The sequence below is a fragment of the Variovorax sp. V116 genome, from assembly GCF_041154435.1.
Lineage (GTDB): Bacteria > Pseudomonadota > Gammaproteobacteria > Burkholderiales > Burkholderiaceae_C > Variovorax > Variovorax paradoxus.
Map to the genome: position 1 here is coordinate 3,019,477 of NZ_AP028661.1, position 55,863 is coordinate 3,075,339.

The window sequence follows — 55,863 nt, forward strand, 5'->3', positions numbered from 1 at the left end:
GCAGCATCAGCGACGACAGCCATGTGGAAGCGGCGCTCTCGAAGATCTCGCGCTTCAATGACAAGGTGCAGGGCCTCATTTTCAGCCCGACGCAGCTCGCCGAAACCTACCCGGAATCGATGATCACCCGGCCCTTCCCGTTCAATGCCTACTACGGCGAGGACGAGGTCCGCGAGGTCGACGAGGCCGGCTACAAGCTCGAAGTGACAGGCATGGTCGCCGACAGGCGCAGCTGGACACTGGCCGAGCTGCGCGCCATGCCGCAGCACGACCAGGTCACGCGCCACATCTGCGTCGAGGGCTGGAGCGCGATCGGCAAGTGGGGCGGCGTGCGCTTTGCGGACTTCCTGCGCCGCATCGGCGCGGACACCACCGCCAGGTATGTCGGCTTCAAGTGCGCCGACGACTACTACACCAGCATCGACATGCCGACCGCGCTGCACCCGCAGACGCTGCTCACGCTCAGCTACGACGGCCAGCCCCTGCCGCCCAAGTACGGCTTTCCGATGAAGCTGCGGATGCCGACCAAGCTTGGCTACAAGAACCCCAAGCACATCAAGGCGATGTTCGTCACCAACACCTATTCCGGTGGCTACTGGGAAGACCAGGGCTACAACTGGTTCGGAGGGAGCTGAGCCGCACCCGTGCGGCTCGACTGCCGATGAAAGCGCGAGGCCGTGTTCCCAGTGGGACCGCGCCATTCTCTTGAAAATGAAACCTCAACTGGAAGATTCCGAATGAACAAGCTCACTGCAACCCTGTTCGCAACCTGCATCGCCTTTGCCGGCGCCTCGGCCTTCGCCGCCGACGACATGGCGAAGGACGGCATGGCCAAGGATTCCATGGCCAAGGACGGCATGAAGAAGGATTCGATGGCGAAGGACGCCATGTCCAAGGACGGCATGAAGAAAGACGGCATGTCCAAGGACGCGATGGGCAAGGACGAGATGAAGAAGTAAGCAGCAGGGGTACGCGGCATTGACGCCCGCCGCAATCGGCGGCAATGTCGCTTCCACCGGCCTGGCCTCCAAGCCTCCTTCAAGGACAGCACATGAGATTCCCCGCACTCACCGCAGGCATGCTCGCCGCCGCGGTGCTGGCCTGGCATGCCGCACCTTCGTTCGCAGAGCCGGCCCGGCGCGTGCCGGCGGCCGCGGTCGACCTCACGGCCCCGCCCACCCTGAAGTACGACACCGCCGTGTTCGCCGGCGGCTGCTTCTGGGGCGTGCAGGGCGTGTTCCAGCGCGTCAAGGGCGTGAACAACGCCGTGTCGGGCTACGCCGGCGGCGACGCCAGGACGGCGCGCTACGAGGACGTGGGCTCGGGCCGCACCGGCCATGCCGAGGCGGTGCGCATCACCTACGACCCGCGGCAGATCAGCTACGGCAAGCTGCTGCAGATCTATTTCTCGGTGGCGCACGACCCGACCCAGTTCAACCGGCAGGGGCCGGACGTCGGCCCTCAGTACCGCTCCACCGTTTTTGCCGAGAACCTTGAACAGGCCCGCGTTGCGAAGGCCTACATCGCGCAGCTGAACCAGGCGAAGACCTTCAACAGGCAGTTGGCCACCACCATCGAAATGTCGAAGCCCTTCTATGCGGCCGAGGCCTACCACCAGGACTTCCTCACGCGCCATCCGAGCCACGAGTACATCGTGTTCAACGACCTGCCCAAGATCGACGACCTGAAGAAGCTCTTTCCCGAAAGCTACCGGCCGACGCCGGTGCTGGTGAATGCGGCAAAGGGCGGCTGAAGCCCCTCAGCCGGGCACCGGCGCATCGGCCCGCGCATCGTAGGCGCCGCGGCGCGCAGCCTGGTTGCAGCGGGCACGGTGCACCAGCGCCTGCTGCGCCACGGCAATGTTGGCGGCGTCGCCCTTCCAGGCGTCGAGCGCCGGCTGCTGGACCGCGCGCGAATACGAAAACGCCAGCGCCCACGGCAGGCGCGAACCGGCTCTCGCATTCATGGCATTCAACCGGGCCGATGCCAGCTGCGCCGACTGCCCGCCCGACAGGAAGGCAACGCCCGGCACGGCCGCGGGCACGGTGCGCCGCAGGCACGACACCGTGGCGTCGGCGACTTCCTCCACGCTCTCCTGCTTCGGGCTGTCCTGCCCGGGCAGCACCATGTTGGGCTTCAGCAGCATGCCTTCGAGCAGCACGCCCTGCAGGCGCAGCTGGGCGAACACCGCATGCAGCGTCTCCTCGGTGATTTCCGCGCAACGCGCGAGGGAATGGTCGCCTTCCATCAGCACCTCGGGCTCGACGATGGGCACAAGCCCGGCCTCCTGGCACAAGGCTGCGTAGCGGGCCAGCGCATGGGCGTTGACCTCGATGCATGCACGGCTGGCAGGCCGGGGCCGGGCGTGATGACGCCGCGCCATTTGGCGAAGCGCGCGCCCATGCCTGCATATTCGGCCAGCCGTTCGCGCAGGCCGTCCAGGCCTTCGGTGACTGTCTCCCCGGGGTGGCCCGCCAGCGGCTTCGCGCCGGTGTCGACCTTGATGCCCGGAATGATGCCCGCGCCGCTGAGCACCGAGACGAAGGACGCGCCCGATTTCGTCCGCTGGCGGATGGTTTCGTCGAAGAGGATGGCGCCGCTGATGGACGCGCCGAGGTTCGGCGCGGTGACGATCAACTCGCGCCAGTCGCGCCGCGCGTCCTCGGTCTGCGGAATGCCCAGTTTGGCGAAGCGCTTGTGGCAGGTGGCGTTGCTCTCGTCCATCGCGAGCAAGCCCTTGTCGCCGGCGACCAGCGCCCGGGCGGTGTCGATCAATGCCTGTGCAGTCATGATGATGAGACCCTCACTTGCTTGCAAAGATCGTACGCCTCCACCCGCGCCGAGGCTAGATCACGTTCTTCTCGACGAGCGGCCGGTTCTCCAGAATCCGCGCGAACGACACCGGCGACAGGTCGAGGCTGCGGTATTTGCCATAACGGATGAGTTCCGCCACGCCGCGCCCCGCCGCCGGGCACTGCTGGAGCCCGTGCCCGGAAAAGCCGTTGGCAAAGAACAGGTTGTCGCAGTCCGGATGCAGGCCCAGGATCGCGTTGTGGTCGAACAGGTTCATCTCGTAGTAGCCGGCCCACGCGCCGGTCATGCGGATGGCCTCGAAGGCGGGCACGCGGCGCGCCAATGCGGGCCAGATGAAATCGTCGAAGACGCGGTAGTCGACTTCGAGCGGTGCGTCGTCGCGGTCGCGGTCCTGGGGCGGCGCAAAGCCGCAGATGAAGCGCCGGCCTTCGGGGCGCAGCCAGATGCCCGAGGTGTCGATCACCAGCGGGCAGCCCGGCAGGGTCTCGGGGCACGAAAAGCTGAACACCATGCGGCGGCGCGCGCGCACCGGCAGATCGATGCCGGCCCAGCCCGCCACCCTCGCGGCCCAGGCGCCGGCGGCATTGACCACCACGTCGGCCTCCAGCACGTTGCCGATGTCCAGTTCCACGCCCGCCACCACGCGGCCGCTGCGCTTCAATCCCGTGGCCTGCGACTGCACATAGCGCGCCCCCTGCGAAATGGCTTTCTTGCGAAAGGCCTGCAACAGGCTGTAGCCGTCGTACCAGCCCTCGCCCGAAAGGCCCAGCGAGGCCAGCGCAATGCCCTCGGCCGACATCCATGGAAAGCGCGCCTGCAGCGCGTCGGGCGCCAGCAGGACCACATCGACGCCGTGCGCCTTCTGCACCGCGTGGTTCTCGCGCAGCACCTCGACGCCCTCCGGCGGCGTCAGGTACAGGTAGCCCGGCTCGACCAGGCCGATGTCGGGCACGTTGTCGCCGACGCGCAGGTTTTCGCCCAGCTGGCGGAAGAAGTCGATGCCGTAGAGCGACATCTCGATGTTGATGGCGCTCGAGAACTGCTGCCGGATCGAACTGGCCGACAAGGCCGACGAGGCCTGCGTGTAAGAAAAATCGCGCTCGACCACGGTGACGTCGAACGGCTCCTCCTGCGGATCCCGGTTGAGAAAATAGGCGATGGCGGAGCCGATGGCACCGCCGCCGATGATCACCACACGACGCATGAAATTCCTTTCTTGCTGTTCGCCGACAGATCCAATCCGCGCGAGCCGCCGCAAAAAACCGCGAGCCCGGCACGCAGAATAGCAACGATGAGAAAAGACATTCCCAACCTGGGTGCCTTGCAGGCCTTCGAGGCCTCGGCGCGCCTGGGGAGCTTCACCCGCGCGGCGGCCGAACTCGCGCTCACGCAAAGCGCGGTCGGGCGGCAGGTGGCCACGCTCGAGCAGCGGCTGGGCGTGGCGCTGTTCTCGCGCGTGCGGCGGCGCCTCACGCTCACCGACACCGGGCGCGAGTACGCGGCGCGCATCCGCCGCCACCTCGACCAGATCCGGCGCGACACGCAGGAGATCAGCGCCGGCCACGACATGGGCTTCGTGCTCGAAGTGGCCGTGGTGCCCACCTTCGCCACGCAATGGCTGATCCCGCGGCTGCCCGATTTCAGCCGGCGGCACCCCAACATCACCGTCAATCTCTCGGCGCGCTCGCAGCCCTTCTCGTTCCAGGAGAACGCCTACGACGCGGCCATCTATTTCGGCGACCAGTTCTGGCCCGGCACCCAGGGCGGGCTGATCTTTTCCGAAGGCCAGATGGTGCCGGTCTGCAGCCCCGCCTTCCGCGATGCCAACGGGCCGTGGGACGAATCGGCCTTCGAGCGCTGCCGCCACGTGCACCTGGGCACGCGCGCCCATGCCTGGCGCGACTGGTATGCGCAGCAGGGCTGGGACTACACGGTGCACGCCTCGCGCGGGCCGCGCTACGAGCTCTTCACCATGGTGACCGCCGCCGCGGCCGCCGGCATGGGCGTGGGCCTCGCGCCGCGCATCCTGATCGAGCGCGAGCTGCGCACCGGCGAGCTCGTGATCCCGATCGACCGGCACCTGGAGGTGCGCCAGGGCTACTACTTCGCCTACCCCGAGGGCCGGCCGGCCTCCGGGGCGCTGGAGCACTTCGAGCGCTGGGTGCTTGGGCTCGCGCCGTCCTAGACGGGATTGGGATTGCGCTCGAGGAATCCCTGCTGGTGCCAGTACTCCGCGCTGTCGAACATGTTGATGCGGACCAGGAGTAGTTAACAAAGCCTTCACTGAATCCCCTTCGAAGGCCTGTAGCATGTGCCGCGAGATGGCGATCTGTGCGGCGTCTGCTCCTGCAAGAAAAGCCTCTCAAGAGAAAACGACAACTAATAAATTTTCAGGAGGAACCGCATGCTTGTCGAAATTGCCGCAAACGGAATGATTAGTCACGCGCGAGTCAGAAATGCTCGCAGCCCCGAAATCGAACGAGGCAGGCGAACCGGTGCAATCACAGGCATCGTCGTGCATCAGACCGATGCCGATACCTCGGCGTCTTCATTGAACAGCTACAAGCGCCCGAAGGCGAATGGCGCGCACTTTCTCATCGATACGGACGGAACCATCTATCAGACCGCGGCAATCTATCAGCGCACGAATCACGTCGGACCGCTGAAGGCGAGATGCCTGGCCGTAGGGGCCGCAATGCCGTGCAACCTGCGCGACTATGCGAATGCAGGAGTGGAAGGAATGCATCGCATTGAAATGCGCAAGCCGCCCAGTGATCGTTATCCGAGCAACATGGAGGCCATCGGGATAGAGATGGTTGGCAGGGCAGCGCTGCCGGTAGGCTTCAAGCCAATTAGTGAACCAGCAAAGTGGACGCTCGAAAGACAACGAGGTGAGTTCGGCATATTCGCTACCCCGACTGCGGCTCAAAATCTATCTCTCTCCTGGCTTGTCAAGGCGCTTGAAGATTCCATGCAGATTCCTTCGAGTGAAATCTTTCGTCATCCCGTGGTCAGCAGAAAGAATCCAACGGAAGCGCGAGGCGCAAACTGGAGTCTTCCCGTACCAACGCCATGAACAAGACCCATATTCTCGCGACCGTGGCGGCGCTGATCTTGGCCTCACTCGCATCTCCAGCGCAGGCAGCCGACAAGCGCTATCCCCTCGCATATGTGCAGAAAGTGGAGATCACAGAACCTTCAGGCCGAACTGCCTGGGAAGACAAGGACGTCCTTGACTGCGACGATGTCGTGCTGACAGAAGAGGATGTCCGCTATGCCTTGCAACACATGCGCAGGGTTTCATGGAAGGCCTACGACCCCGAAAACACCGACACCACGGGGTGTAAAGGGAGCGTGCTCGTTACCTTCCAGAACGGGAAGGTCCTCGCCATGGGCGTTGAGCCCACGGGGCGGATCAGCACCCAAGAGTACGACGCAAAGATGAAGCTCGCGGCCAGTCCACCGGGCTTCTACGATTGCGCTCCTTGCGGCGAACGCAAGATGGCACTCCTGAAGGACGCGCTGTATCGCGCGCACGAGCGAGCGCTGAGGAAACTGGCAGCTGAAGGGAAATTTCCGCCTGACGAGGTAGAGCGCCGGTTGAAGTGGTTCCGGGAAAGCCGCGAAAAGCCCTGACGCGCCCACCACCGCAAAACTTTCCCAAACCTGCTTCTGCGGGTTTTCTTTTGGCCCCCGGGCCACCATAAGATTCCGTGAACCAATGAAGTCGTCCGCATGAACATTGCCCTCGAACGCCCCGGCCAACCCGACGTCATCCAGCTCATCAATGACCTCGATGCGTACCAGAAGCCGCTGTACCCGCCCGAGAGCCACTACGGCATCGACATTGCAGCGCTGTCGGCGGCCCACGTGCTCTTTGCGGTCGCGCGCGACGAGGCCGGCACGGCCATCGGCTGCGGCGCCCTGGTCATGAACCCCGGCTACGGCGAACTCAAGCGCATGTACGTGCGCCCACAGAGCCGCGGGCAAGGCGTGGCCGCGAAGGTGCTGGGCTTTCTCGAAGCCGAAGCAGCGGCATGCGGATGCGCCGTGTTCCGTCTGGAGACGGGCGTGCACCAGCCCGAGGCGCTCGCGTTCTATGCGCGCGCGGGCTATGCGCGGCGCGAGCGCTTCGGCGACTATCCCGACGATCCGCTGAGCGTGTTCATGCAGAAGGAGAAAGCGGCGGCATAACCCGCTGCGCGGGCCGGCCGGCTCACCGCGCCTCGCAGCCGGCGAACCCCTCAAGCCCGGCCAGCTCATCCAGGATCGGGCATTCCGGGCGCTCGTCGCCTTCGCAGCAATGGGCCAGGCGCTCCAGCAGGCGCTGCATGTGCGCCAGCTCCTCGATCCGCTGCGCGAGGTCGTCGGCCCGCTCGAGCGCGACGCGCTTCACATCGAAGCTCGCGCGATGTCCGTCGCGCCACAAGGCGTGCAGCTCGACGACCTCCGGTGTTTCGAAACCCAGCGCGTGCGCCCTTCGCACGAAGCGCAGCGTCGGCACGGCGCGTTCGTCATAGCGGCAGCCATCGCCGTCGGTACGCGCCATGCCGTCGAGCAGTCCGAGCGACTCGCAGTCGCGCAGCAGTTGCGCAGATGCGCCGGACCGCGCAACAACCTCGGCAAGAGACAAGCGTGCCCCAGCAGCCGGTACCGTGGGATGTTCCATGGAGTTCTCCTTCCAGAGCCAACAAAGAACAAAGTCTCGGCCTTCACACCATGGGAGAGTCAAGAAGCCGCATGGTGGGCTTCCAAGATGAAGTCAGGGTAATCCCTTGGTTTCACGCCAAAACCCCTCGTTCCTGGCCCGCTACTTGCGATATCGTTCGAAAATGACAGAAAATTTTCTTATTTGACATATATTTGTAAATTCATTTTCATTGCGCGCACCCTTCGAGGTGCATCGCCCGCCCCATGAGCACCAACGTCGACACCAATGGCACCACCGTGGCCCAGCGCATTGCGCAGGCGCTGCCGCGGCTGACGCGTTCGCACCGCCAGGTGGCCGACTTCGTGCTGGAACACCCGCTGCAGGTCGCCACGCTGCCGATCGACGAGCTCGCGGCCGCGGTCGGCGTGTCGGTGGCCACGGCCAACCGCTTTGCACGGGCGCTGGATTTCGACGGCTACGCCACCTTCCGCGCCGAGCTCGTGCGCGGCTTCGAATCGCTGGTGGCGCCGGTGGAGCGGCTGCGCGGCAACCTGGAACATCCGACCACGGTGGCCGAGGTGTTTGCCACCGCGCTCGACGAGAGCCGGCGCAACATCGAGGCCACGCGCCAGTCGCTCGACTACGCCGCCTGCGACGCCGCGGTGCAGCGCGTCCTGAAGGCGCGCTCGATCTACATCGGCGGCTTTGGCGCCAGCGCCTGGCTCGCGGGGCTGCTGCAGCACGGGCTGGACGGCAGCTGCAACGACGTGCGGATGCTGTCCAGCGTCAGCGGCGTCACGCATGCGGCGCGCACGCTCACGCACGCCGGCCCGCAGGACCTGTTCATCGGCCTGACCTTTCCGCGCTACCTCACCGACACGGTGGCGCTGGCGCAGATCGCCAAGGGCCAGGGCTGCGCCGTGCTGGCGCTGACCGACCGTCCGAGTTCGCCGCTCGCCCCGCTGGCCGACGTGGCGCTCTATTGCCAGACCGAAACCAGCTATCGGCCGAACTGCGAAACCAGCGTGCTGGCACTGATCGAGGCATTGACCAGCGCGGTGGCGCTGCGTGCGCCGCGCGCGGTGCAGTCCGCGAGCCGCATCCTGCAGGCGGTGCGGCCCTGGCTGCATGGCGCGCAGGGCCTGCCGCGGGCGGAAGTCTCCTCGGCACTGCCCGCCGGCGCGGCACCGGCCGGGGCCGCCAGGAAAAAGAAGAAAGCCTCCTCATGAAGAACAACAGCATCACGCCCGTCATCGCCATCCACGGCGGTGCCGGCACCATCAGCGCCGCCACCACCAGCGCGGCGCAGGCGCAGGCCTACCACGACGCCTTGCGCAAGATCGTGCAGGCCGCGCAGGCGCAGTTGCTCAAGGGCGCATCCGCGCTCGACGCGACCTGCCTCGCGGTCGAACTGCTCGAAGAGTGCCCGCTCTTCAACGCGGGCCACGGCGCAGTGTTCACGCACGAGGAAACCCATGAACTCGACGCCGCCGTGATGGACGGCGCCACGCTCGCGGCCGGCGCCATTGCCGGCGTCTGCCACGTGCGCCACCCGGTGCGCGCCGCGCGTGCCGTGCTGGAAGACGGCGCGCACGTGCTGCTGGCCGGCGCGGGCGCCGAAGCCTTCGCGCGCGAGCACGGCCTCGAAATGGTCGAGCCCTTCTTCTTCTCCACCGAGGCGCGGCGCCAGCAGCTCTACCGCGTGCGCGACACCGGCCGCGTGGTGACGGACCACGAAGGCGCGGCCATGACGCCGCCGCTCGACGAGGACAAGAAATTCGGCACCGTGGGCGCGGTCGCGCTCGACATGCACGGCCACCTGGCCGCGGCCACCTCGACCGGCGGCATGACCAACAAGCGCGTCGGCCGCATCGGCGATTCGCCGCTGATCGGCGCCGGCACCTATGCCGACGACCGCACCGCCGCCGTGTCCTGCACCGGCAGCGGCGAAATGTTCATCCGCGTCGCCGCCGCCTACGACATCTGCGCCCGCATGGCCTATGGCAGCGCCACGCTCGAAGCCGCCACGCACGCCGTGGTGCACCAGTCGCTGCCCGCCATCGGCGGCACCGGCGGGCTGATCGCCATCGACCGCCACGGCAACCTGAGCCTCGCCTTCAACACCGAAGGCATGTACCGCGGCCACGCGCGCGGCGACGAGGCACCCGCAACAGCCATCTTCGCCTGACACGCACACGTTTTTTTCTCGCACCATGTCCTCCCCTTCCCTCGCCCTGCCAGACGGCCGCGTTCTCGCCGTCGACGATCTCACCGTGCGCTTCTCGACCTCCGAGCGCACGGTCGATGCGGTCAAGAACCTTTCCTTCCACGTCGACCATGGCGAAACGCTCGCGGTGGTCGGCGAGTCGGGCTCGGGCAAGTCGGTGACCTCGCTCGCGCTGATGCGGCTGGTGGAACACGGCGGCGGACGCATCCTGGGCGGACGCATGGCGTTTCGCCGCCGCAATGGCGAAGTGCTCGACCTCGCACAGGCGCGCGACACCGAGATGCGCAACATCCGCGGCGCCGACATCGCGATGATCTTCCAGGAGCCGATGACCTCGCTCAACCCGGTGTTCACTGCCGGCGAGCAGATTGCCGAGGCCATCCGCATCCACCAGGGCAAGAACAACGCGGCCGCGCGCGCCGAGGCCCTGCGCATGCTGGAGCTGGTGCGCATTCCCGAAGCGCGCAACGTGCTCGACCGCTTTCCGCACCAGCTCTCGGGCGGCATGCGCCAGCGCGTGATGATCGCGATGGCGCTCTCGTGCAAGCCGCAGCTGCTGATTGCCGACGAACCCACCACCGCGCTCGACGTGACCATCCAGGCGCAGATCCTCCAGCTCATCCGCGAGCTGCAGAAGGAGATGCGCATGGGCGTGCTCTTCATCACGCACGACATGGGCGTGGTGGCCGAGATTGCCGACCGCGTGCTCGTGATGTACCGCGGCGACAAGGTCGAAGCGGGCAGTTCCGATACGGTGTTCGCATCGCCGCAGCACCCCTACACCAAGGCGCTGCTGTCGGCCGTGCCCAAGCTCGGCGCGATGCAGGGCACCGACCTGCCCGCCAAGTTCGAGCTGCTGCGCACCGAGGGCACGCCCGAGACGGTGCCGTCCACCCACACCACGCCGCAGACCACCGTGCGCGAGGGCGCGGGCCCGATCCTGCGCGTGCGCGACCTCGTCACGCGCTTCGAGGTGCGCAGCGGCCTGTTCGGCCGCGTGAAGCGCCGCGTGCATGCGGTGGAAAAGATCAGCTTCGACCTCTACCCCGGCGAGACGCTGGCGCTGGTCGGCGAATCGGGCTGCGGCAAGTCGACCACGGGCCGCTCGCTGCTGCGCCTGGTCGAGAGCCAGAGCGGCGCGATCGAGTTCGGCGGCCAGAACATCCGCGAGCTGCCCACGCGCGAGCTGCAGGCGCTGCGCCGCAACATCCAGTTCATCTTCCAGGACCCGTTCGCCTCGCTCGATCCGCGCGTGACGGTCGGCTTCTCGATCATGGAGCCGCTGCTCATCCACAACATCGCCAAGGGCGCCGAGGCGCAGCAGCGCGTCGACTGGCTGCTGCAGAAGGTCGGCCTGCCGCCCGAGGTGGCGCAGCGCTATCCGCACGAGTTCTCGGGTGGGCAGCGCCAGCGCATCGCGATCGCACGCGCGCTCGCGCTCAACCCCAAGGTGGTGGTGGCGGACGAATCGGTGTCGGCGCTGGACGTGTCGATCCAGGCGCAGATCGTCAACCTCATGCTCGACCTGCAGCGCGAGCTGGGCGTGGCCTTTCTCTTCATCTCGCACGACATGGCGGTGGTGGAACGCATCAGCCACCGCGTGGCCGTGATGTACCTCGGCCAGATCGTCGAGATCGGCCCGCGCCGCGCCGTGTTCGAAGCGCCGCAGCACGCCTACACCCGCAAGCTGATGGCCGCGGTTCCGGTGGCCGACCCGTCGCGCCGCCACAAGCCGCGCGCGCTGCTCGAAGGCGAGATCCCGAGCCCGATCCGCGCCGTGGGCGACGAGCCCGACGTGCCGCCGCTGGTGCAGGTGGCGCCCGGCCACTTCGTGGCACGGCATGCCATCGGCGGCGCCTTCTGAGCGACCGGCAGATTTTTTTCAACCCGCAGGCCCTCCTGCTTTTTTCTCGAACCGACTGGAGTTTCTTTCCATGAAGCAATCTTCTTCCTCCCTGCGATGGGCATCGGCACTGCTGGGCCTGGCCGCACTGGCTGCATCGGGCACGGCACTGGCCGCGAAAGACGTGGTGCTGTCGATCGGCTACCAGCCCGAAACGCTGGACCCGTACAACACCAACACCACCATCACCACGGCCGTGACCAAGACCTTCTATGAAGGCCTGTTCCAGTTCGACAAGGACCTGAAGGTGCAGAACGTGCTGGCCGAGAGCTACGACGTGTCGAAGGACGGCTTGGTCTACACCATCAAGCTGCGCAGCGGCGTCAAGTTCCACGACGGCACCGACTTCAACGCAGAGGCCGTGAAGTTCGTGCTCGACCGTGTGCTCAACCAGGACAACAAGCTGCTGCGCTACAACCAGTTCAACCGCGTGAGCAAGGTCGAGGCGCTGAACCCCACCACCGTGCGCATCACGCTCAAGGAGCCCTTCGGCCCCTTCATCAACTCGCTGGCCCATGCCTCGGCCGCGATGATCTCGCCCACCGCGCTCAAGAAATGGGGCAACAAGGACATCGCTTTCCACCCCGTGGGCACCGGCCCCTTCGAATTCGTCGAGTGGAAGCAGACCGAAGCCGTCAAGGCCAAGAAGTTCGACGGCTACTGGAAGAAGGGCTATCCGAAGATCGACACGGTCTCGTGGAAGCCGGTGCTCGAGAACAACACGCGCGCCGCGATGCTGCAGACCGGCGAAGCCGACTTCGCCTATCCCATTCCCTATGAGCAGGCCGACCTGCTGAAGAAGAGCGAGAAGCTCGAAGTGGTGGCGACGCCGTCGATCATCACGCGCTTCCTGGCATTCAACATGCTGCAGAAGCCCTACGACAACCCGAAGGTGCGCGAAGCCATCGGCTACGCCATCAACAAGGAAGCGCTGGCCAAGGTCGCGTTCGGCGGCTATGCCTTCCCCGCGCAAGGCATCGTGCCGCAGGGCGTCAAGTACGCCGAGAAGATGGCGCCCATTCCCTACGACCTGAAGAAGGCCAAGGAGCTGATGAAGGAAGCCGGCTACCCCGATGGCTTCGAGTCGGTGCTGTGGAGCGCCTACAACAACACGACCAGCCAGAAGACCATCCAGTTCGTGCAGCAGCAGCTCGCGCAGATCGGCATCAAGCTGCAGGTGCAGGCGCTCGAAGTGGGCCAGCGCACCGAGCAGGTGGATGCATGGCCCGATCCGAAGACGGCGAAGGTCCGCATGTACTACACGGGCTGGTCGTCGTCGACCGGTGAAGCCGACTGGGGCCTGCGCCCGCTGTTCGCCTCGGAAGCCTGGGCACCCAAGCTCAACAACATGTCGTTCTACAAGAGCGAGGTGGTGGACAACGCGCTGGCCAAGGCGCTGGTGACGGTCGACGAAAAGGAACGCACCGCGCTCTACAAGACCGCGCAGGAAGAGATCCGCAAGGACCTGCCGCGCGTGCCGATGGTCACGGAGCAGAACCTGTCGGCGCATGCCAAGCGCTTGTCGGGTGTGTTCGTGATGCCTGACGGCAACATCAACATCGACGCCATCGCGGTCAATTGACCACCCCCGAAGCGGCTCACTTCGTGTAGCCGCCTCCCCCTCAAGGGGGCGACACCTGCGGCCCGGCGGAGCCGGTTCCGCGGTGTCTCCCGACTAGGGCCTCAAAAGGCCCCGAGAGGCCTGATCGCCTATATGCCATGCTGAATTACTTCCTCAAACGACTGTTGGGCCTGATCCCCACGCTGCTCATCGTGGCCGTGCTGGTGTTCCTGTTCGTCCACATGCTGCCCGGCGATCCGGCGCGACTTGCCGCTGGCCAGGAGGCCGACGAGCAGACCGTGGCCATGGTCCGCGCGGAACTCGGGCTCGACAAGCCGCTGCCCCAGCAGTTCGTGAGCTTCTTCTCCCACATGCTGCAGGGCGACTTCGGCACTTCGATCCGCACGCGACGGCCGGTGTCGATGGAGATCGGCGAGCGCTTCTTCCCCACGGTGATGCTGACCATCACCAGCATGGTGTGGGCCGTGATCTTCGGCATGGGCATCGGCATTGTTTCTGCCGTGTTCCGCAACCAATGGCCCGACCGGCTCGGCATGACGCTGGCCGTGTCGGGCATCTCCTTTCCGGCATTTGCCCTCGGCATGCTGCTGATGCAGATCTTCTCGGTCCAGCTCGGCTGGCTGCCCACGGTGGGCGCGAGCAGCTGGAAGCACTACATCCTGCCCTCGATCACGCTGGGCGCCGCGGTGGCCGCGGTGATGGCGCGCTTCACGCGCGCTTCGTTCGTCGAAGTGATCCAGGAAGATTTCGTTCGCACCGCGCGTGCCAAGGGCGTGCGCGAGCGCACCGTCATCATCAAGCACTGCCTGCGCAATGCGCTGATCCCGGTGGTCACGATGATGGGGCTGCAGTTCGGCTTTCTGCTGGGCGGCTCGATCCTGGTCGAGGCGGTCTTCAACTGGCCGGGCCTCGGGCGCCTGCTGGTCGACGCCGTGCAGATGCGCGACTACCCCGTGATCCAGACGCTGGTGCTGCTGTTCTCGCTCGAATTCATCCTGATCAACCTCGTGGTGGACGTGCTGTACGGCTACATCAACCCGACCATCCGCTACAAGTGAGGCAGCCGACATGACGCAAGCCACCGGCGTGACTGCCGAATCGATCACTCCGCCCGTCGTGGCGGTTCAAACTGCGGGCAAGGTCCGCACGCCCTGGGGCGAATGCTGGCGCCGCTTCAAGAAGCAGCCCGTGGGCATCGTTGCGGCGCTGTTCGTGCTGCTGCTGGTGTTCGTCGCGGTGTTCGCGCCGTGGATCGTGCCCTTCGACGCGGAGAACTTCTTCGACTACGACATGCTGAACACGGGGCCTTCGGCCACGCACTGGTTCGGCGTCGATCCGCTGGGCCGCGACATCTTCAGCCGCATCCTGATGGGAGCTCGCATTTCGCTGATGGCGGGTTTTCTCTCGGTGCTGGTGGGCGGCTTCGTCGGCACGGCCTTCGGCCTGCTCGCGGGCTACTACGAAGGCTGGTGGGACCGCATCGTGATGCGCATCTCCGACGTGCTCTTTGCCTTCCCCGGCATTCTTCTGGCGCTCGGCGTGGTCGCCATTCTCGGCAGCAGCATGACCAACGTGGTGGTGGCGGTGTCGGTGTTCAGCGTGCCGGCCTTCGCGCGGCTGGTGCGCGGCAACACGCTGGTGCTCAAGCAGCAGACCTACATCGAGGCCGAGCGCAGCATCGGCGCCTCGGACTGGACCATCATCGTGCGGCACATCCTGCCGGGCACCATCTCGTCGATCGTCGTGTATTTTTCGATGCGCGTGGGCACCTCGATCATCACGGCCGCCAGCCTCTCGTTCCTGGGCATGGGCGCGCAGCCGCCCACGCCCGAATGGGGCGCCATGCTCAGCGAAGCCCGCGCCGACATGGTGACCTCGCCGCACGTGGCGCTGTTCCCGAGCCTGGCCATCTTCTTCACCGTGCTGGCGTTCAACCTGCTGGGCGATGCACTGCGCGACGCGCTCGATCCGAAAATCGACCGCGAATAACCCATTCATTCGATGCCAGCGAACTCCCTGCCCTACATCGGCACCCTGCTGCAAGGCGCGCGCAACGCCATCACCGACGTCGAAGGCGTCACGGTCGGCCACCAGACGCTCGATGACGGCAGCGTGCAGACCGGCGTGACGGTGATCCGACCGCATGCGGGCGATCCGTTCCGCGACAAGGTACCGGCCGCCGCCGTGGTGCTCAACGGCTTCGGCAAGAGCGTGGGGCTGGTGCAGCTCGCCGAGCTCGGCGTGCTGGAGACGCCGATTGCGCTGACCAACACGTTTTCGGTCGGCACGGTGGCCACGGCGCAGATCCGCCATTGCATAGCGGCCAACCCCGAGAGCGGCCGGTCGCTGCCGACGGTGAATCCGCTGGTCTTCGAGTGCAACGACGGTTTTCTCAACGACATCCAGCGGCTGGCCGTGACCGAGGCGGACTACCTGCGCGCGCTCGAGAGCGCCGGCCCCGACTTCGCGCAGGGCTCGGTCGGCGCGGGGCGCGGCATGTCGAGCTTCCAGCTCAAGGGCGGCATCGGCAGCGCCTCGCGGCGCGTCTCGGCGCCCGCGGGCGAATTGCACACCGTGGGCACGCTGGTGCTCGCGAACTACGGGCGCCAGCCGCAGCTGGTGCTGGCCGGGCATCCGGTCGGCGAGCGGCTGGCCGCGCACGGCACGCGCGAATCCAGGGAGCCCGAGAAGGGCTCGATCATCATCGTCGTCGCCACCGATGCACCGCTCGATGCGCGCCAGCTGCGCCGCCTCGCGCTGCGTGCGGGCGCGGGGCTGGCGCGCACCGGCTCGGTCTTCGGCCATGGCAGCGGCGACATCGTGCTGGCCTTCTCGACCGCCTACACCGTGCCCGACCGCGTCGATCGCCCGATGCCGGCCATCGCGATGGTGCACGACGGGTTGCTCGACGGCCTCTTCCAGGCCGCGGCCGACAGCACGGAGCAGGCGATCCTGCACGCGCTCTGGCGCGCGACGGCCGTGACAGGCCGCGATGGCAATCACCGGGCAGCGCTGTCGGAACTGCTGCCGCCCTCTTCCCTTTCTTCTCTTTAGCGCAACCGCATTCCTCCCATGAAAGTCCTGATCTCCACCGACATCGAAGGCGTTGCGGGCGTCTACCACCACGAGCAGGCGCGGCCCGGCAACCCCGAGTACGAACGCGCCCGCCTGCTGATGGCGCACGAGGCCAGCGCAGCCGTTGCCGGCGCCTTCGAGGCCGGCGCCACCGAGGTGCTGGTCAACGATTCGCACGGCGGCTTTCGCAACATGCCGCCCGACGTGCTCGATGCGCGCGCCCGCGTGGTGCAGGGCAAGCCGCGCTACCTGAGCATGGTGGCCGGCGTGGAGGAAGAAGGCGTGGACGCCGTCTGCATGGTGGGCTACCACTCGCGCGCGCAGGGACGCGGCATCCTCGCCCACACCATCAACAGCTTTGCCTTTGCCGGCATCCGGCTCGGCGAGCAGGAACTGGGCGAGGCCGGGCTCTACGGCGCACTGGCCGGCGAATATGGCGTGCCGGTGGTGATGGCCAGCGGGGACGACGTGTTCATCGCCGAGAACCGGGCGCTTTTTCCGCATGCGACCTTCGTGCAGACCAAGCGTGCCACGGGGTTCAACAGCGGGGTGTCGCTGTCACCCGAGCAGTCGCGCGACGCCATCCGGGCGGGTGTGGCCGAGGCGCTGGCTGCACGCGGTAATGCGAGGCCGCTGGTGTTCAAGGGTCCGCAGGTGGTCACACTGCGCACGCAGTCGCCGATGATGGCAGATCTGTTCTGCCAATGGCCGTCGTTCGAGCGCGTCGACGGTGTCACGTTGCGGTTTTCCGCCGAGACGGTGGAAGCGGCTGTGCGGATGCTGAACTGCTGTTCGGCGATGTCTTCTATGTTGCGTTGAGTTTTTTGGGTTCCAGGGCCGGGTCTCGCCCCGGCGGGCGACTCACTTTCTTTTGCTTCGCCAAAAGAAAGTAAGCAAAGAAAAGGCGACCCTACTGTCTGCGTCCCTCCGCTTCGCTGCGGGCAACCTGCGGTGCTCGATTCCGGCGGGGGTCCGCAGAACTCGCTCCACTGCGTTGCGCTCGGACAGCTGCGGCCCTGATCCCGCCTCCATCTGCGCTCCTCGGCGCATACAGAAGGGGTGGGAGCGGGCGGCCTTCGCTTCGCTCGGCCCCAATATCCAACAGCCAATACCAACAGCCAATTCCAACCACCGCGGCGCGCAGCGCCGCGGTGGCTTGGTGGCCGAGCGAAGCAAAGGCCTGTGTGGTTCCCAAGCCCCTCTGTATGCGCCGAGGAGCGCAGCGTTTCGCGGATCAGGGCCGCAGCTGTCCGAGCGAAGCGAGTTCTGCGGACCCCGCGAAACGCGAGCACCGCAGGTTGCCCGTAGCGCAGCGAAGGGTCGCAGACAGTGGGGTCGCCTTTTCTTTGCTTACTTTCTTTTGGCGAAGCAAAAGAAAGTAAGTCGCCCGCCGGGGCGAGACCCGGCCCCGGGAAAAAACAGCACCCTCAGGCCGCCAGCCTGGCCAACTTGCGCTCACTCATCCGCTTCGCAACCCGCGGCAACACCAGCACAGCCACAATGACAACCACCAGCGTGATCGACATCGGCCGCTGGAAGAACACCACGGCACTGCCCTCCCCGATGGACATCGCATTGCGCAGCTGCGCTTCGGCCAGCGGCCCGAGGATCATGCCCACCACCACGGGAGCGGTCGGAAAGTCGAAGCGCCGCATCGCCACGCCGAGCAGGCCGATGCCGTAGAGCAGGAACAGGTCGAATGCGCTCTGGCGCATGCCGTAGGCACCCACCGTCGCAAAGATCAGGATGCCGGCGTAGAGCTGCGGCTTGGGAATCTTCAGCAGCTTGACCCACAGGCCCACCATCGGCAGGTTCAGCACCAGCAGCATCACGTTGCCGATGTAAAGCGAGGCGATCAGCGCCCACACCAGCGCGGCCGAGGTGGTGAACAGCTGCGGCCCCGGCTGGATGCCGTAGTTCTGGAACGCACCCAGCAGGATGGCGGTGGTGTTCGACGTGGGAATACCGAGCGTGAGCAGCGGGATCAGCGCCGCGGTCACCGTGGCGTTGTTGGCCGCTTCGGGGCCGGCCACGCCTTCGATGGCGCCGGTGGTGCCGAACTCGGCCTTGGCGTCGGCATCCTTGGCCAGCTTCTTTTCCGTCGCATAGCTCAGGAAGGTCGGAATCTCGGTGCCGCCCGCGGGAATGCAGCCGAACGGCGTGCCGATGGCGGTGCCGCGCAGCCATGCCGGAATCGAGCGCTTCCAGTCGCGCTTGCTCATGTGCACGCGGGTCAGCTTGTTCTGGGCCTCGACCACCTTGCCCTCGTAGAGCACGGCGTACAGCACTTCGGCCACCGCGAACAGGCCCACGGCCACCAGCACAATCTCGATGCCGTCGAGCAGTTCGGGAATGCCGCCGGTGTAGCGGCCCTGGCCCGAGATCTGGTCGAGGCCGACGCAGCCGGCCGCCAGGCCGATGAACAGCGCCGTCATGCCGCGCAGCGTGCTCTTGCCGAGCACCGCGCTCACGGTGGTGAAGGCCAGCAGCATCAGCAGGAAGTACTCGGGCGGCCCGAGCTTCACGGCGAACTCGGCCACGAACGGCGCGAACAGCGTGACGATCACGGTGGCGATGGTGCCGGCCACGAAGGAGCCGATGGCGGCGGTGGCCAGCGCTGCGCCCGCCCTGCCGCTCTTGGCCATCTTGTTGCCTTCCATCGCCGTCACCATGCTGGCGGTTTCGCCGGGCGTGTTGAGCAGGATGGACGTGGTCGAGCCGCCGTACATGGCGCCGTAGTAGATGCCCGAGAAGAAGATCATCGAGGCCGTGATGTCGACCTTGCCGGTGATCGGCAGCAGCATGGCCACCGCCACGGCCGGGCCGATGCCCGGCAGCACGCCGACGGCCGTGCCCAGGGCGCAGCCCACCAGGCACCAGAGAAGATTGACGGGGGTGATCGCCGCGGCGAAACCCATCATGAGTGCGTTGAAAATGTCCATGTCAGATCCAGCCGGTGGTCGTGAGGCCCGGCAGGTTGATGGCCAGGAACTTGGTGAACATCCAGAACACGGGCGCCGAGATGAGCGCGCCGGTCACAAGGTCGATGGCCCAGGTGCGCGGCTGGTTGGCCGAGGGATGGCCGCTCGCGCGGCGCAGGCCCTGCACCGCCAGCACGTAGCACAGCGTGCAGCTCAGGATGAAGCCCAGCATGGTGATCAGCGCCGCATTGAGCAGCAGGCCGGCCGACACCCAGACGAAGCCCGGCCAGTAGGCATGCTCCGCGCCCGAGGGTGCGTCGAGCTCGCGAAAGCCGCCGGTGCGCGCTTCCCAGAGAATCCAGGCGCCGCACAGCGTGAGCACGCCCGACACCAGCCAGGGCAGGAAGTTGGGCCCGACGCCGCCATAGCCGGCCTCGGAAGAAATGCCGATGGCGCCGAAAGCCAGCGCCAAGCCGGTCAGCAGCACGCCGGCCCCGACCAATGTTTGCGGCCACGTGGCCGCAGCTTGCGGCGAGACCGAGGATTCTGGAGTTGTCATTTTTTGCTCCCGCAGTCAGGGAAAGGAACGGGGACTCGCTGAAAGCCCCCACTACTCGAAAGAGCCCCCATCCCCTGCCAGGAACACCGAGGAACCGGCTCCGCCGGGCCTCTGGTGTTGCCCCCGGTAGGGGGTTGGCGTAGCGACACGAAGTGCGCGAAGACTGGGGGCGAGCGAAATCAGATCATCCCGGACTTGGCCATGATCGCGCGCAGGCTCGCGAAGTCGTCGTCGACGAACTTGGCAAAGGCGTCGCCCGACAGCACGGCCGGCGTCCAGTCGTTCTTCTTGAGCGATTCGGCCCACGACGGGCTCTTGAGCGCGGCCAGCACCATGTCGGTCAGCGCCTTGCGCTGCTCGGCGCTGATGCCGGGGGCGCCATACACGCCGCGCCAGTTGCCAATCTCCACGTCGATGCCCTGCTCCTTGAGCGTGGGCACGTTGATGCCCGGCAGGCGCTGGGCCGAGGTGACCGCAATGGGCTTCATCTTGCCGGCGGCGATGTACTCGGCGAACTCGCTGTAGCCGCTGCCGCCGACGGTGACGTTGCCACCCAGGATGGCGGCCGTGGCTTCGCCGCCGCCGCGGAAGGCCACGTAGTTGATCTTGGACGGATCGGCGCCGACCTTCTGCGCGATCATGGCCGCGGCAATGTGCTCGGTGGAACCGCGCGAACCGCCGCCCCACTTGACGCTGCCCGGGTCCTTCTTGAGCTGCTCGACCACGTCCTTCATGGTCTTGAAGGGCGAATTGGCCGGCAGCACGAACACGTTGTATTCGGTGGTCAGGCGCGCAATTGGCGTGGCCTGCGAGAGGTTGACCGGCGGCTTGCCGGTGATGATGCCGCCGAGCATGACGGAGCCCATGACCATGAGCGCGTTCGGATCGCCCTTGGAGCCGTTCACGAACTGGGCCAGGCCCAGCGCGCCGGCGGCGCCGCCCTTGTTGTCGTAGGTGACCGTGTCGGCCTGCTTGGATTCGGTCATTGCCTTGCCCAGCGCGCGGCCCGTGGTATCCCAGCCGCCGCCCGGGTTGGCTGGAATCATCATCTTGACGTTGGCTGCGGCGCGTGCCGACAACGGCAGGGCTCCGGCGGCGGCCAGCGCGGCCAATGACTTCAAAAAGGTGTCGCGACGCATCGTTGTCTCCTGAGAACTAAAGAAAACCTGACTTGGACCTGAGCCGCTATCATGCGCCGCCCTGCTGTCAGTTGGCTGTCCACCGGACTGGGGAAAACACCGAAGTACCATTCCCCCACCACACCCCATGAAGCTGCTGCTGGTCGAAGACGATCCCTCGATGCAGGTCACCCTGCAGCGCGCCCTCGCCCGCAGCAGGATCGACGTGCGCATCTGCGGCGACGGCGCCCTGGCCGTCGAGCAATGGCGCGCCCTGGAGCCCGACGTGGTGGCGCTCGACCTGAGCCTGCCCAACCTCGACGGCCTGCAGGTGCTGGCCCAGGCGCGCGCCGCGGGGCTGCGCACGCCGGTGCTGCTGCTCACGGCCCGCGGCACGGTCGGCGACCGCATCATGGGCCTGAACGCCGGCGCCGACGACTACCTGCCCAAGCCCTTCGACCTTGACGAGCTGGAAGCACGCATCCGCGCACTGCGCCGGCGCCACCAGAACGCCGGTGCCGACGCGGTCCTGAACCCGCAGGAGGTGGGCGGGCTGCGCTTCGACCCCGAGAGCGGCGCCATCTATCACCGCGCCGGCATCCTGGAGCTCACGCCGCGCGAACTGGCGCTGCTCAAGGCGCTGATGATGAAGCCCGGCCACGCGGTGAGCAAGGAGCGGCTCTTCGAACTCGTGTTCCCGGGCGAGACCGACGTGCAGTACGAGGCCATCGAGGTGGTGGTGTATCGCCTGCGCAAGAAGCTCGCGGGCACCGGCGCGGCGCTGATGACGCTGCGCGGACTGGGCTACCTGCTGCGCGCCGAGCCATGAAGAGGGCCTTGTCGCTGCGCGCGAGGCTGCTGCTGGGCATTCTCGCGCCGGTGGCGCTGTTCATCGTGATCAACAGCGTGAGCCTGTACCGCCAGAGCCTGGCCGCGGCCACCACGGCCTACGACCGCACGCTGCTCGCGTCGGCCAAGACCATCGGCGAGCAGCTCGACGTGGAAGGCTACGACGAGAACGCGCGGCTGCGCGCCATCGTGCCCTATTCGGCGCTCGAGGCCTTCGAGGCCGACAACCGCAGCCGCCTTTTCTATCGCGTCTCCGCGCTCGACGGCGAGATGGTCTCGGGCTTTGCCGAGTTGCCGTTCTGGCGCGGCCGCATCCCCGACCGCGGGGCCTATGCGGCACTGGTCGACTTCTACGACGCGCGCTTTCGCGACCAGCCGGTGCGCATGGCGGTGTTGCTGCAGCCCGTGGCCAGCGGCCGCGGCCGCGGCATGGCCGTGGTGCAGGTGGCCGAAACCCTGGAGTTGCGCGAAACGCTGGTGCGCAAGCTGCTGGTCGACATGCTGTGGCGCCAGCTGCTGCTGATGGGCGTGATCGCGCTGGTGACCGTGCTGGTGGTGCAGCGCGCCACGCGGCCGGTGCGCGAGCTCGGCGAAGCCATCGAGAAGCGCGCGGCCGACGACCTTTCCCCGATCGACGCGCCCGACGCGCCGCGCGAACTGCGCCCGCTGGTCGATGCCACCACCGAGGTCATGGGCCGGCTGCAGCGCCTGCTCGACCACCAGAAGCGCTTCGTGCGCGACAGCGCCCATCAGCTGCGCACGCCGCTCGCAGTGCTCAAGGCGCAGGTGCAATCGGCGCGGCGCGGCGACGTGCCGCCCGAGCAGGCGCTGGGCGAGATCAGCCAGACCGTGGAGCGCGCCACCACGCTGGCCAACCAGATGCTGTCGCTCGCCAAGGTCGAGCAGCTGCGCCAGCGGCCGGAATCGATGCCGCTGGAGCTTGGCGAGGTGGTGCGCCAGATTGCGCTCGACCTGTCGCCGCTGATCGCCGACAAGGCGCTGGACTTCGAACTGGCCATCGACGGGCCCGTGACGGTGCGCGCGCACCAATGGATGCTGCAGGAGCTCACGCGCAACCTGCTGCACAACGCCATCAAGCAGAGCCCGCGCGGCGGCGCCCTTTTGGTGATGGTGCGCTCGGACGGCCCGGAAGCCGTGCTGACGGTGCGCGACCAGGGGCCCGGCATTGCGGCCGAACTGCGCCAGCGCCTGTTCGCGCCATTTTCCGCCGGCGACACCGCCTGCGGCTCGGGGCTGGGCCTGGCCATCTGCCGCGAGATCGTGCTCGCGCTCGGCGGGCGCATCAGCCTCGACAACCGCAGCGCGCAGGAAAATTCCGCACAGGTGATCGGCCTCGATGCTGTCGTGCGGCTGCCTCTCTTCCACCACAATGCCTGAACCTATGGATCGCCTGCGCATCGACAAATGGCTCTGGGCCGCCCGCTTCTTCAAGACGCGCTCGCTGGCCGCGGACGAAATCGGCAAGAACCGGGTGCAGGTCAACGGCGACATCGCCAAGGCCTCGCGCGAGGTCAAGCCCGGCGACACGGTGGCCATCCGCCTGGGCGCCGTGACGCGAACCGTCACGGTGCGCGGCCTGAGCGGCCAGCGCGGACCGGCGCCGGTGGCGCAGCAGCTCTACGAAGAAACGCCCGAGAGCATTGCCGCGCAGGCGGCCATCCGCGAGCAGCGCCGCATGGGCAGCGAACCGGCGCTGGCCATCGAGCAGGGCCGGCCCACCAAGCGCGACCGGCGCGAGCTCGACGGCGCCGCGCGGCATGCCGAATGGGACAGCCGCTGGAGCGCTTCCATCGACCCGGACGAGAGCGAACGCTGACCCGGCGCTGATCGCGTACGCTGCGTGCTTTTGCACGGAGTCCGGATTCATGGCCAGCTTCAAGAAGTACCGCGTCGACAGCAAGTTCAAACTTTCGCAGGTGGACCCCGGCGAATCTCCGTTCCTGGACGGCAACGAAGCCGACCAGCTCGCCGAGATCGACGCCCTGGCCATCGAGCTCGACGAAATGCAGAACCTGCTGCACGCCGAGGGCCGCCGCAAGGTCCTGCTGGTGCTGCAGGGCATGGACACCAGCGGCAAGGACGGCACCGTCCGCTGGGTCTTCTCGCGCACCTCCCCGCTGGGCGTGCGCGTCACCGCCTTCAAGGCGCCCAGCGACGACGAGCGCGCGCACGACTATCTCTGGCGCTGCCATGCGGTGGTGCCGCGCAGCGGCGAGATCGCGGTATGGAACCGCAGCCACTATGAAGACGTATTGGTGCCCGTGGTCGAAGGCTGGATCGACAAGGCCGAGACCCAGCGGCGCTACGCGCAGATCAACGATTTCGAGCGCCTGCTCGTCGAGACCGGCACGGTGATCGTCAAATGCATGCTGCACATCGACAAGGACACGCAGCGCGAACGCCTGCAGGCGCGCATCGACACGCCCGGCAAGCAATGGAAGTTCAATGTGGGCGACCTCGAGGTGCGTACCAAGTGGAGCGCCTACCAGCAGGCCTACGACAAGGCGCTGCGCGCCACCTCGACCGAGCACGCGCCCTGGTACGTGATACCGGCCAACAACAAGCGGCACCGCAACCTGATGATCGCGCGGCTCCTGATGAAGATCCTGCGGCAGATGAAGCTCAAGGCACCGCCCGCCGACCCCGCCCTCAAGGGCATGCTCATCAAGTGACGAGCGGCGCCCGCGCCGTCAGGAGGAGCGCCGGACGGCCGACTGGCCCAGCACGCGGCACTTGCCGAATTCGCAGCGCACGGCCCAGGCCGTGCCGTTCGAGCAGGGCACGCTGTACGCCTCGTAGCCCGGGCCCTTGGCGGTGAGCTCGGCGCGCGGCTGGATGCTGCACTGCCCGGCCTTGGCAAGCACTTCGGCGTTGTAGGTGTCGACCCCGGTCCGGCGCGGCGCCATCACCACTTCCGGATTGAAGGCATGGCCGTAGAAGGTGTCGCGTACGTTCGGGTCGAGGTTGCGATAGCCGCGCTTGGCCATGCAGTGCACCACGGCGATCTGCTGGTGCTCGGCAATCAGCTCCGCGCTGGGCCGGTAGGACATGTCGATCACCGCGGCCGAAATGCCGGTGTACGAGGCCGCGGCCACGATGCCCTGTCCATGGACAGTGATCAGGCCCAGGCCCAGGGCGAGCCACATGGCGTCGCCGGTCTCGCTGCGCGCGGTGATCCGCATTGCCGCCGTGCGGCAATCGGCCACGTCGCTGTCGTAGCGGGCCCGGTCCACGCCTTCCATGGCGACCATGGGCACGTACGACAGCCCGGTTCCGGTGCCGGGTTGCGTCGGTGTGGGCGGCGTGCTGACGCACCCTGCCAACGCAACAACGGCGCACACGATGCTCAGCAGCAGCTTCATGGAGATCCCTCGTCCTCTTTCGCGATAGTTCGGGCGATTTAACCATACAGATGGTTACTTTTGAGCCTGATTTGTCGCGAAGTTGCGACGAACGCGTTGCTGAGTGCTTTTGGCTGACAGCGAAAGAGCGACCCTGCTGTCAGGACCGCGTGGCCGTGCGGCGCTTGCCGGCCGGCGCGGGGCGAAGCGACTCGAAGGCCTCGGGCAGCGACAGCACGCGGCCGCAGTTCACCGCCTGGTAGCCCGGCAGCCGGTTCACGGCGCTCTGGTAGGCCTCGCTCTGCAGGATGTCCAGCATCCGCCGCACGATGGGTGCGGCGAGCGAGCGCTCCTCGCACAGCAGGAAGTAGCGCTCCACCTGGTTGGAGATGAAGTCCAGCTTGAACTGGCGCGCCGGCGTTTCCACGCCGTAGCCCGCGTCGGCCATGCCGCTGGCCACGAAGGCCGCCACGGCCGCATGCGTGAACTCGCATTGCTCGTAGCCCTTGATGGCCTCGGGCGCGATGCCCTGCTCGCGCAGTTGCAGGTCGAACAGGTAGCGCGTGCCCGAGCCCGCCTGCCGGTTGATGAAGCGGACATCGGAACGCGCCAGGTCGGCCGGCGTGTAGATCTTCTTCGGGTTGCCGGGCGCCACCATCAGGCCCTGGTGCCGCGTCGCCATGCCGATGACCTTCTGCGTATCGGCATTGAGCCAGGGCCCGTAGTGCGCGACGGCTTCGGCCTCGAACGCGCCCAGCGGCACATGGAAGCCCGCGACGTCGCAGCTGCCGTGGTGCAGCGAGGCCACGGCCTCCTCGCTGCCGCAGTAGCGCAGATCGCCCGGCACCTGCGCCGCGGCCAGGAAGCCATGCAGCGCCTCGATCGCGAAGCCATGGCTCGCGTGGATGCGCAGCAGCGTGGGCGCGGTGGGAATCAGCTTCTCGATTTCCGCGCCCAGTTCGGAGGCCAACGAATCCAGCAGCGGCGACAGCCGCGCGGTGATGCGGCGGTCGGCCCACACCAGCTTTTCGCCAAGCGGCGTGAGGCTGGAACCCTTGCCGCGCTGCATCACCACCAGCGGCTGGCCGAACATGGCTTCGCCCTGTCGGATCAGCTCCCAGGCATGGCGGTAGGACACGCCGGACGCGGTGCAGGCGCTCGAAAGGCTGCCGTGCTCCAGCACCTGCACCAGCAGTTCGATCACCCGCGGCGCCAGGGCCGCGCCGTCGGTCTGGCGGATGGTCCATTGCGGCCTGATGTGCACTTCATGCATGAGTTTCGGCTTTCCAAAGCATATTTATTGGGCTGAACGCTTCATATTGTGGCATTCGATGCCTCTCCATAGACTCGCGCCACCACGAGTACCGCAGCTCCAACTTTAGGAGATTCAAGGCATATGAACAATCTGGGCATCGCGGCATCCATCGCCGCCGCGCACAAGGACAGGCCGGGCGGGCTGCTTCCTGCGCTCCACGGCATCCAGGACGCGCTGGGGCATGTTCCGCCCGACGCGGTCCCGCTCATCGCCGAGCAGTTCAACCTGTCGCGCGCCGAGGTACATGGCGTGGTGAGCTATTACCACCACTTCCGCTCGGCCCCGGCGGGCCGGCTGCTGGTGCAGGTCTGCCGCGCCGAGGCCTGCAAGGCGATGGGCGCGGACGCGCTGCTCGCGCATGCCGAGCAACGCCTGGGCTGCGGCGTGCACGGCACCTCGGCCGACGGCCAGTGCTCGCTGGAGCCGGTGTTCTGCCTCGGCCTGTGCGCCTCGTCGCCCGCCATCGCGGTGAACGGCGAGGTGCATGCGCGCATCACGCCGGCGCTGTTCGACGACATCGCCCGGGAAGCACGGAGCGCCTCATGACCACCACCATCATCTATGTCCCGCGCGACTCCGCGGCGCTGGCTGTCGGCGCCGACCGGGTGGCGCGGCAGATCGAAGCACAGGCCCGTGCGCGCAACGCCGACGTGCGCATCGTGCGCAACGGCTCGCGCGGCCTGTTCTGGCTGGAGCCGCTGGTCGAGGTGGCCACGCCGCAAGGCCGTGTGGCCTACGGCCCGGTCACGGGTGCCGACGTTGCGGGCCTGTTCGAGGCCGGCTTTCTTTCCGGCGGCGCCCATGCGCTGAACCTGGGCCTGACCGAAGAGATTGCGTACCTGAAGAAGCAGGAGCGCCTGACCTTCGCGCGCATGGGCGTGACCGACCCGGTGTCCGTGGCCGACTACGAGGCGCACGAAGGCTTCGCGGGACTGCGCCGCGCGCTCACCCTCGCACCGGCCGAAATCGTGCAGCAGGTGCTCGACTCCGGACTGCGCGGCCGCGGCGGCGCCGCATTCCCGGCCGGCATCAAATGGAAGACCGTGCTGGCCGCGGAGGCGCCGCAGAAATACATCGTCTGCAATGCCGACGAAGGCGACTCGGGCACCTTCTCGGACCGCATGACGATGGAAGGCGATCCGCTGATGCTGGTGGAAGGCATGGCCATCGCGGGCATTGCAACGGGCGCGACCGAAGGCTACATCTACGTTCGCTCGGAATACCCGCATGCCATTGCCACGCTGAACGAGGCAATCCGCCATGCGGAGCAGGCGGGCTTCCTGGGCGACGACATCCTGGGCTCGGGCCACGCCTTCCGCCTGACCGTGCGCAAGGCCGCGGGCGCCTACGTGTGCGGAGAGGAAACCGCGCTGCTCGAAAGCCTGGAAGGCCGCCGCGGCATCGTGCGCGCCAAGCCGCCGCTGCCGGCGCTGCAGGGCCTGTTCGGCCAGCCGACCGTGATCAACAACGTGATCACGCTGGCGTCGGTGCCCCTCATCCTGGCGCGCGGCGCGGACTTCTACAAGCACTACGGCATGGGCCGCTCGCGCGGCACGCTGCCGTTCCAGCTGGCCGGCAACATCCGGCACGGCGGCCTGGTCGAGAAGGCCTTCGGCCTGAGCCTGCGCGAACTGCTCTACGACTTCGGCGGCGGCAGCGCGAGCGGCCGGCCGATCAAGGCGGTGCAGGTGGGCGGTCCGCTGGGCGCCTACGTGCCCGAATCGCAGTGGGACCTGCCGCTCGACTACGAGGCCTATGCGGCCGTGGGCGCGGTGGTCGGGCACGGCGGCATCGTGGTGCACGACGACACGGCCGACATGTCGCAGCTGGCGCGCTACGCGATGGAGTTCTGCGCGATCGAGTCCTGCGGCAAGTGCACGCCCTGCCGCATCGGCTCCACGCGCGGCGTGGAAGTGATCGACAAGATCACGAGCAACCAGAACCGGCCGCAGCAGGTCATCCTGCTGCGCGACCTGTGCGACACCATGCTGCACGGTTCGCTCTGTGCGATGGGTGGCATGACGCCCTACCCCGTGCTCTCGGCCATCAATCACTACCCGGAGGACTTCGGCATCGAAGCCCCCGACCGCGCCGCAGCCTGACCGAACAGAGAGGAGACACCCCATGCTGAACCCATCGCAAGACATCGACCACGGCACGCCGCGCCGTGAGTCCACCGAGGAAGTCACGCTCGAGATCGACGGCATGCCGGTGACGGTGGCCAAGGGCACCTCGCTGATGCGCGCCGCGGTCGATGCGGGCGTGCAGGTGCCCAAGCTGTGCGCGACCGACAGCCTGGAGCCCTTCGGCTCGTGCCGGCTCTGCCTGGTGGAGATCGACGGGCGCAAGGGCTATCCGGCGTCGTGCACCACGCCGGCCGAGGCCGGCATGAAGGTGCGCACGCAAAGCCCGAGGCTGCAGGAGCTGCGCAAGGGCGTGATGGAGCTCTACATCTCCGACCATCCGCTCGACTGCCTCACCTGCGCCGCCAACGGCGACTGCGAACTGCAGGACATGGCCGGCGTCACGGGCCTGCGCAACGTGCGCTATGGCTACGACGGCGCCAACCACCTGAAGAGCGCCAAGGACGAGTCCAATCCCTACTTCACCTACGACCCGTCCAAGTGCATCGTCTGCAACCGCTGCGTGCGCGCGTGCGAAGAAACGCAGGGCACCTTCGCGCTCACCATCAGCGGCCGCGGCTTCGAGTCGCGCGTGTCGCCAGGCCAGGACCAGCCCTTCATGGAATCCGAATGCGTGAGCTGCGGCGCCTGCGTGCAGGCCTGCCCCACCGCCACGCTGCAGGAAAAATCGGTGATCTGGCTGGGCCAGGCCGAGCACAGCGCCATCACCACCTGCGCCTATTGCGGTGTGGGCTGCGGCTTCAAGGCCGAAATGAAGGGCAACGAAGTGGTCCGCATGGTGCCCTGGAAGGACGGCAAGGCCAACGAAGGCCACTCGTGCGTCAAGGGCCGCTTCGCCTGGGGCTACGCCACCCACAAGGACCGCGTTCTCAAGCCCATGATCCGCAGCAAGATCACCGACCCGTGGCGCGAGGTGAGCTGGAACGAAGCCGTCAACTACGCCGCCAGCGAGTTCCGCCGCATCCAGGCCAAGTACGGCACCGATTCCATCGGCGGCCTCGTGTCCTCGCGCTGCACCAACGAGGAGGGCTACCTGGTGCAGAAGCTGGTGCGCGCGGCCTTCGGCAACAACAACGTCGACACCTGCGCGCGCGTGTGCCATTCGCCCACCGGCTACGGACTGAAGCAGACCATGGGCGAATCGGCCGGCACGCAGACCTTCAAGTCGGTCGAGAAGTCGGACGTGATCATGGTGATCGGCGCCAATCCGTCCGACGGCCACCCGGTGTTCGCATCGCGCATGAAAAGGCGCCTGCGCGCCGGCGCCCGGCTGATCGTGATCGACCCCCGCACCATCGACCTGGTGAAGTCGCCGCACGTCAAGGCCGACCACCACCTCAAGCTCAGGCCCGGCACCAACGTGGCGGTGATCAGCGCCATGGCGCATGTGATCGTGACCGAAGGCCTGGTCGACGAGGCCTTCGTGGCCGAGCGCTGCGAGCCCAAGTCGTTCAACGAGTGGCGCGAATTCGTCGCGCGACCGGCCAACTCGCCCGAGGCCATGGAAGCCGTGACCGGCGTGCCGGCCGCCGAGCTGCGCGCCGCCGCCCGGCTCTTCGCCAAGGGCCACGACGGCAAGCGCAATGCCGCCATCTACTACGGCCTGGGCGTGACCGAGCACAGCCAGGGCTCGACCATGGTGATGGGCATCGCCAACCTGGCCATGGCCACCGGCAACGTGGGCCGCGAAGGCGTGGGCGTGAATCCGCTGCGCGGCCAGAACAACGTGCAGGGTTCCTGCGACATGGGCTCGTTCCCGCACGAGCTGCCGGGCTACCGCCATGTGTCTGACAGCACCGCACGCGGCAGCTTCGAAGACGCCTGGGGCGTGGCGCTGCGGGCCGAGCCGGGCCTGCGCATTCCCAACATGTTCGATGCCGCCATCACCGGCAGCTTCAAGGGCCTGTACTGCGAAGGCGAGGACGTGGTCCAGTCGGACCCCAACACCCAGCACGTGGCCGAGGCGATGATGGCCATGGAATGCATCGTGGTGCAGGACCTGTTCCTCAACGAGACCGCCAAATACGCGCACGTGTTCCTGCCGGGCGCGTCGTTCCTGGAAAAGGACGGCACCTTCACCAACGCCGAGCGCCGCATCTCGCGCGTCACCAAGGTCATGCCGCCCAAGGCCGGCTATGCCGACTGGGAGGTGACGCAGCTGCTCTCCAACGCGCTGGGCTACCCCATGAACTACGCGAGCGCCGAGGAAATCATGGACGAGATCGCCGCGCTCACGCCCACCTTCACGGGCGTGAGCTACGCCAAGCTCGCGAAGCTGGGCAGCGTGCAGTGGCCCTGCAACGAGGCCGCGCCGGAAGGCACGCCGACCATGCACATCGGCGAGTTCGTGCGCGGCAAGGGCAAGTTCATCATCACGCAGTACGTGCCGACCGACGAGAAGGTCACGCGCATGTACCCGCTGATCCTGACTACTGGGCGCATCCTCTCGCAGTACAACGTGGGCGCGCAGACCCGCCGCACCGAGAACAACCAGTGGCACAGCGAGGACCGGCTCGAAATCCATCCGGCCGACGCCGAGGACCGCGGCATTGCCGAGGGCGACTGGGTCGGCATCCGGAGCCGCGCCGGCGAAACCGTGCTGCGCGCCACCATCACCGAGCGCGTGCAGCCGGGCGTGGTCTACACCACCTTCCACTTCCCCGAATCGGGCGCCAACGTGATCACCACCGACAACTCCGACTGGGCCACCAACTGCCCCGAGTTCAAGGTGACCGCGGTGCAGGTGATGCCGGTGATGCAGCCTTCCGAATGGCAGCAGGAATACAGCCGGTTCAACGCGCTGCAGGAAGAACTGCTGAGCAAGCGCATCGAAGAAACGGCGGCCGCCAAGTGAACCTGTCCGACGTACCGCTGCGCCCCGGAAGCGCGGAACTTCTGCCCGTGCGCGGCGTGCGCGCGCTCCAGGCCTTCGACAACCGCGACTGGGTGGCCGTGGAGGTGCCGGTCGCGCTGGAGTTCAACGGCATTGCGCATGCCGTGATGCTTGCAACGCCCACCGACCTGGCCGACTTCGCGCTGGGCTTCGCGCTCAGCGAGGGCATCCTGCTCGGGCGCAATGAGCTCTACGGCGTCGAGGAAGCATACGCGCCCGAGGGCATCACCCTCAAGCTCGACGTGGCAAGCGCGGCCTTCGCGCGGCTGAAGGCGCGCCGCCGCTCGATGGCCGGACGCACGGGCTGCGGCCTGTGCGGCACGGAGAGCCTGGCGCATGTCACGCGTGCGCTGCCGCCGTTGCCCGAGGGCCCGGCGCTTTCGACCCGCGCTGTCGCGCGCGGCATGCGGGAGCTGGCATCGATGCAGGTGCTGCAGAAGGTCACCGGCGCCGTGCACGCGGCGGCCTGGTGCAGCGCCGAGGGCGAGGCCCTGCTGGTGCGCGAGGACGTCGGCCGCCACAACGCGCTCGACAAGCTCGTCGGCGCGCTCGCAAGAAGCAGTGTGCCCGCCTCCACCGGCTTCATCGCGGTGACCAGCCGCGCGAGTTTCGAGATGGTGCAGAAAACCGTCGCGGCCCGCGTGCCGCTGCTGGCCGCCGTTTCGGCCTCGACCTCGCTGGCCACGGCCATTGCAGAGGACGCGGGCCTGACGCTGGCGGGCTTCGTGCGCGGCGACGACCTGGTCATCTACACCCACCCGTGGCGGCTCAACGGCCTGCCCGCCAACGCCTGAGGTTTTCTGCAATGCACGTCGACCAGCTGATCCGCATGGTGAACCAGATGGGCAGCTTCTTCGAAGCCATGCCCGACCGCAGCGAAGCCCTGCATGACCTCGCGCTGCACCTGAAGCGCTTCTGGGAACCGCGCATGCGGCGCGAGCTGCTGGCGCACCTGGACGCCGGCGGGCCGGGCGAACTGAACCCCGTGTCGGCCGAGGCGATCCGCGTTCACCGGGCGCTGCTCGAATAGCAGCGCCGCACCGCGCCTACTGCAGTGCCGCCGGCTTGATCCGCGACGCCATGCCGGCGGTGCCGAAGGCCTGGAAGCGGTCGATGCAGACATCGCGCGCCGCCGCGGTCGCTTCTTTGAGGAACTTGCGCGGATCGAATTCGCTGCGGTCCTGGCCCATCGCGCGGCGCATCGCGCCGGTCATCGCGAGCCGGATGTCGGTGTCGATGTTGACCTTGCGCACGCCATGGCGGATGCCCTCCTGGATCTCCTCCACCGGCACGCCGTAGGTTTCCTTGATGTCGCCGCCAAAGTCGCGGATCACGGCCAGCCATTCCTGCGGCACCGACGAGGAGCCGTGCATCACGAGGTGCGTCTTCGGAATGCGCGCATGGATCTCCTTGATGCGGTCGATCGCAAGGATGTCGCCGGTCGGCTTGCGGCTGAACTTGTAGGCGCCATGCGAGGTGCCGATGGCAATGGCCAGCGCATCCACGCCGGTGCGCGAGACGAAGTCGGCCGCCTGCTGCGGATCGGTCAACAGCTGGTCGTGCGTCAGCACGCCCTCGGCACCGCTGCCGTCTTCCTCGCCCGCCATGCCCGACTCGAGCGAGCCGAGGCAGCCCAGCTCGCCCTCGACCGAGACGCCGACCGCATGCGCCATCTCCACCACGCGGCTCGTCACGCCCACGTTGTAGTCGTAGCTCGCAGGCGTTTTCGCGTCTTCCATCAGCGAGCCGTCCATCATCACGCTGGTGAAGCCCGAGCGGATGGCCTGCATGCACATCGACGGGCTTGCGCCATGGTCTTGGTGCATCACGATCGGGATCTCGGGGTACATTTCGGCGGCGGCCTCGACCATCTTGCGCAGGAAGGCTTCGCCCGCGTACTTGCGCGCACCGGCCGAGGCCTGCAGGATGACGGGGCTGTCGGTCTTGCGCGCGGCCTGCATGATGGCCTGGATCTGCTCCAGGTTGTTGACGTTGAACGCCGGCACGCCGTATTGGTGCTCGGCGGCGTGGTCCAGCAATTGGCGCAGCGAAATCATGGCCATGGGAAGCTCCTGTGGATGTGAAAAATCGGTGATGGGGGCGTCAATGCCGCCGGTCCTGGAGCGCTTTGACGGCCGGCAGGCTCTTGCCTTCGAGGAATTCGAGGAAGGCGCCGCCCGCCGTCGAGACGTAGTCGATGCACTCCTCCACCTCGAACTGGTTGATGGCGGCCACGGTGTCGCCGCCGCCCGCGAGCGAGAACGCATCCATGCGCGCGATCGCGTGGGCCAGCGTGCGCGTGCCGTGCGAGAACTGCTCGATCTCGAACACGCCGAGCGGGCCGTTCCAGACGATGGTCTTGCACTGGCCGAGCATCGCGACGAGCCGCGCCACCGACTCCGGGCCGAAGTCCAGGATCATGTCGTCGGGCGCCACGTCGGCCACGGCCTTCACGGTCGCGCGCGCCGTCGGCGAGAACTCGGTGGCCGTGACCACGTCGGTCGGCATGAAAAGCTGCGCACCGCGCGCCGCGAGCGCCGCGGCCACGGCACGCGCGGTGTCCACCATCTCGGGCTCGCACAGCGACCGGCCGATCGGATGGCCCGCCGCGAGCAGGAAGGTGTTGGCCATGCCGCCGCCCACCACCAGCCACTCGACCTGCGCGGCGAGCGATTCGAGGATCGACAGCTTGGTCGACACCTTGGCGCCGCCGACGATCGCGGCCAGCGGCCGCGCGGGGTTCGCTAGCGCACGGCCGAGCGCATGGAGTTCCGACGCCATCAGAGGACCGGCGCAGGCAATGGGCGCGAGCCGGGCCAGCGCCTCGGTGGTGGCCTCGGCGCGGTGCGCGGTGCCGAAGGCATCGTTCACGTACACGTCGCACAGGGCCGCCATGCGCCGCGCCAGGGCTTCGGCATTGGCCTTCTCGCCGACGTTCGCGCGGCAGTTCTCGAGCAGCGCCACCTCGCCGGGTGCCACGTCGAAGGGGCGGTCGATCCAGTCGGCCACCAGCGCCACCGGCGCGCCCAGCAGCTCGCCGAGCCGCTTCGCCACCGGCGCCAGCGATTCGCCGGGTGCAAGCCGGCCTTCCTTCGGGCGGCCCAGGTGCGAGGCGACCATCACGCGCGCCCCTTGCGACAGCGCATGGCGGATGCCGCCCAGGCTGGCGCGGATGCGCGTGTCGTCGCTGATGCGCCCCGAGGCATCGAGCGGCACGTTGAGGTCGCAGCGGATGAACACGCGCTGTCCGCGCAGGTCGACCTGGTCGAGCGTGTTGAAGCTCATGCGGCCTCTTTCACGTTGGCCAGCGCGGCGTTCGCGAGCAGGCGGCGGGCGCGCTCGGCCACCACTTCGGCCGTGAGGCCGAACAGCTTGAAGAGCTCCCCGGCCGGCGCCGATTCGCCGAAGCGGTCGAGCCCGACCACGTCGCCGTATTCGCCGACGAACTTCCACCACAGGCCCGTGCTGCCGGCCTCCACCGCGACGCGCGGCAGGTGGCGCGGAACGACCGCGTGGCGCCATTCGGCATCCTGCCGTTCGAACACGTCCATGCACGGCACGGACACCACGCGCGCCTCGATGCCCTCCTGCGCCAGCAGGGCCGCCGCGGCCAGGGCGACGCCCACTTCGGAGCCGCTTGCCAGCAGCGCCACGCACTCGGCCTCCGGGCGGCGCAGCACATAGGCGCCGCGCGCGATCGACTCGATGCGCTCATCGCCGTCGCCGGCATGCGGCAGCGCCTGGCGCGTCAGCAGCAGGCAGCTCGGCCCGTCCACGCGGCGCAGCGCCTGGCGCCAGGCCACGGCCGTCTCAGTGGCATCGGCCGGGCGCCAGACATCGACATCGGGAATCAGCCGCAGGCTCGAGGCATGCTCCACCGGTTGGTGCGTCGGGCCGTCCTCGCCGAGCCCGATGGAGTCGTGCGTGAAGACGTAGATTACCGGCAGCTTCATCAGCGCCGACATGCGCACGCCGTTGCGCGCGTAGTCGGAAAAAGTCAGGAAGGTGCCGCCGAAGGGACGGAAGCCGCCATGCAGCGCGAGCCCGTTCATGATGGCCGCCATGCCGAACTCGCGCACACCGTAGTGCACGTGGTTGCCGGTGCCGGTACCCTTGAGCGCGCGGTGGCCCTTCCAGTCGGTGAGGTTCGATCCCGTGAGGTCGGCCGAGCCGCCGATCAGCTCGGGCATCGCGGGGCCGACCTCGTCGAGCACCTGCTGCGAGGCCTTGCGCGTGGCAACCGAGGCCTTGCGCTGTTCCGCGCCCGACGCGGCCGAAGCCAGTGCCGCCTCGGCCTTCGCGGTGAGCGGCGCATCGGTGCGGTGGCGCCGCAGCAGCTCGCGGGCAAGCGCCGGATGTTCCTGTGCATAGACGGCGAAGCGCTCCTGCCAGGCCTTGTGCAGCGCGGCGCCCGATTCGCGCGCCGACCAGGCCTCTGCAACATCCGCCGGCACTTCGAAGGGCGCGGCGCTCCAGCCGAGCGCCTGCCGCGTCAGCGCGATCTCGGTCTCGCCCAATGCCTCGCCGTGTGCCTTGGCGGTGCCGGCGCGGTTCGGCGAGCCCTGGCCGATGCGCGTCTTGCAGCACACCAGCACCGGGCGGTCCGAAGCCGTGGCTTGCGCGATGGCTGCGTCGAGCGCCGCGGCGTCGTGGCCGTCGACATCGCGCAGCACGGTCCAGCCGTAGGCTTCGAAGCGGCCCGGCGTGTCGTCGCTGAACCAGCCGCCGACCTCGCCGTCGATCGAGATGCCGTTGTCGTCGTAGAACGCCACCAGCTTTTTCAGGCGCCAGGTGCCCGCGAGCGAGCAGGCCTCGTGGCTGATGCCTTCCATCAGGCAGCCATCGCCCAGGAACACATAGGTGCGGTGGTCGATCACCTCGTGGCCGGGACGGTTGAATTCCTCGGCCAGCAGCTTCTCGGCCAGCGCCATGCCCACCGCATTGCTGATGCCCTGCCCCAGCGGCCCGGTGGTCGTTTCCACGCCGGGCGTGACGCCGACCTCGGGGTGGCCCGGCGTGCGCGAATGCAATTGGCGGAAGCGCCGCAGCTCCTCCATCGGCAGCGCATAGCCGCTCAGGTGCAGCAGCGCATACAGCAGCATCGAGCCGTGGCCGTTGGACACGACGAAGCGGTCGCGGTTCATCCAGCGCGGATCGGCCGGGTCGTGCCGCAGGCGGTGCCGCCACAGCGCCTCGGCGATGTCGGCCATGCCCATCGGCATGCCCGGGTGGCCCGAATTGGCGGCTTGCACGGCGTCCATGGCCAGCGCGCGGATGGCGTTGGCGCACTGCGTGCGCAAGGCGAGGTTGTCGATCGTCATGCGAAGGTCCGGTTGGTTTCGTTTGTGTGAGATATGCGGCCGAGGCGCTCGCGCGCTAGATCGCGTAGGACTTCTTGCGCCGCTCCATGAGGCGCAGGATCATCGGCGTGAAGATCAGCTGCATCGCGAGCTCCATCTTTCCGCCCGGCACCACCAGCGTGTTGGCGCGCGACATGAAGGAGTCGTGCAGCATGCTCAGCAGGTACGGAAAGTCGAAGCCCGTCGGGTTGGCGAAGCGGATCACCACCAGGCTCTCGTCCGGGCTCGGGATGGTGCGCGCAATGAACGGGTCGGAGGTGTCGACCACCGGCACGCGCTGGAAGTTGATGTGGGTGCGCGTGAACTGCGGGCAGATGTAGTGCACGTACTCGTTCATGCGGCGCAGGATCACGTCGGTCACGGCCTCGGTCGAATAGCCGCGCGTGTTCTTGTCGCGGTGCAGCTTCTGGATCCACTCGAGGTTGATCACCGGCACCACGCCGATCAGCAGGTCGACGTGGCGCGCGATGTCGACCTTCTCGGTGGTCACGCCGCCATGCAGGCCTTCATAGAAAAGCAGCTCGCTGTCGGGCAGCGTTTCCCACGGCGTGAAGGTGCCGGGCTCCTGCTTGTAGGGCGCCGCCTCCACCGCGTCGTGCAGGTACTTGCGGCTCTGGCCGACGCCCGCTTCGCCGTAGTCGCGGAACAGCGCCTCGAGCTCGGCGAACAGGTTCGCGTCTTCGCCGAAGTGGCTGAAGTTGCGGTTGCCGGCGGCCTCGGCCTCGGCCATGGCCACCTTCATGGAATTGCGGTCGTAGCGGTGGAAGCTGTCGCCTTCCACGATGGCCGCCTTGACGCTCTCGCGGCGGAAGATGTTCTCGAAGGTCCGCGTGACGGACGTGGTGCCCGCGCCGGACGAACCGGTGATGGCAACGATGGGATGTTTGGCTGACATGGTGGCCTCGGGGAAATGAAGAAATCGTGCGGGCGGCAGGGCCTCGTGGTTCAGGCCGCGGTCGCAAACAGGCCGCGCTTGCCGAACAGCGGCGCCTGGTAGGTGTCCTGCGGCTCCTCGCTGTGGTAGGCCTCCACGCGCGCCACCTCGTCGGACGAACCGAAGACGAAGCCGATGCGCTGGTGGATCGACTCCGGCTCGACCGCCATCAGGCGGCGCCGGCCGGTGCTGGCCATGCCGCCGGCCTGTTCGATCAAAAACGAGATCGGATTGGCCTCGTAGAGCAGCCGCAGGCGCCCGTCGCGGCCCGCTTCCTTGCTGTCGCGCGGGTACATGAAGACGCCGCCGCGCATCAGGATGCGGTGCGTCTCGGCCACCAGCGAGGCGATCCACCGCATGTTGAAGTCGATGCCGCGCGGGCCTTCCTTGCCGGCCAGGCATTCGTCGACGTAGCGCTTCACGGCCGGCTCCCAGAAGCGGCTGTTCGAAGCGTTGATCGCGAACTCGCTGGTCTGCCGCGGAATGCTCAGGTTCGGATGGCTCAGCACCCATTCGCCCAGCTGCGGATCGAGCGTGAAGGCGTGCGTGCCGTTGCCCAGCGTCAGCACCAGCATGGTCGAAGGGCCGTAGATCGCATAGCCGGCGCCAACCTGCTCGGTGCCGGGCTGCAAGAAGTCTTCAGGCTTCGCGTCGGCCTCTGGCGTGGGCGCGCGCAGGATCGAGAAGATGCTGCCCACCGCCACGTTGACATCGATGTTCGACGAACCGTCGAGCGGATCGAACAGCAGCAGGTACTTGCCGCGCGGGTACTGCTGCTGCGGCGGCAGGTAGGGCTCTTCCATCTCTTCCGAGACCATGCCCGCTACGTGGCCGCCCCACTCGTTGGCGCGCAGGAACATGTCGTTGCTCAGCACGTCGAGCGTCTTCTGTTCCTCGCCCTGCACGTTCTGTGTGCTCGCGCTGCCGAGCACGTCGCCCAGCGCGCCGAGCGCCACCTTGCGCGAGATCGCCTTGCAGGCGAGGGAGACGTCGGTGATGAGCGCGTTGAGCGCGCCCGTGGCACCGGGGTGACGGCGGCGCTCCTCGATGATGTACTGGGTCAGCGTGGCCTTGCCTGCAATGGGCATGATCGTCTCCTGGTTGAATCAAAAAATCCGGGTCGTCGTTTCTTCGTCTCGGCGTGCCGCGGCGCGCGACTCGCATGCCCTTAGCAGCAGCTGCTGCGGCGTCGAGACGCGCCACGCGCGCGCCGCTTCAGCCGCATTCCCCGCCGCATGGCCGCCATAGCCCCAGGCCACCAGCGCCGCCGGACAGCCTGCGGCCTGCGCCGCGAGCAGGTCGGCCGGGCCGTCGCCCACCATCAGCAGGCGCGCGGGTTCCACGCCCAGCTGGCGCGCCGCGGCCTGCAGCAGGAGCGGCGCGGGCTTGCGCTGCGCCGCGGTGTCGGCACCGTGGACCCCTGCCATCGCCGGCAGCAGACCCGCTGCATCCAGCACGGCGCGTGCCAGCGGCGTCGGCTTGTTCGTGACCACCACCATCGGCAGCGTGCGGCGCAGGCCGGAGACGAGTGCGGCAATGCCCTCGAACACGCTGCCGAACTTCAAGGGCGCCGCCAGCGTGGCGGCATCGAAGGACTTGCGCAGCCGGCCGCGCAGCGCCTCGCTGCCGCCGAGCCCGTGCTCGCGCAGCGCCTGCAGGATCAGCGCGTCGGGGCCGTCGCCGATCCATGCGCGCACGGTGTCCAGCTCGAAGCAGGCGAGCCCGGCTTCGTCGAGCGCGAGGTTCAGCGCCTGCCGGATGTCGGGCGCGCTGTCGACCAGCGTGCCGTCGAGATCGAAGGCGATCGCATCGATGCCGCACAGCTCTTCTTTCGTCATGCGGGACGCCCTTCCATGGACTCGCGGCCCTGCAGCGCCGCTGCGCGGATGGCGCCAATCGCTTCGCGGTAGCGGCCGCCGTTGAACACGGCCGAGCCCGCCACCAGCGTGTCGGCCCCGGCGGCGCCGATGCGCGCGGCGTTGTCGGGCTTCACGCCGCCATCGACCTCCAGCCAGATCTCGCGCCCGCTCGCGTCGATGCGGCGGCGCACTGCCTCGATCTTCGGCAGTACGCTCTCGATGAAGCTCTGTCCGCCGAAGCCCGGGTTGACCGACATCAGCAGCACCAGGTCGAGCTGGTCCAGCACATGGTCGAGCACCGCGAGCGGCGTGGCGGGGTTGAGCACCAGGCCGGCCTTGCAGCCGCTGTCCCGGATCAGCCGGATGGTGCGGTCGATGTGCTCGCTGGCCTCGGGGTGGAAGGAGATGATCGAGGCGCCGGCCTGCGCGAACATCGGGATCAGCGCATCGACCGGCTTGACCATCAGGTGCACGTCGATCGGCACCGTCGCATAGGGCTTGATGGCCTCGCAGACCAGCGGACCAATTGTCAGATTTGGAACATAGTGGTTGTCCATGACATCGAAATGGATCAGGTCGGCACCGGCCTCGACGACCGCCGTGACCTCTTCGCCGAGCCGCGCAAAGTTGGCCGACAGCAGGCTGGGCGCGATGCGCATGGCGTTTCTTGTGTTCTGCATCTAGGAGTTCTCGCGGTAAAGCGCCTGCACGGCATTCAAGGGCGGGGCCACCGTGGCCATTTGCAACAGTTCGTCGATGCCGAGCCACGCCGCGGACTCGAGGCGTCCGCCGGGTTCGCCGGGCAGCGGCTGGCCAGGATCGCCCAGGCTCGGCAGCACCAGGCCGGCGCCGCTGAAGTCGCTGCCCTCGGTCCAGAAGGTGGGCGTGACCAGCGTCCAGAGCCCGGCACCCAGGGCCGAGCGCAGCCCGTTGGGCGAGTCCTCGATGGCGATGGCGCGCTCGGGCGGCACGCCCAGCGTCTCGAGCGCCAGCAGGTAGATGTCGGAGGCAGGTTTTTTCGCGCGCACCTGGTCGCCGCAGGCGATCACGTCGAACATCGTGAGCCCGCGCGGGCCCAGCGTGGCCTGCAACAGCGCGTCGATGTTGACGGCGGTGGTGGTGCTGGCAATGGCCAGGCGCAGGCCGGCGCGCTGAGCCTCCTCCAGGAAGCGCAGCACGCCGGTGCGCAGCTCGATGCCGCCGCGCCGCGCGATGTCGGTGTAGTGCTGCGTCTTGGCCGCATGGATGGCCGGCACGCGTTCATGCAGCCGCTTCTTCTCGGATGCGCCGAGCGGCAGCGAATCGACATAGGCCTTCATGCGCTCCTTGCCGCCGGTGACCGCCAGCAGCGCGCGGTATTCGGCCTGGCTCCAATGCCAGCCGAGCCCGAGCTGCTCGAACGCCAGGTTGAAGGCCATGCGATGCACTTCCTCGGTGTCGGCCAGGGTGCCGTCAACGTCGAAGACCAGGGCTTCGATGCTCATCTCTTTTCTCCTTCGGCCTGCGCCGCATCCGCCGCCGGATGGAAGACGCGGCTGGCCAGGATGTCCTGCGCCTGCAGCGTGCAGAGCTGCTCGCGCGTCAGCGCCGCGTCGCTGCCGAACAGGCGCGTGGCGTGGCGCAGCCGGATGCGGTCGAGCGCGTTGCGGATCGAGCGCGCATTGGCAAAGTGCGGCTGCTGCCGGCGCAGGCTCACGTAGCGCGAGAAGGTGGAGGCCGCGCCGTCGTCGAAGCTGTAGTTCAGCCGCCCCAGCATGAGCTGCGCGATCTGCATCAGCTCGGCCTCGCTGTAGTCCGGAAAGTCGATGTGGTGCGCAATGCGCGAGGCCATGCCCGGGTTGCTGCCGAAGAAGGTCTCCATGCGGTCCTTGTAGCCCGCAAGAATCACCACCAGGTCGTCGCGCTGGTTCTCCATCACCTGCAGCAAGATTTCGATGGCCTCCTGCCCGTAGTCGCGCTCGTTCTCGGGCCGGTAGAGGTAGTAGGCCTCGTCGATGAACAGCACGCCGCCCATCGCCTTCTTGATCACTTCCTTGGTCTTGGGCGCCGTGTGGCCGATGAACTGGCCCACCAGGTCGTCGCGCGTCACCGCCACCAGGTGGCCCTTGCGCACGTAGCCCAGTTGCTTGAGCACCTCGGCCATCCGCATCGCCACCGTGGTCTTGCCGGTGCCCGGGTTGCCCGTGAACGACATGTGCAGCGAAGGCGGCTGCGACTGCAGCCCCTGTTCCTGGCGCAGCTTGTCGATCAAGAGCAGCGCCGCGATGTCGCGGATGCGGCCCTTGACCGGCGCCAGCCCGATCAGCTCGGCGTCGAGCTGGTCGAGCAGCGCCTTCACGCCCGAGGACTCGAAGAGCTGCCTCGGCGCGGTCGCGACAGCGGCCGTGGTGGCGGGGGTTTCGGTGGCGTCCATGCGTGGCTCCGGCAATCTCCGTGTGGCGGGGTTCGATCAGTAGCGGCTGCCTTCGGGCCGCGCCTGCACCGCATAGCTTTCGAGGCTGTAGCGGATCGTGCGGCCCGGCTCCTCGGTGCGGATCAGGCGGAAGCCCGGTTCGTTCGACGGCCGGTTGACAATGAAGGACATCACGACCGACTCGGTGCCGTGCGTCGAATCGAAGGCCGTCACGCGGATGTATTGCTGCGGAAAGGTCTTGCGGCAGGCCGCGAGTTCGAGCATCACGCCGGCCGCATCCTTGATGTCGAACATCGGGTTGCCGAACATCTCCCAGAAGGTGTTGCGCGGATGCGGGTCGTCGGTGTATTCGAGGCCGATGGCCCAGCCCTTGCCCAGGCAATACTCGACCTGGCGGCTGATCTGCTCGTCGCTCAGGTCGGGCAGGAAGGAAAAGGTGCCTTGTGTGATTCGCATGTCTGTTGCTCCTGGAACTGGAAAAGGCGGGTTCAGGCCACCGACGGCGTCGGCACGTAGTCCGAGGTATCGGTGGAGGCGTAGTTGAAGGAGATCTCGCCCCAGGTGTCGAGCGCGGCCGCGAGCGGCGTGCACCACTTGGCTGCGTCGCGCAGGATCTGCGGCCCCTCGTTGGCGATGTCGCGGCCTTCGTTGCGCGCCAGCACCATGGCTTCGAGCGCCACGCGGTTGGCCGTGGCCCCGGCCTGGATGCCCTGCGGGTGGCCGATGGTGCCGCCGCCGAACTGCAGCACCACGTCGTCGCCGAACAGGTCGAGCAGCTGGTGCATCTGGCCCGCATGGATGCCGCCCGAGGCCACCGGCATCACCTTGCGCAGCGCGCCCCAGTCCTGGTCGAAGTAGATGCCGCGCGGCAGGTCGACCTTGGTGTGCGTGTCGCGGCACACGTTGTAGTAGCCCTGCACCGTCATCGGGTCGCCCTCGAGCTTGCCCACGGCCGTGCCCGCATGGATGTGGTCCACGCCCGCCAGGCGCATCCACTTGGCGATCACCCGGAAGCTCACACCGTGGTTCTTCTGGCGCGTGTAGGTGCCGTGGCCCGCGCGGTGCAGGTGCAGGATCATGTCGTTCTGGCGGCACCAGTTGCTCATCGACTGGATGGCCGTGTAGCCGATCACGAGGTCGACCATCACGATCACCGAGCCCAGCTCCTTGGCGAACTGCGCGCGGCGGTACATCTCTTCCATGGTGCCGGCCGTGACGTTCAGGTAGCTGCCCTTGACCTCGCCGGTGGCGGCGCTGGCCTTGTTGACGGCGTCCATCACGAACAGGAAGCGGTCGCGCCAGTGCATGAAGGGCTGCGAGTTGATGTTCTCGTCGTCCTTCATGAAGTCGAGCCCGCCGCGCAGGCCTTCGTACACCACGCGGCCGTAGTTGCGGCCCGAGAGCCCGAGCTTGGGCTTGGTGGTGGCGCCCAGCAGCGGCCGGCCGAACTTGTCGAGCCGCTCGCGCTCCACCACGATGCCGGTCGGCGGGCCCGGGAAGGTCTTGACGTAGGCCACCGGGAACTTCATGTCCTCCAGCCGCGCGGCCTTCAGCGGCTTGAAGCTGAAGACGTTGCCGATGATGGAAGCCGTCACGTTGGTGATCGAGCCTTCCTCGAACAGCGAGAGGTCGTAGGCCACGTAGCAGAAATACTGGCCCGGATTGTTGGGCACCGGCTCCACCTTGTAGGCCTTGGCGCGGTACATGTCGCAGGCCGTGAGGCGGTCGGTCCACACCACCGTCCAGGTGGCGGTGGACGATTCGCCGGCCACGGCCGCGGCGGCCTCGATGGCGTCCACGCCTTCCTGCGGCGTGATGCGGAAGAGCGCGAGGATGTCCGTGTCCTTGGGCACGTAGTCGCCGTCCCAGTAGCCCATCTGCGCGTACTTGAGCACACCGGCCGAGTAGCGCTTCTTGGCGTCGGTGATCTGGATTGCTTCGTTCATGTTGCCCATGGAGTGCCTCTCAAAAAGAAGGGGTGTGGTGCTGTCTGGTGAAGTGAATGTAGGCCGCATGAAAGATAAAGAAAAATTAAATCTTTTGACATTCACATTTGCTAAACCTAATATCACTGCATGCCCCTTTCCAAGCACGCGAGCTTCAGGCAGCTCGCCACCTTCCACGCCGTGGCGCGGCTCGGCAGCGTTTCACTTGCTGCAGATGAAATGCACCTGACGCAACCCGCGGTGTCGATACAGATCGGCACACTCGAGGAGTCGGCCGGCACGCCGCTTTTGCAGCGCACGGGCCGCGGCATCCGGCTGACCGAGGCAGGCGAATTGCTGGCGGGCTATGCCGGCCGCATCCTCGACCTGTGGCGCGAGGCCGGCGACGAAATGGCGATGCTGCAAGGCGTGTTCTCGGGCACCTTGCGCGTGGGCGCCATCACCACGGCCGAGTACCTGCTGCCGCCCATCCTGGTGAACTTCGCCAAGGAGCATCCGAAGGTGAAGGTCAAGCTGCAGGTCGGCAACCGCGACGAGATCGTGCGCATGCTCGCGGGCCAGGAGATCGACATCGCCATCATGGGCCGACCGCCCGCAGAACTGAAGACCGACTCCAGCGCCTTCGCCAAGCACCCGATGGCCTTTCTCGCGGCGCCTTCGCACCCGCTGATGTCCGCGGCCAAGCCGAGCATCGCCCTGCTCTCGGACACGCGCATGCTGGTGCGCGAGCGCGGCTCGGGCACGCGCACCACGGTCGAGCGCTTCTTCAAGGACCACGGCCTGCCGCTGCGCATCGGCTCCGAGCTGTCGAGCAACGAGGCCATCAAGCAGATGTGCGCCGCGGGCTTCGGCATTGCCTTCTTGTCGATGCACACCTGCGTGCTCGAGATGAACGCCGGCCTGCTGGGCGTGCTGCCGGTGCCGGGCAATCCGGTGGTGCGCGACTGGTACGTGATGCACCTCGCGTCGCGGCAATTGCCGCAGGTGGCGCTGGCCTTCGAAGAATATTTGCGCACGCATGGCCAGGCGCAGATCCAGCAGCAGCTCGGCACGCTGCCGGCGGCGCGTACCGCGGCCAGGAAACGCAGCGTGCGGCGCGCGGCCTGAACCTTCGGGCGCGCCGGTTCAGACGCCCAGTTGCACCCGCATGCCGATCCACACCGCGCGCGGCGCGCCGGGAGCCACGAACTGCACGTTGCGCCATGCATCAGGCGCCAGCACCGCGCCGCTCGCATCGAAGCCGCTGCGGCCCAGCTGGCCGGCGGTGGCGTAGCGCCGGTTGAACACGTTCGCCACCTTGGCAAAAAGCTCCACGTTGGGCCCGAGCTTCCAGCGCGTCGTGAGGTCGAGCAGCGCGTAGCCGCCGATGCGGCCGCTGCCGCTGAAGTCGGCCCCGTCGGGCGCGTGCAGGCCGTTCTCGTTGCCGCGCACCGTCTGCTTCGAATACACGCGGTACTGCGCGCCCAGCGTCCACTCGGGCGTCACGCGCCAGTCGACATTGAGCTTGAGCGAATGCGCCGGCAGTCCCGGCAGGCGGTCGCCGCGGCGCACCGCGATCTCGCCCTCGCCGGTGCAGGCGGGGCTGGTCTCGGCGCTGCTGTTGGCTTCGGCCACCAGGCAGGCCGGCGAGTCGTACCTCGCGCGCAGGTAGCTGTACGACAGCGACCAGTCGACGCGTTCGGTCTGCTGCGAGAGCCCGAGCTCCACGCCCTGGCGCAGGGTGCGCCCGAAGTTGCTGAAGTAGCCGCGCGAAAGCCCGCTGCTCACGAACAGCAGGTCGTCCTTGTTGACGGTGCGGAACACCGAGGCATTCCACCGCATGCCTGGCTCGAGCGTGCCGCGCAGCCCGGTTTCGAAGGTCTGCGACACCACCTGCTTGAGCGGCGGATCGGACTGCAGCGCATTGGGCAGCACGCAGGCGTTGGCCGGATCGGAGCAGCCGAGCTCGATCGGGCTCGGCGCGCGGCTGCCCTGGCTCCAGCCCGCGTAGGCCGTGAGCCGCGGCGTAGCCTGCCAGGTGAGGCCGATGGCAGGATTGAACTTCTTGTAATGGCCTTCGCCATCGAGCCGGGTGGACAGCCCGAGCAAGGCGCGCCCGTCGTCGCGGGTGCTCACTCGAGTGTCGTTGTAGCGGCCCGAAAGGCTCAGCTGCAGGTTCGGCTGCAGGCTCACCAGGTCGGAAAAATAGATGCTCGCGGTGCGGCTCTTGCCCGCGAGCAGCGCATCGACTTCGGCTTCTTCCTGCGGCACCACCGCGCGCGTGGAGTCGAGCATGCCCTCGGCCTCGGTCTGGCGGAAGTGCGTGCGCGCACGGTCCACGGAGGCGCCGAAAGTGAGCTGGTGAATGCCCGCGGTATAGGTCGACTGCAGCGCCACGCCTTCGCTGCGCTGGCGCGTGTAGGTGCGGTTCTCCACGCCCGTGGCTTCGTTGTCCGGCGGATTGAAACCGTCGTTGAGGTCGCCGTTGAGCGTGCTGTAGCGCGAGCGCCGCGTGTAAGCCGTCATGGAGATCGTCTGCACGTCGCTCAGGCGGTAGCTGGCATTGAGCGTGAGCATCGACATGCGGTTTTCGGTGCGGTCGGGCCGCGTGTACACCTGCTTGCGGTTCTGCATCAGCATCGACTCGGGCAGCAGGCCGTTGCCGATCATCCGGTTGTCGCCATGGGTGAAGCTCAGGTCCCAGGAGAGCTTTCCGCTGTCCTGCCCCACCTTCGCAAACAGCTGGCGCACGCGCGAAGGCGAGTAGTTGCGCCAGCCGTCCTCGTTGAGGCCGCCGAGCGCAAGGAACAGGTGCCCGCCTTCGGCCAGCTTGCGGCCGTGCGTGAGCTCGGTGCTCACGCGGCCGAAGGAGCCGGCCTGCAGTTCCAGCTCGGTGCCCGGATGCGTGTCGCCGCGCTTGGTCTGCAGCGACAGCGCACCGCCGAGCGTGTTGAGGCCGAACAGCGGGTTGGAGCCCGGCAGCAGCGTGATGCTCGAGATGGCGGCCTTCGGGATGAGGTCCCAGTTCACCACGTCGCCGAAGGGCTCGTTGATGCGCACGCCGTCCTGGTACACCGACAGGCCCTGGGGCGTTCCGAGCACCGGGCTCGCGCTGAAGCCGCGGTAGTTCACGTCGACCTGGAACGGATTGCCCTGGATCTCGTTCACGTTCACGCTGGGCAGCTGCGTGGCCATGAAGTCCGGCAGGTTCAGGCTCTGCGCGCGGCGCAGGTGCCGGTCGTCGGCGGTCTGCACGTTGGACGGGATCTGGTCCTTCGGCACCTCGATGCCCGGCACGGGCGTGGTGGCCACCACCTCGACGGCCGGCAGCGTGCCCGCCTGCGGCGCGGCCTCCTGCGCCTGGCCGGGCATGGGGCAGGCAGCGGCCGCCACGGCAAGGCCGATCAGGCGGCGGGACCTCGGCTTGTTCGGTCGGCTCACGGTGTTCTCCCCCTCAAGTGCCGGTGCGCGCAGGCCCAGCTTTTCGACGATGGCGCGCTCCTGCGCGAAGATTTCGCGGCACGACTGCGCGTAGGCCTCCGGGCCGAGGTAGTCGGCCTCCTGGTCGTACTTGGCGAGCTCGTCCTTGAAGCGCGGGTCGAACATGGCTTTCTTGAAGGCGTCGTGCAGCACCGCCACCACGCCGCGCGGCAGGCCGCGCGGCCCGGCCAGCCCGTAGGGCGACTTGGCCACGATGTCGAAGCCGAGCTCGCGCAGCACGGGCACCTGTGGCCAGCGCTTCGAACGCTCGCCCGAAAAGATCGCCAGCAGCCGCAGCGTGCCGGCATCGACGGCCGGCCCGAAGCCGGTGGAATTGACGCCGGCCATCACCTGCCCGCCCGCAATCGCGTTGAGCTGCTCGGACGTGCCCTTGTACGGCACATGGATGTAGCGCAGGCCGCGCGCCGTGAACAGCGTCTCCAGCACCATGTGCGGCGTGGTGCCGATGCCGTTGGTCGCAATGGTCAGCTCGCCGGGCCGGGCGCGTGCGAACGCGAACATGTCCTCGAGCGAGCGCATCGGGCTGCCCGCCGCGACCAGCATGCCGAAGGTGACGCTGGACACCTGGATGATCGGCGTCACGTCGCGGATCGGATCCCACAGCACCTTCTGCGTGTGCGGCGCGCGGAACACCGGCTGCGGCATCTGCGCGATGGTGTAGCCGTCGGGCCGCGCCTGCTGCAGCACCGGCATGGCCAGCGTGCCGCCGGCGCCGCCGCGGTTTTCGGTCAGCACCGGCTGCCCGAGCGGCACCGAGGCCAGCTCGGCCAGGATCCGCAGCGAGATGTCGGTGGCGCCGCCCGCGGGCCAGGGCACCCACAGCGTGACGGGCCGCGAAGGAAAGGGCTCGGTCGAGGCCATCGCCCGGGCCAAGGGCAACGCGCCCAGCGCCAGCGCGCCGGCGCCGCGCAGCAAGCCGCGCCGGGTGAAACCGCCCTGCCCATGCGTGGTGGCCCGCCTCCGGCTCATGGCCCGCCTCCGCCGCGCTTGGTGAGGCCGCCGAAGCCGCGCTGCGGGTCGTAGCCCCAGCAGGCGAGCCCGAAGAAAACCACCAGGCAGCCCAGCACCACGTAAGGTGCCAGGCCCGGGTCCTTGCCGTAGAGCGCAAAGCGGATCCACTCCACCGCGTAGGTGAAGGGATTGAAACGCGCGAGCTGGTACACCCATTCGGCGCCCGATTCCTGCAGCTTCCACAGCGGATAGAGCGCGGTCGACAGGAAGTACATCGGGAAGATGACGAAGTTCATCGTGCCCGCGAAGTTCTCCAGCTGCTTGATGTGCACCGACAGCAGCAGCCCGAGCGCACCCAGCATGAGCGCGCCGGCCGCCAGCGCCACCAGCGCATGCAGGGCCGAGAGCGACAGCAGCGGCAGCTCGGTGCCGATCAGCGCCGCCACCACCACGAACACCAGCGCCTGCAGCACCGACAGCAGCGCGGTGGCGCAGAGCTTGGAGAACAAGAGCCAGGGCCGCGGCAGCGGCGCGGTAAGCAGCAGGCGCATCAGGCCCATCTCGCGGTCGTAGACCATGGCCAGCGACGACTGCATGCCGTTGAACAGCAGCACCATGCCGACCAGCCCCGGCACGATGTAGACGTCGTAGGGAATGTAGGTGTCATAGGGCTCGACGATCGCCACGCCGAAGACGTTGCGGAAACCGGCCGCGAACACCGCCAGCCACAGCAGCGGCCGCACCAGCGCCGACACCAGCCGCCCGGTCTGCTGCGAGAACTTGTAGATCTCGCGCAGCATGATCGCGCGCATCGCCTGCAGCGCATGGCCCAGCCCGCGACGCGCCAGCGGCTCGGCCTGTTCGCCCGCGGGCTTGGGGGTTTCTAGCGCGCGATCGGACATAGCTTCTCCGGTGCATCGGCGCCCAGCGTGTCGAGCACGTTGCGCGGGTGCAGCACGCCTTCGGCCGGCGCCTGCGCGATCACGCCCTGCCCGTCCGTCAGCAGCATGGGCTGGCGCAACTGGCCGTCCCAGGCGCGGAAGCTCAGGCTGGTGCCCTTGGAGCCGTCGAGCGTGCTCTTGCCGATGGCCTGGGCCCAGGCTGCGTTCGGGCCCTTGGGCGCGGCAATGGCCACGGCCGCCAGGGTCTTGCCGGCCATCCAGGCGGCCCAGTCCTGCGCGGTCATCGGGCGCTTTGCGGCCTTGGCAAAGCGGCGCGAGACCTGCGGCGCGCCATAGCGCTCGAACTGCGCATGCCAGGCCAGCGCCACCAGCCCGCCGTCGCCCACCACCGGCCGCGGCAGCACGGTGCGGTAGGGCAGCATGCGGGCGAACTCGCCGTCGCTGTCGACCACCCACACGGCGTCGTAGTTGTTGCCGGCCGTGAGCAGCAGCGGGTTGGCGAGGTCGCGCTCGCGCGGATCGGCCGAGAGCTTGAACGGCTTGCTGGCCACCACCTGCAGGCCGTAGCGCTTGATCGACGCCTGCACGGTGGCCGCGCGCAGCGCGTCCTGCGGGCTGCCGCCCACCAGCAGGAGCAGCTTGCTCCATTTGCGCGACACCAGCGTCTGCGCCAGCGCATCGCTGCGCATGCGTTCGCTGGGAATCAAATGGAACACGCGTGCGCGGCAATCCTGCTGGCGCAGCCGGTCGGAGGCGTCGCCCAGGTTCAGCACCGGCAGCTTCACGGCATCGGCCACGGCCAGCGTCCATTCGGCCGGCAGGTCGGTCAGCAGCACCGCCGCGCCGCTCTTCTCGGCCGCCACCGCCGCGGCGCGCGCGGCCTCGAGGGTCGCGGCAGGCGCGCTGGCCAGCGCCACTTCGGCGCCGGCGGCCTCGAGTTCGAACTTCGTCTCCTCGAGCGCAACTTCGAGCCCATCGGAAAGCGGGCCGCCCGGGTGCCCCAGGTAGGCACGCTCCACGCGGGAACGCTCCAGGCGGGGATCGTCGTCCGGCGTGATCAGCGTGGCCTTGAGCACGGCCGCGCCCGCCGCCGCCGGCGCCACGAGCGCCACGGCCATCCACCACGCGCCCACCAGCCAGGAAGCCGTTGCGCGCGTCCTCATTCGACGATCACGAGCCCATAGGGCACGCGCCCTACCGGAACGCTCTTGATGGCTTTGGCGCCGGCCACGTCGACCACCGTCACGTCGTCGCTCAAGCCGTTGACCACGTAGAGCCGCGCCTGCGCCTTGTCGAGCGTGACGTTCCAGGCCCGCTTGCCGACCAGCACCAGCGAGCCGACCTTGCGGCCGGCCACGTCGACGAAGGCCACGTGGTTGGCGCGGCCCAGGCCCACGAAGGCCCGCTTGCCGTCGCTTGTCATCTGGATGCCCACGGGCGTGATGTCCTCGGCGCGCGCGCCCTTCACCTCGAACTTGAGCGTGTCGATCACCTCGTTCGTCGCAGTCGAGACGATGCTGACGCTCGCGCCCAGTTCGTTGGTGACCCAGAGCTCCTTGCCGTCCGGCGTGATGGCCATGCGCCGCGGGCGCTTGCCGACCTTGATGTTCTTCACGACCTTGCCGCTGGCCGTGTCGATCACGTGCACCAGGCTCGCCACCTCGGACGTGATGTACAGCGTCTTGCCGTCGGCGCTGACCTTGACGCCTTCGGGCTCCGCGCCCACCTTGACCGAGCGCAGCTTCTTGCCGCTGGCCGCGTCGATGAAGCTGGCCTCGCCCGCGTCCTCGTTGGAAACGTAGATGACCTTGCCGTCCGGCGACAGGTCGAAGGCCTCGGGCTCGTCGCCCAGCGGAATGCGCCGCACCGACTTGCCGCTCGCGGGGTCGATCAGGTCCGCCTGGTTGGAATCGGTGCAGGCCACCATGATCTGGCGCTCGGGCGTGAGCTGGATGTGGCGCGCGCGCTTGCAGGTCGGGATCGTGCCCTTCACGGCCAGGGTCGCCAGGTCGATCATCGTCAGCGCGCTGTCCTTTTCGCTCGACACATAGGCGGTGCCCTGCGCCAGCGCGGCGGCGCTCGCGGCGGCCAGCGCGAGCGCGCTAGCGGCCGCGCGGACCAGGGTGCGCGCAGGCGGGGGCAGGAAGGGTTGCGGCATGCGATGTCTCCATTCTTTTTGGCTCGGATCGTTCTTGGTTCAGGCGGTGCGTGCGATGAAGCCCGCCTCCAGCGTGGCACCGCCAAGGCTCTGGCCCACCTGCGCCGGCGTGCCGTCCGCCAGCAGCTGTCCCTTGTGCAGCACCAGCACGCGGTCGGCCTCCTCGGCCTCCTCGACCCGGTGGGTGGCCCACAGCACGCACACGCCGCGCTCGCGCACGTCCGCATGCAGGGCCGCCAGCAGGTCCTGGCGCGATCTGGGGTCGAGCCCGACGGTGGCTTCGTCCATCAGCAGCACGGCCGGCCGGTGCAGCCCGGCGCGCGCCAGCTCGACCTTGCGCCGGTTGCCGCCCGAGAGCTCGCGCACCTTGCGGTCGAGATTGGCGTCGATGTTCAGGCGCTCGCAGGCCGACGCGATGCGTTCGGCCGCAAGCCGCCGCGGCAGGCCATGCAGGTCGGCCTGGAACAACAGGTTGCGCCGGATGCTCAGGTCCAGGTCGAGCGACATCTGCTGGAACACGACGCCGATGTGCCGCAGCGCCGCCGTTGCCGAGCGGCGCAGCGAATGGCCGGCCACCTCGACCTCGCCTTCGTCGGCCGCGAACATGCCCGTGAGCACCTGGAACAGCGTCGACTTGCCCGCGCCGTTGGGCCCGAGCAGCGCCACGAACTGGCCCGCAGGCAGATGCAGCGACAACGACTGCAGCGCCGTGCGCGTGCCATAGCGCTTGGTTAAGTCGATGGTTCGCAGCATGTAGATCGATGGGATTCGCCGGGCTTTGGGTGTCTCAATGGTAGGGGCCGTTTGCCTTCGAGCCGCAAATTCCGTGCCTCTGGAATTCGAGGGTTTTCACTGTGATGCATTGCCATTCGTTGGCCCGCGCGAAGGCCTGCGCAGCCCGATGCGCGCCATGCCCGCACGACATCCGTCACGTCGCGCGAGACACTTTGCGTCAAATTTGATGCGCACACGATGCAGGGCCACGGCAATGCGTGGCGGGCGGCCCCGGCCAGCACACCGAACGCTCGGGATTTCCCTAGGTCCGGACCGCGTTGCAGCACGCCGCCGCGTGCTGTGCGAGGGCCGCCGCGTGCATGCCTCTTCCGAGTGGAGCCGCCTGTCTTTGCATGGAGCGCGCATCGGCTGCCGAAGTGCTCCACGCTGGAACCGGCAGGCATGGATGTTGCGGACCGCAGCATTCGCCAAGGTGATCGAAAGATCCGCAGGCTGCCGCCATTGACCATGTTCAAAACCCACTGAAATGTGAGGAGACATCTATGAAGTTTTCCAGGCAGATCGCCGGCCGTCTCGTACGGCATATCGGCGTCGCGATGTTGGCTCTTCCGGCCTTGGCGCTCGCCAATGCCGACGTCGAGAAAAACATCGCCAACTCCAAGAACTGGGCCACGCAAGCGGGCGATATGTTCAACCAGCGATACAGCAAGTTGAATCAGATCACCAAGAGCAACGTGGGCAAGATGCAGGTCGCGTGGACCTTCTCCACCGGCGTGCTGCGCGGCCACGAGGGTTCGCCCCTGGTGGTCGATGGCGTCATGTACCTGCACTCGCCGTTCCCGAACAAGGTGTTCGCGCTCGACGTCGAGACCCAGAAGATCCTGTGGAAGTACGAACCCAAGCAGGACCAGTCGGTGATCGCGGTCATGTGCTGCGACACGGTGAACCGCGGGCTTGCCTATGCGGAAGGAAAGGTCTTCCTGCAACAGGCCGACACCACCCTGGTGGCGCTCGACAGCAAGACCGGCAAGGTGGTGTGGACGGTGAAGAACGGCGATCCGAAGGTCGGCGCCACCAACACCAACGCACCCCACGTCTTCAAGGACAAGGTCATCACCGGCATCAGCGGCGGCGAGTTCGGCGTGCGCGGCTTCCTGGCGGCCTACAACATCAAGGACGGCAAACTGGCGTGGAAGGGCTTCAGCACCGGCCCCGACGAAGAAATGCTGATGGACCCGGCCAAGACCATGACCTGGACCGACGGCAAGATGGCGCCCGTGGGCAAGGACTCTTCGCTGAAGACCTGGAAGGGCGACCAGTGGAAGATCGGCGGCGGCACCACCTGGGGTTGGTACAGCTACGACAAGGCGACCAATGCCGTGTACTACGGCACCGGCAACCCGTCGACCTGGAACCCCTCGCAGCGCCCCGGCGACAACAAGTGGTCCATGAGCATCTGGTCGCGCGACGTCGACACCGGCAAGGTCAACTGGGTCTACCAGATGACGCCCTATGACGAGTGGGACTTCGACGGCATCAACGAAATGATCCTGGCGGACATCAACGTCAAGGGCAAGCCGACCAAGGCGCTGGTGCACTTCGACCGCAACGGCTTCGCCTACACGCTGGACCGCGTGACCGGCGCGCTGCTGGTGGCCGAGAAGTACGACCCCAAGGTGAACTGGGCCACGCACGTCGACATGAAGACCGGCCGGCCGCAGGTGGTGGCCAAGTACTCCACCGCGCAGAACGGCGCCGACGTCAACACCAAGGGCATCTGCCCGGCGGCGCTGGGCAGCAAGGACCAGCAACCGGCTTCCTACGACCCCAACACCAAGCTCTTCTACGTGCCGACGAACCACGTCTGCATGGACTACGAGCCGTTCAAGGTCGAGTACACGGCAGGCCAGCCGTACGTGGGCGCCACGCTGTCGATGTACCCCACGCCGGGCAGCCATGGCGGCATGGGCAACTTCATCGCCTGGGATGCGGGCACCGGCAAGATCGTGCAGACCAAGGCCGAGAAGTTCTCGGTGTGGAGCGGTTCGCTGAACACCGCGGGCGGGATCTCCTGCTACGGCACGCTGGAAGGCTACCTGAAGTGCGTGGATGCCAAGGACATCAACAAGGAGCTGTTCAAGTTCAAGACCCCGTCCGGCATCATCGGCAACGTGTTCACCTATGAGCACAAGGGCAAGCAGTACGTCGGCGTGTTCTCGGGCATTGGCGGCTGGGCCGGCATCGGCATGGCTGCGGGCATCGACCCCGAGAAGAGCACCGAAGGCCTCGGCGCCGTCGGCGGCTACAAGGAGCTCGCCCAGTACACCGAGCTCGGCGGCTCGCTGACTGTCTTCGCACTGCCCAACTGAGGCGTTACTACCGAGGCGCCATTGCACAGATAGACGCAACATGCGAACCGGGAGAGCACTCGCTCGAGGGCTCTCCCCCACGCACTTTCAAAAGATACCGGAGACCCAGGAGCCATGAAATTTCGTAAGTCAACGTTGCTGCCTTCCCTCGTCCTGCTTGCCGGCGTGGCCTGCACACTGGCCATTGCCGCGCCAGACCCCGCCCCCTACAAGGTCACCGACGGCTACAAGGTGGATCCCGAAACCATGAAGGGTTTCCGCACCTGGCGCTCCGCGGCCTGCGACCGCTGCCACGGGCCCAACCAGGAAGGCATGGTGGGACCGTCCCTCATCAACAGCCTCAAGACGATGAAGAAGGAAGACTTCATCAAGACCGTGCGCGACGGCAGGCTCGACAAGGGCATGCAGAGCTTCGGCAACAACCCGGCGGTGATGGAGAACATCAACCAGCTCTACGCCTACCTCAAGGGCCGGTCCGACGGCGCCATCACCCGCGCCCGAGTGGAAGAAAACAAATGACCACCCGGCAGCGTGCTGCCAAGCCCCTTTCCATCGGCGCCCGCCTGCGGGCGGGCCTTCTGGGCGCAGCCTGCTGCTGCGCGCTGGTTCCGGCCGCGGCCCAGGAGACCCCGCCGCGCAAGGCGCTGCGCGTCTGCCAGGACCCCAACAACATGCCCTTCTCCAACACCAAGGCAGAAGGCATCGAGAACCGCATCGCCGAGCTGTTCGGCAAGGCGCTCGGCCTGCCGGTCACCTACTACTCGTTCCCGCAGCGGCTGGCCTTCTTCCGCAACACGCTGCGCTTCAAGCTGCCGGGGCAGGACTATCCCTGCGACATCGTGATGGGCGTGCCGGTCGGGCTCGACGAAGTCTCGGTCACCAAGCCCTACTACCGCTCGACCTACGCGCTGGTCTTTCCCAAGGGCAAGGGCATGGACAACGTGGCCTCGGCGGAAGACTTCCTCAAGCTCGACCCGGCCAAGCTCAAGTCGCTGCGCATCGGCATCTACGACCGCTCGCCGGCCTCGCAATGGCTCAACAAGCACGGCCTGCTGGAGCAAGGCGTGCCCTACAAGCTCATGAGCGCCGACCCCGCGCAGTACCCGGGCGAGATCGTCGAGAAGGACCTGGCCGAAGGCAAGCTCGATGCCGTGGTGGTCTGGGGCCCGATCGCGGGCTACTTCGCGCGGCGCGTCAAGAACCCGGCCCTCGTCGTGGTGCCGCTCAAGTCCGAAAAGGGCGTGCGCCTCGACTACCAGATGGCCATGGGCGTGCGCTACGGAGAGCGCGAATGGAAGCAGCAGGTCGAAGGGCTGATCGAGTCCAAGGCACCCGAGATCCAG

51 protein-coding genes and 2 pseudogenes (2 of these 53 cut by a window edge) are annotated in these 55,863 nt (G+C 67.5%); 28 read left to right on the forward strand and 25 right to left on the reverse strand.

Annotated elements, in window-relative coordinates:
• The 3 genes from ACAM58_RS14415 to msrA all read left to right on the forward strand — a co-directional run.
• A protein-coding gene (locus ACAM58_RS14415; RefSeq protein ID WP_018904536.1) for a molybdopterin-binding protein crosses the window boundary here: on the forward strand, positions 1-635 show its 3' portion. The gene continues 157 nt to the left of window position 1, outside the view; the window shows 635 of its 792 coding nt (coding positions 158-792); the start codon falls outside the window, past its left edge; its stop codon occupies positions 633-635.
• Between the two features lie 102 nt (positions 636-737).
• Complete coding sequence (locus ACAM58_RS14420) at positions 738-959, forward strand: pentapeptide MXKDX repeat protein (protein WP_369663060.1); 222 nt, start codon at positions 738-740, stop codon at positions 957-959.
• A gap of 92 nt (positions 960-1,051) precedes the next feature.
• Positions 1,052-1,753, forward strand: a complete 702-nt coding sequence (msrA, locus tag ACAM58_RS14425; RefSeq protein ID WP_012748093.1) for a peptide-methionine (S)-S-oxide reductase MsrA — start codon at positions 1,052-1,054, stop codon at positions 1,751-1,753.
• A 6-nt stretch (positions 1,754-1,759) separates the two neighbouring features.
• Here the strand turns inward: msrA and ACAM58_RS14430 are convergent.
• Together ACAM58_RS14430 and ACAM58_RS14435 are read right to left on the reverse strand one after the other, a co-directional pair.
• Positions 1,760-2,790: pseudogene (locus ACAM58_RS14430) on the reverse strand (class I fructose-bisphosphate aldolase).
• A gap of 55 nt (positions 2,791-2,845) precedes the next feature.
• Positions 2,846-4,018, reverse strand: a complete 1,173-nt coding sequence (locus ACAM58_RS14435; RefSeq protein WP_012748095.1) for an FAD-binding oxidoreductase — start codon at positions 4,016-4,018, stop codon at positions 2,846-2,848.
• A gap of 87 nt (positions 4,019-4,105) precedes the next feature.
• Between ACAM58_RS14435 and ACAM58_RS14440 the strand changes: the two genes are divergently transcribed.
• From ACAM58_RS14440 to ACAM58_RS14455, 4 genes are all read left to right on the forward strand, one after another.
• Positions 4,106-4,999, forward strand: a complete 894-nt coding sequence (locus ACAM58_RS14440; RefSeq protein ID WP_012748096.1) for a LysR substrate-binding domain-containing protein — start codon at positions 4,106-4,108, stop codon at positions 4,997-4,999.
• A gap of 219 nt (positions 5,000-5,218) precedes the next feature.
• Entirely contained in the window at positions 5,219-5,890 is a 672-nt protein-coding gene (locus tag ACAM58_RS14445) for an N-acetylmuramoyl-L-alanine amidase (protein WP_369663061.1), read from the forward strand.
• Entirely contained in the window at positions 5,887-6,450 is a 564-nt protein-coding gene (locus ACAM58_RS14450) for a hypothetical protein (protein ID WP_027730552.1), read from the forward strand. Before ACAM58_RS14445 ends, ACAM58_RS14450 begins: the two co-directional genes overlap by 4 nt.
• Positions 6,451-6,549: 99 nt before the next feature.
• Positions 6,550-7,008: a GNAT family N-acetyltransferase gene (locus tag ACAM58_RS14455; RefSeq protein WP_012748099.1), complete on the forward strand. Its 459-nt coding sequence runs from the start codon at positions 6,550-6,552 to the stop codon at positions 7,006-7,008.
• 22 nt (positions 7,009-7,030) lie between these two features.
• Here ACAM58_RS14455 and ACAM58_RS14460 read toward each other — a convergent pair whose 3' ends face one another.
• Positions 7,031-7,483 carry a MerR family DNA-binding protein gene (locus ACAM58_RS14460; RefSeq protein ID WP_369663062.1) on the reverse strand — a complete coding sequence of 151 codons (453 nt, stop codon included), beginning with the start codon at positions 7,481-7,483 and terminating at the stop codon, positions 7,031-7,033.
• 245 nt (positions 7,484-7,728) lie between these two features.
• Between ACAM58_RS14460 and ACAM58_RS14465 the strand changes: the two genes are divergently transcribed.
• From ACAM58_RS14465 to ACAM58_RS14500, 8 genes are all read left to right on the forward strand, one after another.
• The gene (locus tag ACAM58_RS14465; RefSeq protein ID WP_012748101.1) at positions 7,729-8,694 is read left to right on the forward strand and encodes a MurR/RpiR family transcriptional regulator; all 966 of its coding nucleotides are present in this window, start codon (positions 7,729-7,731) and stop codon (positions 8,692-8,694) included.
• Positions 8,691-9,653 (forward strand): isoaspartyl peptidase/L-asparaginase family protein, encoded by a 963-nt coding sequence (locus tag ACAM58_RS14470; RefSeq protein ID WP_369663063.1) that lies wholly within the window; start codon positions 8,691-8,693, stop codon positions 9,651-9,653. The genes ACAM58_RS14465 and ACAM58_RS14470 overlap by 4 nt, the downstream gene beginning before the upstream one ends.
• A 25-nt stretch (positions 9,654-9,678) precedes the next feature.
• Positions 9,679-11,556 carry a dipeptide ABC transporter ATP-binding protein gene (locus ACAM58_RS14475; RefSeq protein ID WP_012748103.1) on the forward strand — a complete coding sequence of 626 codons (1,878 nt, stop codon included), beginning with the start codon at positions 9,679-9,681 and terminating at the stop codon, positions 11,554-11,556.
• 70 nt (positions 11,557-11,626) lie between these two features.
• The gene (gene gsiB, locus ACAM58_RS14480) at positions 11,627-13,177 is read left to right on the forward strand and encodes a glutathione ABC transporter substrate-binding protein GsiB (protein WP_369663064.1); all 1,551 of its coding nucleotides are present in this window, start codon (positions 11,627-11,629) and stop codon (positions 13,175-13,177) included.
• Positions 13,178-13,314: 137 nt separating this feature from the next.
• Complete coding sequence (gene gsiC, locus ACAM58_RS14485) at positions 13,315-14,235, forward strand: glutathione ABC transporter permease GsiC (protein ID WP_012748105.1); 921 nt, start codon at positions 13,315-13,317, stop codon at positions 14,233-14,235.
• Positions 14,236-14,245: 10 nt separating this feature from the next.
• Entirely contained in the window at positions 14,246-15,166 is a 921-nt protein-coding gene (gene gsiD, locus ACAM58_RS14490) for a glutathione ABC transporter permease GsiD (protein ID WP_012748106.1), read from the forward strand.
• A gap of 12 nt (positions 15,167-15,178) precedes the next feature.
• Positions 15,179-16,231 carry a P1 family peptidase gene (locus ACAM58_RS14495; protein ID WP_012748107.1) on the forward strand — a complete coding sequence of 351 codons (1,053 nt, stop codon included), beginning with the start codon at positions 15,179-15,181 and terminating at the stop codon, positions 16,229-16,231.
• Between the two features lie 18 nt (positions 16,232-16,249).
• The gene (locus ACAM58_RS14500) at positions 16,250-17,071 is read left to right on the forward strand and encodes a M55 family metallopeptidase (protein WP_012748108.1); all 822 of its coding nucleotides are present in this window, start codon (positions 16,250-16,252) and stop codon (positions 17,069-17,071) included.
• Between the two features lie 608 nt (positions 17,072-17,679).
• On the opposite strand, the gene ACAM58_RS14505 is transcribed toward ACAM58_RS14500, so the two are convergent.
• The 3 genes from ACAM58_RS14505 to ACAM58_RS14515 form a co-directional block, all read right to left on the reverse strand.
• A complete protein-coding gene (locus ACAM58_RS14505; protein ID WP_012748109.1) occupies positions 17,680-19,194 on the reverse strand; it encodes a tripartite tricarboxylate transporter permease in 1,515 nt (504 codons plus the stop codon).
• Position 19,195: 1 nt separating this feature from the next.
• Positions 19,196-19,732, reverse strand: coding sequence for a tripartite tricarboxylate transporter TctB family protein (locus ACAM58_RS14510; protein WP_012748110.1), 537 nt, complete (start codon positions 19,730-19,732; stop codon positions 19,196-19,198).
• 179 nt (positions 19,733-19,911) lie between these two features.
• The gene (locus ACAM58_RS14515; protein WP_012748111.1) at positions 19,912-20,871 is read right to left on the reverse strand and encodes a tripartite tricarboxylate transporter substrate binding protein; all 960 of its coding nucleotides are present in this window, start codon (positions 20,869-20,871) and stop codon (positions 19,912-19,914) included.
• Between the two features lie 127 nt (positions 20,872-20,998).
• Between ACAM58_RS14515 and ACAM58_RS14520 the strand changes: the two genes are divergently transcribed.
• Genes ACAM58_RS14520 through ACAM58_RS14535 form a run of 4 tightly spaced genes read left to right on the forward strand, consistent with a single transcriptional unit; the run spans position 20,999 to position 24,392 of the window.
• The gene (locus tag ACAM58_RS14520) at positions 20,999-21,679 is read left to right on the forward strand and encodes a response regulator transcription factor (protein WP_012748112.1); all 681 of its coding nucleotides are present in this window, start codon (positions 20,999-21,001) and stop codon (positions 21,677-21,679) included.
• A complete protein-coding gene (locus ACAM58_RS14525) occupies positions 21,676-23,097 on the forward strand; it encodes a sensor histidine kinase (protein ID WP_369663065.1) in 1,422 nt (473 codons plus the stop codon). Before ACAM58_RS14520 ends, ACAM58_RS14525 begins: the two co-directional genes overlap by 4 nt.
• Before the next feature lie 4 nt (positions 23,098-23,101).
• Positions 23,102-23,536, forward strand: coding sequence for an RNA-binding S4 domain-containing protein (locus ACAM58_RS14530; protein WP_278876355.1), 435 nt, complete (start codon positions 23,102-23,104; stop codon positions 23,534-23,536).
• 49 nt (positions 23,537-23,585) lie between these two features.
• On the forward strand, positions 23,586-24,392 hold the full coding sequence (locus tag ACAM58_RS14535; protein WP_012748114.1) for a PPK2 family polyphosphate kinase: 807 nt from the start codon (positions 23,586-23,588) through the stop codon (positions 24,390-24,392).
• Between the two features lie 18 nt (positions 24,393-24,410).
• Here the strand turns inward: ACAM58_RS14535 and ACAM58_RS14540 are convergent, their stop codons facing one another.
• Positions 24,411-25,082, reverse strand: a complete 672-nt coding sequence (locus ACAM58_RS14540; protein ID WP_012748115.1) for a hypothetical protein — start codon at positions 25,080-25,082, stop codon at positions 24,411-24,413.
• A gap of 139 nt (positions 25,083-25,221) precedes the next feature.
• Positions 25,222-26,334: a substrate-binding domain-containing protein gene (locus ACAM58_RS14545; RefSeq protein WP_012748116.1), complete on the reverse strand. Its 1,113-nt coding sequence runs from the start codon at positions 26,332-26,334 to the stop codon at positions 25,222-25,224.
• A gap of 123 nt (positions 26,335-26,457) precedes the next feature.
• On the opposite strand from ACAM58_RS14545, the gene ACAM58_RS14550 reads away from it, so the two are divergent.
• From ACAM58_RS14550 to ACAM58_RS14570, 5 genes are read left to right on the forward strand one after another with little or no spacing between them, the layout of a single operon-like run.
• Positions 26,458-26,922, forward strand: coding sequence for a formate dehydrogenase subunit gamma (locus ACAM58_RS14550; protein ID WP_012748117.1), 465 nt, complete (start codon positions 26,458-26,460; stop codon positions 26,920-26,922).
• The gene (locus tag ACAM58_RS14555; RefSeq protein ID WP_012748118.1) at positions 26,919-28,478 is read left to right on the forward strand and encodes a formate dehydrogenase beta subunit; all 1,560 of its coding nucleotides are present in this window, start codon (positions 26,919-26,921) and stop codon (positions 28,476-28,478) included. The genes ACAM58_RS14550 and ACAM58_RS14555 overlap by 4 nt, the downstream gene beginning before the upstream one ends.
• 22 nt (positions 28,479-28,500) lie before the next feature.
• The gene (gene fdhF, locus ACAM58_RS14560) at positions 28,501-31,374 is read left to right on the forward strand and encodes a formate dehydrogenase subunit alpha (RefSeq protein ID WP_369663066.1); all 2,874 of its coding nucleotides are present in this window, start codon (positions 28,501-28,503) and stop codon (positions 31,372-31,374) included.
• Entirely contained in the window at positions 31,371-32,207 is an 837-nt protein-coding gene (fdhD, locus tag ACAM58_RS14565; protein WP_012748120.1) for a formate dehydrogenase accessory sulfurtransferase FdhD, read from the forward strand. The genes fdhF and fdhD overlap by 4 nt, the downstream gene beginning before the upstream one ends.
• An 11-nt stretch (positions 32,208-32,218) precedes the next feature.
• Positions 32,219-32,443, forward strand: coding sequence for a formate dehydrogenase subunit delta (locus ACAM58_RS14570; protein ID WP_012748121.1), 225 nt, complete (start codon positions 32,219-32,221; stop codon positions 32,441-32,443).
• Positions 32,444-32,459: 16 nt separating this feature from the next.
• On the opposite strand, the gene fba is transcribed toward ACAM58_RS14570, so the two are convergent.
• From fba to ACAM58_RS14625, 11 genes are read right to left on the reverse strand one after another with little or no spacing between them, the layout of a single operon-like run.
• Positions 32,460-33,476 (reverse strand): class II fructose-bisphosphate aldolase, encoded by a 1,017-nt coding sequence (gene fba, locus ACAM58_RS14575; protein WP_012748122.1) that lies wholly within the window; start codon positions 33,474-33,476, stop codon positions 32,460-32,462.
• A gap of 40 nt (positions 33,477-33,516) precedes the next feature.
• The gene (locus tag ACAM58_RS14580; protein ID WP_012748123.1) at positions 33,517-34,698 is read right to left on the reverse strand and encodes a phosphoglycerate kinase; all 1,182 of its coding nucleotides are present in this window, start codon (positions 34,696-34,698) and stop codon (positions 33,517-33,519) included.
• Positions 34,695-36,734, reverse strand: coding sequence for a transketolase (gene tkt / locus ACAM58_RS14585; protein ID WP_012748124.1), 2,040 nt, complete (start codon positions 36,732-36,734; stop codon positions 34,695-34,697). Before tkt ends, ACAM58_RS14580 begins: the two co-directional genes overlap by 4 nt.
• A gap of 55 nt (positions 36,735-36,789) precedes the next feature.
• Positions 36,790-37,668, reverse strand: a complete 879-nt coding sequence (locus ACAM58_RS14590) for a phosphoribulokinase (protein ID WP_012748125.1) — start codon at positions 37,666-37,668, stop codon at positions 36,790-36,792.
• A 50-nt stretch (positions 37,669-37,718) separates the two neighbouring features.
• The gene (locus ACAM58_RS14595; protein WP_012748126.1) at positions 37,719-38,795 is read right to left on the reverse strand and encodes a class 1 fructose-bisphosphatase; all 1,077 of its coding nucleotides are present in this window, start codon (positions 38,793-38,795) and stop codon (positions 37,719-37,721) included.
• 18 nt (positions 38,796-38,813) lie between these two features.
• Entirely contained in the window at positions 38,814-39,545 is a 732-nt protein-coding gene (locus tag ACAM58_RS14600) for an HAD-IA family hydrolase (RefSeq protein ID WP_012748127.1), read from the reverse strand.
• On the reverse strand, positions 39,542-40,246 hold the full coding sequence (gene rpe, locus ACAM58_RS14605) for a ribulose-phosphate 3-epimerase (protein WP_012748128.1): 705 nt from the start codon (positions 40,244-40,246) through the stop codon (positions 39,542-39,544). The genes ACAM58_RS14600 and rpe overlap by 4 nt, the downstream gene beginning before the upstream one ends.
• Positions 40,247-41,050, reverse strand: coding sequence for an HAD-IA family hydrolase (locus ACAM58_RS14610; protein WP_012748129.1), 804 nt, complete (start codon positions 41,048-41,050; stop codon positions 40,247-40,249). It lies immediately after the preceding gene.
• Entirely contained in the window at positions 41,047-41,979 is a 933-nt protein-coding gene (gene cbbX / locus ACAM58_RS14615; protein WP_012748130.1) for a CbbX protein, read from the reverse strand. Before cbbX ends, ACAM58_RS14610 begins: the two co-directional genes overlap by 4 nt.
• Before the next feature lie 36 nt (positions 41,980-42,015).
• Positions 42,016-42,435: a ribulose bisphosphate carboxylase small subunit gene (locus ACAM58_RS14620; protein WP_012748131.1), complete on the reverse strand. Its 420-nt coding sequence runs from the start codon at positions 42,433-42,435 to the stop codon at positions 42,016-42,018.
• A 32-nt stretch (positions 42,436-42,467) separates the two neighbouring features.
• A complete protein-coding gene (locus ACAM58_RS14625) occupies positions 42,468-43,925 on the reverse strand; it encodes a form I ribulose bisphosphate carboxylase large subunit (protein WP_307592608.1) in 1,458 nt (485 codons plus the stop codon).
• A 129-nt stretch (positions 43,926-44,054) separates the two neighbouring features.
• Between ACAM58_RS14625 and ACAM58_RS14630 the strand changes: the two genes are divergently transcribed.
• Positions 44,055-45,032 carry a LysR family transcriptional regulator gene (locus ACAM58_RS14630; protein WP_012748133.1) on the forward strand — a complete coding sequence of 326 codons (978 nt, stop codon included), beginning with the start codon at positions 44,055-44,057 and terminating at the stop codon, positions 45,030-45,032.
• An 18-nt stretch (positions 45,033-45,050) separates the two neighbouring features.
• Here the strand turns inward: ACAM58_RS14630 and ACAM58_RS14635 are convergent, their stop codons facing one another.
• From ACAM58_RS14635 to ACAM58_RS14660, 6 genes and pseudogenes are all read right to left on the reverse strand, one after another.
• Complete coding sequence (locus tag ACAM58_RS14635; RefSeq protein ID WP_012748134.1) at positions 45,051-47,276, reverse strand: TonB-dependent receptor; 2,226 nt, start codon at positions 47,274-47,276, stop codon at positions 45,051-45,053.
• Positions 47,277-47,375: 99 nt separating this feature from the next.
• A pseudogene (locus ACAM58_RS14640) lies at positions 47,376-48,374 on the reverse strand (tripartite tricarboxylate transporter substrate binding protein); the annotation flags it as partial.
• Positions 48,371-49,258 (reverse strand): ABC transporter permease, encoded by an 888-nt coding sequence (locus ACAM58_RS14645; RefSeq protein WP_012748136.1) that lies wholly within the window; start codon positions 49,256-49,258, stop codon positions 48,371-48,373. The pseudogene ACAM58_RS14640 and the gene ACAM58_RS14645, both read right to left, overlap by 4 nt.
• On the reverse strand, positions 49,240-50,421 hold the full coding sequence (locus ACAM58_RS14650; protein ID WP_012748137.1) for a branched-chain amino acid ABC transporter substrate-binding protein: 1,182 nt from the start codon (positions 50,419-50,421) through the stop codon (positions 49,240-49,242). Before ACAM58_RS14650 ends, ACAM58_RS14645 begins: the two co-directional genes overlap by 19 nt.
• Positions 50,418-51,416, reverse strand: coding sequence for a PQQ-dependent catabolism-associated beta-propeller protein (locus ACAM58_RS14655; RefSeq protein WP_012748138.1), 999 nt, complete (start codon positions 51,414-51,416; stop codon positions 50,418-50,420). The genes ACAM58_RS14650 and ACAM58_RS14655 overlap by 4 nt, the downstream gene beginning before the upstream one ends.
• A gap of 39 nt (positions 51,417-51,455) precedes the next feature.
• Positions 51,456-52,169 (reverse strand): ABC transporter ATP-binding protein, encoded by a 714-nt coding sequence (locus tag ACAM58_RS14660; RefSeq protein WP_012748139.1) that lies wholly within the window; start codon positions 52,167-52,169, stop codon positions 51,456-51,458.
• Between the two features lie 524 nt (positions 52,170-52,693).
• On the opposite strand from ACAM58_RS14660, the gene ACAM58_RS14665 reads away from it, so the two are divergent.
• The 3 genes from ACAM58_RS14665 to ACAM58_RS14675 all read left to right on the forward strand — a co-directional run.
• A complete protein-coding gene (locus ACAM58_RS14665) occupies positions 52,694-54,520 on the forward strand; it encodes a methanol/ethanol family PQQ-dependent dehydrogenase (protein WP_012748140.1) in 1,827 nt (608 codons plus the stop codon).
• A gap of 114 nt (positions 54,521-54,634) precedes the next feature.
• Positions 54,635-55,039: a cytochrome c gene (locus tag ACAM58_RS14670; protein WP_012748141.1), complete on the forward strand. Its 405-nt coding sequence runs from the start codon at positions 54,635-54,637 to the stop codon at positions 55,037-55,039.
• Positions 55,036-55,863, forward strand: partial view of a quinoprotein dehydrogenase-associated putative ABC transporter substrate-binding protein gene (locus tag ACAM58_RS14675; RefSeq protein ID WP_012748142.1) — the 5' portion only. Its footprint extends 63 nt past the window's final position; only the first 828 of its 891 coding nucleotides appear in the window; the start codon lies at positions 55,036-55,038; its stop codon lies off the right edge, out of view. The genes ACAM58_RS14670 and ACAM58_RS14675 overlap by 4 nt, the downstream gene beginning before the upstream one ends.

Coding starts and splice junctions, on each gene's coding strand:
- ACAM58_RS14420 (WP_369663060.1), top strand. CDS start 738: ATGAACAAGCTCACTGCAACCCTGTTCGCAACCTGCATCGCCTTTGCC.
- msrA (WP_012748093.1), top strand. CDS start 1,052: ATGAGATTCCCCGCACTCACCGCAGGCATGCTCGCCGCCGCGGTGCTG.
- ACAM58_RS14435 (WP_012748095.1), bottom strand. CDS start 4,018: ATGCGTCGTGTGGTGATCATCGGCGGCGGTGCCATCGGCTCCGCCATC.
- ACAM58_RS14440 (WP_012748096.1), top strand. CDS start 4,106: ATGAGAAAAGACATTCCCAACCTGGGTGCCTTGCAGGCCTTCGAGGCC.
- ACAM58_RS14445 (WP_369663061.1), top strand. CDS start 5,219: ATGCTTGTCGAAATTGCCGCAAACGGAATGATTAGTCACGCGCGAGTC.
- ACAM58_RS14450 (WP_027730552.1), top strand. CDS start 5,887: ATGAACAAGACCCATATTCTCGCGACCGTGGCGGCGCTGATCTTGGCC.
- ACAM58_RS14455 (WP_012748099.1), top strand. CDS start 6,550: ATGAACATTGCCCTCGAACGCCCCGGCCAACCCGACGTCATCCAGCTC.
- ACAM58_RS14460 (WP_369663062.1), bottom strand. CDS start 7,483: ATGGAACATCCCACGGTACCGGCTGCTGGGGCACGCTTGTCTCTTGCC.
- ACAM58_RS14465 (WP_012748101.1), top strand. CDS start 7,729: ATGAGCACCAACGTCGACACCAATGGCACCACCGTGGCCCAGCGCATT.
- ACAM58_RS14470 (WP_369663063.1), top strand. CDS start 8,691: ATGAAGAACAACAGCATCACGCCCGTCATCGCCATCCACGGCGGTGCC.
- ACAM58_RS14475 (WP_012748103.1), top strand. CDS start 9,679: ATGTCCTCCCCTTCCCTCGCCCTGCCAGACGGCCGCGTTCTCGCCGTC.
- gsiB (WP_369663064.1), top strand. CDS start 11,627: ATGAAGCAATCTTCTTCCTCCCTGCGATGGGCATCGGCACTGCTGGGC.
- gsiC (WP_012748105.1), top strand. CDS start 13,315: ATGCTGAATTACTTCCTCAAACGACTGTTGGGCCTGATCCCCACGCTG.
- gsiD (WP_012748106.1), top strand. CDS start 14,246: ATGACGCAAGCCACCGGCGTGACTGCCGAATCGATCACTCCGCCCGTC.
- ACAM58_RS14495 (WP_012748107.1), top strand. CDS start 15,179: ATGCCAGCGAACTCCCTGCCCTACATCGGCACCCTGCTGCAAGGCGCG.
- ACAM58_RS14500 (WP_012748108.1), top strand. CDS start 16,250: ATGAAAGTCCTGATCTCCACCGACATCGAAGGCGTTGCGGGCGTCTAC.
- ACAM58_RS14505 (WP_012748109.1), bottom strand. CDS start 19,194: ATGGACATTTTCAACGCACTCATGATGGGTTTCGCCGCGGCGATCACC.
- ACAM58_RS14510 (WP_012748110.1), bottom strand. CDS start 19,732: ATGACAACTCCAGAATCCTCGGTCTCGCCGCAAGCTGCGGCCACGTGG.
- ACAM58_RS14515 (WP_012748111.1), bottom strand. CDS start 20,871: ATGCGTCGCGACACCTTTTTGAAGTCATTGGCCGCGCTGGCCGCCGCC.
- ACAM58_RS14520 (WP_012748112.1), top strand. CDS start 20,999: ATGAAGCTGCTGCTGGTCGAAGACGATCCCTCGATGCAGGTCACCCTG.
- ACAM58_RS14525 (WP_369663065.1), top strand. CDS start 21,676: ATGAAGAGGGCCTTGTCGCTGCGCGCGAGGCTGCTGCTGGGCATTCTC.
- ACAM58_RS14530 (WP_278876355.1), top strand. CDS start 23,102: ATGGATCGCCTGCGCATCGACAAATGGCTCTGGGCCGCCCGCTTCTTC.
- ACAM58_RS14535 (WP_012748114.1), top strand. CDS start 23,586: ATGGCCAGCTTCAAGAAGTACCGCGTCGACAGCAAGTTCAAACTTTCG.
- ACAM58_RS14540 (WP_012748115.1), bottom strand. CDS start 25,082: ATGAAGCTGCTGCTGAGCATCGTGTGCGCCGTTGTTGCGTTGGCAGGG.
- ACAM58_RS14545 (WP_012748116.1), bottom strand. CDS start 26,334: ATGCATGAAGTGCACATCAGGCCGCAATGGACCATCCGCCAGACCGAC.
- ACAM58_RS14550 (WP_012748117.1), top strand. CDS start 26,458: ATGAACAATCTGGGCATCGCGGCATCCATCGCCGCCGCGCACAAGGAC.
- ACAM58_RS14555 (WP_012748118.1), top strand. CDS start 26,919: ATGACCACCACCATCATCTATGTCCCGCGCGACTCCGCGGCGCTGGCT.
- fdhF (WP_369663066.1), top strand. CDS start 28,501: ATGCTGAACCCATCGCAAGACATCGACCACGGCACGCCGCGCCGTGAG.
- ACAM58_RS14570 (WP_012748121.1), top strand. CDS start 32,219: ATGCACGTCGACCAGCTGATCCGCATGGTGAACCAGATGGGCAGCTTC.
- fba (WP_012748122.1), bottom strand. CDS start 33,476: ATGGCCATGATTTCGCTGCGCCAATTGCTGGACCACGCCGCCGAGCAC.
- ACAM58_RS14580 (WP_012748123.1), bottom strand. CDS start 34,698: ATGAGCTTCAACACGCTCGACCAGGTCGACCTGCGCGGACAGCGCGTG.
- tkt (WP_012748124.1), bottom strand. CDS start 36,734: ATGACGATCGACAACCTCGCCTTGCGCACGCAGTGCGCCAACGCCATC.
- ACAM58_RS14590 (WP_012748125.1), bottom strand. CDS start 37,668: ATGTCAGCCAAACATCCCATCGTTGCCATCACCGGTTCGTCCGGCGCG.
- ACAM58_RS14595 (WP_012748126.1), bottom strand. CDS start 38,795: ATGCCCATTGCAGGCAAGGCCACGCTGACCCAGTACATCATCGAGGAG.
- ACAM58_RS14600 (WP_012748127.1), bottom strand. CDS start 39,545: ATGACGAAAGAAGAGCTGTGCGGCATCGATGCGATCGCCTTCGATCTC.
- rpe (WP_012748128.1), bottom strand. CDS start 40,246: ATGCAGAACACAAGAAACGCCATGCGCATCGCGCCCAGCCTGCTGTCG.
- ACAM58_RS14610 (WP_012748129.1), bottom strand. CDS start 41,050: ATGAGCATCGAAGCCCTGGTCTTCGACGTTGACGGCACCCTGGCCGAC.
- cbbX (WP_012748130.1), bottom strand. CDS start 41,979: ATGGACGCCACCGAAACCCCCGCCACCACGGCCGCTGTCGCGACCGCG.
- ACAM58_RS14620 (WP_012748131.1), bottom strand. CDS start 42,435: ATGCGAATCACACAAGGCACCTTTTCCTTCCTGCCCGACCTGAGCGAC.
- ACAM58_RS14625 (WP_307592608.1), bottom strand. CDS start 43,925: ATGAACGAAGCAATCCAGATCACCGACGCCAAGAAGCGCTACTCGGCC.
- ACAM58_RS14630 (WP_012748133.1), top strand. CDS start 44,055: ATGCCCCTTTCCAAGCACGCGAGCTTCAGGCAGCTCGCCACCTTCCAC.
- ACAM58_RS14635 (WP_012748134.1), bottom strand. CDS start 47,276: ATGCCCGGCCAGGCGCAGGAGGCCGCGCCGCAGGCGGGCACGCTGCCG.
- ACAM58_RS14645 (WP_012748136.1), bottom strand. CDS start 49,258: ATGTCCGATCGCGCGCTAGAAACCCCCAAGCCCGCGGGCGAACAGGCC.
- ACAM58_RS14650 (WP_012748137.1), bottom strand. CDS start 50,421: ATGAGGACGCGCGCAACGGCTTCCTGGCTGGTGGGCGCGTGGTGGATG.
- ACAM58_RS14655 (WP_012748138.1), bottom strand. CDS start 51,416: ATGCCGCAACCCTTCCTGCCCCCGCCTGCGCGCACCCTGGTCCGCGCG.
- ACAM58_RS14660 (WP_012748139.1), bottom strand. CDS start 52,169: ATGCTGCGAACCATCGACTTAACCAAGCGCTATGGCACGCGCACGGCG.
- ACAM58_RS14665 (WP_012748140.1), top strand. CDS start 52,694: ATGAAGTTTTCCAGGCAGATCGCCGGCCGTCTCGTACGGCATATCGGC.
- ACAM58_RS14670 (WP_012748141.1), top strand. CDS start 54,635: ATGAAATTTCGTAAGTCAACGTTGCTGCCTTCCCTCGTCCTGCTTGCC.